This window comes from Enterobacter sp. SLBN-59 (assembly GCF_024807915.1).
Classification (GTDB): domain Bacteria; phylum Pseudomonadota; class Gammaproteobacteria; order Enterobacterales; family Enterobacteriaceae; genus Enterobacter; species Enterobacter asburiae_B.
This window is the reverse complement of the sequence record NZ_JANUFI010000001.1, coordinates 3,787,100-3,843,051: the sequence shown is the minus strand read 5'-3', so window position 1 is coordinate 3,843,051 and position 55,952 is coordinate 3,787,100. Positions and strand designations below refer to the sequence as shown.

Here is a 55,952-nt window from a genome sequence, read left to right as displayed (position 1 = left end):
GGTCGTTAAGACCCATCGCCTGACGGAGGAGTTGAGGTTTGACGCCAGGAAGCGTATCGGCCAGTTTAAGACCAATATCGCGCAGCAATTTTTTCGCCGGATTTGCGCCGGCAAACAGCTCGCGGAAGCCCTGCATGCCCGCCAGCATCATCGCCGCACTGTGCTTACGGCTGCGCTCGTAGCGACGCAGGTAGAGATGCTGGCCGATATCTTTGCCTTCGCGGTGCAGGCGACGCAGTTCCTCAACCAGCTCCGCCGCGTCCATAAAGCCAAGGTTAACGCCCTGCCCGGCCAGCGGATGAATGGTATGCGCCGCATCCCCCACCAGCGCCAGACGGTGCGCGGCAAACTGACGCGCGTAGCGGCCGGTTAACGGGAACACCTGCCGCTCGCTTTCAAGGGTGCACAAGCCAAGGCGGTTATCAAACGCCATGCACAGCGCCTGGTTAAAGGCATCCGGCGTCGCCTCCTCCATCAGCTGGGCTTTTTCAGGCACCAGGGACCAGACAATCGAGCACAGGTGCGGATCGGCAAGCGGCAGGAACGCCAGAATGCCGTCGTTGTGGAAAATCTGCCGCGCCACGCCGCCGTGCGGCTCCTCGGTACGGATCGTGGCAACCAGAGCGTGATGACGATAGTCCCAAAAGGTCAGCGGGATATCGGCTTTATTCCGCAGCCAGGAGTTCGCACCGTCAGCACCGACCACCAGACGCGCGGTCAGCATGTCGCCGCTCTGTAAGGTGATAAACGCCTCGTTTTCACCCCACGCCACCTGCTGGATCTGCGCAGGCGCAATCAGCGTCACGTCGCTGCACTGCTGCGCTTTCTGCCACAGCGCGTGGTGGATCACCGCGTTTTCGACGATATGACCCAGATGGCTGTAGCCCATGCTTTCATCATCAAAAGCAATATGACCAAAGCTGTCTTTATCCCACACTTCCATGCCGTGGTAGCAGCTGGCGCGCTGCGCCACAATATCTGCCCAGACGCCAAGGTGCGTCAGCAATTTCTCGCTGGCGGCATTGATCGCCGAGACGCGGAGTTCCGGCGGGGCATCTGGCGCAACGGGCTGAGGCTGCTTTTGCTCCAGCACCGCCACGCGCAGGCCGCTGCCCTGTAAACCACAGGCCAGAGCCAGTCCGACCATACCGCCGCCAACGATGGCAACATCAACATTTTGCACGGTGATAACTCCTTAACGCGCGACCCAACCAAGAGTCCGCTGCGCCAGCACGTCACGTGCCGGAATGAATAATTCCATCGCCATCAGCCCGAGGTTGCGGCCTGCAACCAGCGGCGCCCAGCGATTGGCAAAGAGATGGACTAAGCCGTCGGTGACGCCAATCGTCGCCTCTTTATCCACCTGGCGGCGCTTCTGGTAATGGCTGAGCACCGGGTATGCGCCACAGTCTTTTTGCTCACCCCATGCCTGAGCAAGGGTTTCCGCCAGGCTCATGACATCACGCAGGCCAAGGTTGAACCCCTGCCCAGCGATGGGGTGCAGCGTCTGCGCGGCATTACCGACAAGCGCCAGACGATGGGAGATGGACTGAGACGCTGTCGTCAGGGAAAGCGGGTAGACCGCCCGCTGGCCAGCATGGGTAATACGCCCCAGCCGCCAGCCAAAGGCTTTTTGCAGCTCGGTACAAAAACGTTCATCGGACCAGGCTTTAACCTCTTCAGCCTTATCCTGCGGATGACACCAGACAAGCGAACAGCGCCCGTCCGACATCGGCAGCATCGCCAGCGGGCCATGCTGCGTAAAGCGTTCAAACGCCCTGCCGTGGTGTTCTGCTGCGGTAGAGACGTTCGCAATGACCGCAACCTGCCCGTAGGGCTGCTGACGCCACTCGACGCCACACTGCGTGCCGAGCGCCGAACGCGAGCCGTCCGCGGCGACCAGAAGCTGGCCTTCAAGCACGGTGCCGTTTTCCAGCGTCACGCTGACCGACGCCTCACTGCGGCTCACGCCGGCCACGCGCGCCGGACAATGCAGCGTGACGCCCGGCGCATCCTGGAGCAGACGGAACAGACGCAATCCGACGTCGTGGAGTTCAACAACCTGACCCAGCGCGTCAATGCGGTAATCCTGCGCGTCCAGCGTGACAAAGCCAGCATGGCCGCGATCGCTTACGTGAACGGTTTTAATTGCCGTCGCGCAATCGGCGATGGCCTGCCAGATGCCAATGCGGGACAGCTGCTGGCAGGTGCCCTGCGCCAGGGCAATCGCGCGGGAATCAAAACCGGGATGATTTTTCGCCTGCGGTGCGATAGCTTCAACCAGGTGCACCGGAAGCTGCCCCTTCGTCAAATGCGAAATGGCCAGCGCCAGCGTGGCCCCGGTCATGCCGCCGCCAACGATAATCACGCTCATGCGCGTGCCGCTGCCATCAGCGCCTCGATATCGTCAGCGTTTTTCACGACGCTCGCGGTCAGGTTTTCGTTACCGGTTTCGGTGATCACGATGTCGTCTTCGATGCGAATGCCAATTCCGCGGTACTCTTCAGGCACGTCGGCATCCGGTGCGATATACAGGCCTGGCTCCACGGTTAACACCATGCCCGGCTCCAGCACGCGCGAACGGTCGGTGCCGTACGCGCCAACGTCATGCACATCCAGCCCCAGCCAGTGGCTTAGGCCGTGCATGAAATACGGTCGATGCGCATTTTCAGCGATCAGGATATCGACCTCCCCTTTCAGGATCCCGAGCCTGACCAGACCGGTAATCATGATGCGCACCACTTCGCCGGTCACTTCCTGCATGGAGGTACCGGGACGATACAGCCTGAGCGCCGTCTCAAGCGATTCCAGGACAATGTCATAAATGGCGCGCTGTGCCGGTGAGAATTTACCGTTCACCGGGAAGGTACGGGTGATGTCCCCCGCGTAGCCCTGGTATTCGCAACCGGCGTCAATCAGGACCAGATCGCCGTCGCGCAGCGCGCTTTCGTTTTCGGTGTAGTGCAGAATGCAGCCGTTTTCTCCGCCGCCAACAATGGTGTTGTAGGAGGGATAACGCGCGCCGTGGCGGTTAAATTCGTGATGCATTTCGCCTTCCAGCTGGTATTCGAACATCCCGGGACGGCACTTTTCCATGGCGCGGGTGTGCGCCAGGGCGCTGATTTCGCCCGCACGACGCATCAAATTCAGCTCTTCTTCAGACTTGAACAGGCGCATTTCATGCACCACCGGACGCCAGTCCGTCAGCGTGGCCGGCGCGGACAGGTTCTGCCGCGAGCCTTTGCGCAGCTTATCCAGCGCGGTGAAAACAATCTCATCGGCGTAGGCATATTCACCCTGCGCGTGATAGAGCACGTCGAGGCCGTTAAGCAGCTGATAGAGCTGCTGGTTGATTTCGCTAAACGCCAGCGCGCGGTCAACGCCCAGCTTCGCCGGTGCGGCCTCCTGGCCTAAGCGGCGACCAAACCAGATTTCGGCCGTCAGATCGCGCACGCGGTTGAAAATCACGCTGTGGTTGTGGGTGTCATTGCTCTTAATCAGCACCAGCACCGCTTCCGGCTCGTTAAAGCCGGTGAAGTACCAGAAATCGCTGCTCTGGCGATAGGGGTATTCGCTGTCGGCGCTGCGCGTGACTTCGGGCGCAGCAAAAATCAGCGCGGCGCTGCCCGGCTGCATTGTTGCCAGCAGCGCCTGACGGCGGCGGGAATACTCTTGACTCGAGATAACCATGACACCCTCCTGTGCGTTATTTTTCTTAATGTAAGGTTGGCTTGCGGACTTCCGGCGCGGTCGGCTGAGAGCGCGTGAAGTTATCGTGGCACAGCAGTGCCGCCACGCGCACGTACTCGATAATCTCTTCAAGAGACATTTCCAGCTCTTCCTGGTCTTCGTCTTCATCGTAGCCGAGCTGGGCGATGTTACGCAGGTCGTCGATCGCTTCACCCGCTTCGCCGGTCACTTTATCCAGTTTAGGCTGCGTCACGCCGAGCCCCAGCAGATAGTGGTTTACCCAGCCGGCCAGCGCATCGGCGCGATCGAACACGCTGACGTCGTCGCCTTCAGGCAGATAAAGCTGAAAAAGGAAGCCATCGTCTTCCAGCGAATCGCTGGTTGCGGCGTGCATTTTACGCAGCGCTTCCGCCAGCTCGTGACCAAACGCCAGCCCTTCGTTCGTGAGGTCGTGGATCAGCGGCTGCCATGAGCTGTCGCTGTTTCCGCCGCACAGCATGCCACTGATCAGACCGTGCATTTCGGCAGGGGTTAAACCGATTCCCTGCTGGTTCAGTAACTGGTTTAAATCCTTGTAACCAGGCATTTCGTTCTGTATAGACATGAGCATTCGTCATCAAAGGGGGGAAGTTTCATGATATGCTACCACTTTGGACCCTGGTGATACCAGAAAAGGGCTTGTATCTTCACATCAGGGTAGCTATAGTGTCGCCCCTTCGCAGCCCCCGGGGCAGTAAGCGAAGGCAGCGCAGTCAATCAGCAGGAAGGTGGCATGTCTGCACAACCCGTCGATCTCCAGATTTTTGGCCGTTCACTGCGAGTGAATTGTCCGCCTGAACAAAGGGATGCTTTGAATCAGGCAGCGGACGATTTGAATCAGCGGTTGCAAGATCTAAAAGAACGCACTAGAGTCACAAATACTGAGCAGCTGGTTTTCATCGCCGCGTTGAACATCAGCTATGAACTGACTCAGGAAAAAGCAAAGACCCGCGACTACGCGGCAAGCATGGAGCAGCGCATTAAAATGCTCCAGCAGACCATAGAACAGGCATTGCTTGATCAAGGTCGCAATCCCGAAAGACCGGGACCAAAGTTTGAATAACACTTCTCAGTTGACTATGGTAGAGTAACTGTGAAGACAAAATTTCTCTGAGATGTTCGCAAGCGGGCCAGTCCCCTGAGCCGATATTTCATACCACAAGAATGTGGCGCTCCATGGTTGGTGAGCATGCTCGGTCCGTCCGAGAAGCCTTAAAACTATGACGACACATTCACCTTGAACCAAGGGTTCAAGGGTTACAGCCTGCGGCGGCATCTCGGAGATTCCCTCTCTTTTCTTCTACCGACTACCATGACCCAATTCCCTGAAGTTTCTGCTTCACGCCAGGACATCCGTCAGTTAATTCGTCAGCGCCGCCGTGCGTTAACCGCCGATCAGCAAGCGCATTTTGCCCAGCAGGCCGCCGCCCGTATGATGGCGTATCCCCCTGTCGTGATGGCGCACACCGTTGCGCTATTTCTGTCATTTGATGGAGAGCTGGATACCCAACCGCTGATAGAACAGCTCTGGCGCGCCGGGAAGAAGGTCTATCTGCCGGTGCTGCACCCGTTCAGCGAAGGTAATTTGCTGTTTCTGCACTACCATCCGCACAGCGAACTGGTGGTAAATCGCCTGAAAATCACCGAACCGAAACTCGACGTGCGCGACGTGCTCCCGCTGTCACAGCTGGATGTGCTGATCACGCCGCTGGTGGCGTTTGATGAACAGGGCCAGCGTTTAGGGATGGGCGGCGGTTTTTACGACCGGACGCTGCAAAACTGGCAGCAGTACGGGTTGCAGCCGGTGGGTTATGCGCATGATTGTCAGGGCGTGGAGGCGTTGCCGGTGGAGAAGTGGGATGTGCCGTTGCCGGCGGTAGTGACGCCATCGAAGTTGTGGGAGTGGTGAAACAGGCGTGCGGCCTGATGCCCTCACCCCAGCCCTTTCCCACAGGGAGAGGGTGAAAACATAAAAAACGGTAACTATCGTTACCGTTTTGCATTTATCTCGCACCATCAGTACAGCAGACGCGCGCGAATCGTCCCCTGAATCGCCTTCATGCTCTGCAGCGCTTTCTCAGCAACATCGTCATCCGCTTCGATATCAATGACCACGTAGCCCATCTGCGAGTTCGTTTGCAGATACTGTGCGGCAATGTTGACGCCCTGCTCGGCAAAGATCTGGTTGATCGCGGTCAGCACGCCAGGACGGTTTTCGTGGATGTGCAGCAGACGACGACCACCGTGCAGCGGCAGAGACACTTCCGGGAAGTTCACGGCAGAGAGCGTAGAACCGTTGTCGGAATATTTGCTCAGCTTACCCGCCACTTCCAGACCGATATTCTCCTGCGCTTCCTGGGTAGAGCCGCCGATGTGCGGCGTCAGGATCACGTTGTCGAATTCGCACAGCGGAGAGGTAAACGGATCGCTGTTGGTCGCTGGTTCCGTCGGGAAGACGTCGATGGCCGCGCCCGCCAGGTGCTTACGCTTCAGCGCATCCGCCAGGGCCGGGATATCGACAACCGTGCCGCGCGCGGCGTTGATCAGCAGTGAGCCCGGCTTCATCAGCGCCAGCTCTTCCGCGCCCATCATGTTCTTGGTGGACGCATTTTCCGGCACGTGCAGGCTCACCACGTCGCTCATGTTCAGCAGGTCAGAAAGGTGTTGAACCTGGGTCGCATTGCCCAGCGGCAGCTTGCTTTCGATATCGTAGAAGAACACGTGCATACCCAGGGATTCCGCCAGAATACCGAGCTGCGTACCGATGTGGCCGTAGCCGATAATCCCCAGTTTTTTACCACGCGCTTCATATGAGCCGGACGCCAGTTTGTTCCACACGCCGCGGTGCGCCTTGGCGTTCGCTTCAGGAATGCCGCGCAGCAGCAGCAGCAGTTCGCCAATCACCAGCTCCGCCACGGAACGGGTGTTGGAGAACGGGGCGTTGAAGACGGGAATACCGCGTTTGGCGGCAGCATTCAGGTCGACCTGGTTGGTACCGATGCAGAAGCAGCCGATAGCCACCAGCTTTTCCGCCGCGGCAATAACCTCTTCAGTCAGGTGAGTACGGGATCGCAGGCCAATGAAGTGGGCATCACGGATGGACGCTTTCAGCTCTTCGGTATCGAGCGCGCCTTTGTGAAATTCGATGTTGGTGTAACCTGCCGCACGAAGGCTATCGATTGCTTTTTGATGCACGCCCTCGACCAGCAGGAATTTAATCTTGTCTTTCTCCAGTGATACCTTTGCCATTTACCCGACCCTGTTTTTGTCTGAACTGATGTTGTGCTGGATATGAATCCGCTGTAGCCAACATATCAAAAAAAACTATTGCAGCAATATGAACGTTTGCGTCGGCACTCTGAAGAAAAGTCATACAGAGCAAAATGTCAGAGGAAAATGCTATGGAAATTTACAAACGCGGCAGGATCGGCAAATGAGGCGTAAAAACGTGACACAAGTCACCGAATTTAGCTTTTCAAAAATTTTTTAGCGGGGGGAGGACTCCCCCCGTCAGATCATTTTACGATGGTTTTCACGCCGTCAGCGGTGCCGATCAGCGCCACATCCGCGCCACGGTTGGCGAATAGCCCTACGGTCACTACGCCTGGGATAGCGTTGATGGCATTTTCCAGCGCAATCGCGTCAAGAATTTCCAGACCGTGAACGTCGAGGATCACGTTACCGTTATCGGTGACTACGCCCTGACGGTATTCCGGACGACCGCCCAGCTTCACCAGCTGACGGGCAACCGCGCTACGCGCCATTGGGATCACTTCGACCGGCAGTGGGAAATTACCCAGAATGTCGACCTGCTTGGAGGCATCCGCGATGCAGATGAACTTGTCCGCAACGGAGGCGATGATCTTCTCGCGCGTCAGCGCCGCGCCGCCGCCTTTGATCATCTGCATGTGGCCGTTGATTTCATCCGCACCATCAACGTAAATCCCCAGACGATCCACTTCGTTGAGATCGAAAACGGTAATGCCGAGGCTTTTCAGCTTTTCCGTGGAAGCATCAGAGCTGGAAACCGCGCCCTCGATTTGCCCCTTCATCGTGCCCAGCGCATCGATAAAGTGTGCCGCGGTTGATCCCGTACCGACACCAACAATGGTACCCGGCTGCACGTACTGGAGAGCGGCCCATCCTACTGCTTTTTTCAGTTCATCCTGCGTCATGATCGTTTTGCCTGTGGTGTGAAAACTCAGGGCGCATTATAGAACACGTCGAATGGAATTCGTCTGCCACGAAGGGAAAATTGTGTCATAGTGCAGAATAAGCAAAATTAAGGAGCCAGCCAGAGCAATGAAACGTCCGGACTACAGAACACTACAGGCACTTGATGCAGTTATTCGTGAACGCGGTTTTGAGCGCGCGGCGCAAAAGCTTTGCATCACCCAGTCCGCCGTATCACAGCGTATCAAACAGCTTGAAAACATGTTCGGCCAGCCGCTGCTGGTGCGTACCGTGCCGCCACGTCCAACCGAGCAAGGGCAAAAGCTTCTCGCCCTGCTGCGCCAGGTTGAACTGCTGGAAGACGAGTGGCTGGGTGACGAACAAACGGGCTCTACGCCGCTGCTGCTCTCTCTGGCGGTCAACGCCGACAGCCTGGCAACCTGGCTGCTGCCGGCCCTTGCGCCGGTATTAGCGGACTCCCCTATCCGCCTGAATCTCCAGGTGGAAGATGAAACCCGTACCCAGGAACGCCTGCGTCGCGGTGAAGTGGTTGGGGCGGTCAGTATTCAGCCTCAGGCGCTGCCAAGCTGTCTTGTCGATCAGCTGGGCGCGCTGGACTACCTGTTTGTGGGTTCAAAAGCCTTTGCCGAGCGCTACTTCCCGAACGGCGTCACCCGCGCCGCGCTGCTGAAAGCCCCTGCCGTGGCGTTCGACCATCTGGACGATATGCATCAGGCGTTCCTGCAGCAAAACTTCGATCTGCCGCCGGGCAGCGTGCCGTGCCATATCGTCAACTCGTCTGAAGCCTTTGTGCAGCTTGCGCGTCAGGGCACCACCTGCTGCATGATCCCGCATCTGCAGATTGAGAAAGAGTTGAAAAGCGGTGAGCTGATTGACCTCACGCCGGGGCTATATCAGCGCCGGATGCTCTACTGGCACCGGTTTGCGCCAGAAAGCCGCATGATGCGCAACGTCACCGACGCGCTGCTGGCCTACGGGCACAAGGTGTTGAGACAGGATTAATCGATTGAATTCCCTCTCCCTGCGGGAGAGGGTTAGGGTGAGGGCAAATTACTGCGCCTTAGCCGCCTCAGTTTGCTGAGTTTGAGTTGGCTCCAGCTGGAACACCACATCCACCTGATCGTCAAACTGGATGGTTGGCTGCTCGTAAGTTTCCTGAGCAGACACCGGGGCTGCATCAGCCTTCATCATCCGCACCATCGGGCTTGGCTGGTAGTTAGAGACGTGGTAACGCACGCTGTAAACCGGGCCGAGCTTGCTCTTAAAGCCAGAAGCCAGCTGTTCCGCCTGGTGAATGGCATCATCAATCGCCGCTTTACGCGCTTCGTCTTTGTATTTCTCCGGTTGCGCAACGCCCAGCGACACGGAACGAATTTCGTTCAGACCCGCCTTCAGCGCGCCATCCAGCAGCGAGTTAAGCTTATCCAGCTGACGCACGGTCACTTCGACGGTACGCACGGCACGGTAGCCTTTCAGGATGCTTTTACCATTCTGGTAGTCGTAATCGGGTTGAGTACGCAGGTTCGCGGAGTTGATATCTTTTTTACCGACACCGTTCTGCTCGAGGAAAGAGAGGTATTGCGCAACACGATCGTCAGCCTGCTTCTTGGCAGATGCCGCATCTTTCGCAGATACATTGACTTCAATTGCCAGCGTTGCGACATCGGGTACCGCGTCCACGCTTGCGGTGCCTGAAGTGACGATGTGCGGGCCATCCGGCAGTTCACTTGCCTGCACCGACACCGCACCAAAACTTACTAATGCCGCCAGGGCCATCACCTTAAACTTCACTGTTATTCCTCCATGTTGCGAAGAGTGCCCATTAACAGGGCGCATGCCAGCAAGCTTAGCGGGTCTTGTTCAGTTGTCCATAAGACAAGGATTAGTTGAACAATTCCTGAACGTGGTGAATCCCCTCTTTTGCCAGCTGAAAAGCAATAAACCACATCACCAGCCCCACCAGCGTATTAATGATGCGCTGGGCTTTGGCCGTACGCAGACGAGGAGCCAGCCATGCGGCCAGAATGGCGAGACCAAAGAACCAGAGGAAAGAGGCGCTGACCGTTCCCAGCGCAAACCAGCGTTTCGGCTCAACGTCCAGCTGCCCGCCCAGGCTGCCCAGCACCACGAAGGTGTCCAGATAAACATGCGGATTAAGCCAGGTGACCGCCAGCATGGTGACGATAATCTTCCAGCGGCCCTGCTTCATGACTTCCGCGCTCGCCAGTTCGAGGTTGCTGCTCATCGCCGTTTTCAGGGCACCAAAACCGTACCAGAGCAAAAACGCCACGCCGCCCCAGGTGACCAGCGCCAGCAGCCAGGGAGACTGCATGAGCAATGCGCTGCCGCCAAAAATTCCGGCACAGATCAGCAGTAAATCGCTTACCGCGCACAGCAGGGCAATCATCAGATGATACTGGCGGCGAATGCCCTGGTTCATCACAAACGCATTTTGCGGGCCAAGGGGAAGGATCATGGCCGCACCTAAGGCAAGCCCTTGAAAATAATAAGATAACATGACGAAATTCTCACAGTATTGTTCTGGAAGGAGACTATACTGCGCGAATTACATTAGAGGAAATTGATAATATTAATTGGGGATTAGCAGCACTTATAAAAATAAAGCCCGGTGGCGCTAGCGCCTACCGGGCCTGCGGGAGAAGTTATTCGGCTTCTTTGACTTTTTTGACGTTTACGTCCATCTGAGGGTACGGGAAGCTGATGCCGTTGGCATCAAAGTCGCGCTTAATGCGTTCCAGCACGTCCCAGTACACGTTTTGCAGATCGCTGCTTTTGCTCCAGATACGCACCACGAAGTTAATGGAGGAAGCGCCCAGCTCGTTCAGGCGAACCGTCTGCTCTTTATCTTTCAGAATGCGATCGTCTGAAGCAATGATATTACTAATCAGCGACTTCACCTGATCGATGTCGGAGTCGTACGCCACGCTGATAATCAGCTCGTTACGACGCACCGGTTCACGGGAGAAGTTAATGATGTTGCCCGCGATGATTTTCCCGTTCGGCACGACCACGATGCGGCCATCGACGGTACGCATGGTCGTTGAGAAAATCTGCACCTGCAGCACGGTCCCGGCAATGCCGCCAAGGTCAACGTATTCGCCGGAGCGGAACGGACGGAAGGTGACCAGCAGAACGCCAGCCGCCAGGTTTGACAGCGAGCCCTGCAGCGCCAGACCAATAGCCAGACCGGCGGCACCGAGAACGGCAATGACGGAGGCGGTCTGCACGCCCACACGGCCCAGCGCCGCAATCAGCGTAAAGGCGATAATGCCGTAGCGCACCAGCGCGGAGAGGAAGTCAGCCACCGTGGCGTCAATGTTACGGGCCAGCATTACGCGGTTAACCGTGTTCGATACAATGCGCGCCACGATCATACCGACGATGATGATGGCAATCGCCGCGACGATATTGACGGCATAGCTCAGCAACAGCGCCTGGTTGCGCACCAGCCAGTTACCGGCGTTATTGATGCTGTCTACAACATCGAGTTGTTCCATTTATTCTTCCTTTTGTTAAACCAAAACACAAAATCCATCCCCCATGGAGACAGGCAGGTCCGTAAAGGGTAAACAAAAAGCGCAAGTATTGCCAAACAGATCACAAAAACCGGCCTGGCAGAGTATTGAAAAAGCATAAAAAAAGGCCCGCATTTGCGGGCCTTCTGATGCTGTTAGCAGCTCAAATTACAGAACGTCTACCGCGTTCAGTTCTTTGAATGCCTGCTCCAGACGAGTAATCATTGAAGTCTGGGCAGCGCGCAGCCATACGCGTGGATCGTAGTATTTCTTGTTCGGCTGGTCTTCGCCTTTCGGGTTGCCCAGCTGACCCTGCAGGTAAGCTTCGTTGGTTTTGTAGTACTGCAGGATACCGTCCCATGTTGCCCACTGGGTGTCGGTATCGATGTTCATTTTCACTACGCCGTAGCTTACGGAGTCTTTGATTTCCTGAGCAGAAGAACCGGAACCGCCGTGGAAGACGAAGTTCAGGCTGTTGTGCGGCAGGTTGTGTTTCTTGGAAACGTATTCCTGAGAATCACGCAGGATGGTCGGGGTCAGAACCACGTTACCTGGTTTGTAAACGCCGTGTACGTTACCGAAGGACGCTGCGATGGTGAAGCGTGGGCTGATTTTGCTCAGCTCGGTGTAAGCGTAATCAACGTCTTCTGGCTGGGTGTACAGTGCAGAAGCGTCCATGTGGCTGTTGTCCACGCCGTCTTCTTCACCACCGGTGCAACCCAGTTCGATTTCCAGAGTCATGCCCATTTTGGCCATGCGCGCCAGGTATTTGGAGCAGATTTCGATGTTTTCGTGCAGTGACTCTTCAGACAGGTCGATCATGTGAGAAGAGAACAGTGGCTTACCGGTAGCCGCGAAGTGTTTTTCACCCGCGTCCAGCAGACCGTCGATCCACGGCAGCAGTTTCTTCGCGCAGTGGTCAGTGTGCAGGATAACTGGAACACCGTAGTGCTCAGCCATCTGGTGTACGTGGTGCGCACCAGAGATAGCGCCCAGAATTGCAGCACCCTGAGGAATGTCAGTTTTCACGCCTTTACCTGCGATGAACGCAGCGCCGCCGTTAGAGAACTGAACGATAACTGGCGCTTTAACTTTAGCGGCAGTTTCCAGTACGGCGTTGATGGAGTCGGTACCCACGCAGTTAACTGCTGGCAGAGCGAAGTTGTTTTCTTTAGCTACCTGGAACACTTTCTGTACGTCATCACCAGTGATAACGCCAGGTTTTACGAAATCAAAAATTTTAGACATGTTGCTTAGTCCTGTATCTTCGGCCGTTAGAAAAGGTGCGAGCTCTTAAAAGCGCGCTGAAAATTGGGCAGGTTTCCCTGCCCTTGAATGGCTTACTTCTTAGCGCGCTCTTCGAGCATTGCTACTGCTGGCAGTACTTTGCCTTCCACGAATTCGAGGAATGCGCCGCCACCAGTGGAGATGTAGGAGATCTTGTCAGCGATACCGAACAGGTCGATTGCTGCCAGGGTGTCACCACCGCCTGCGATAGAAAACGCTTCGCTGTCTGCGATAGCGTTAGCAACGATTTCAGTACCTTTGCGGAAGTTCGGGAATTCGAACACGCCAACAGGACCGTTCCACAGGATAGTTTTTGCGTTTTTGAGGATTTCAGCCAGTTTCTGTGCAGAAACGTCGCCCAGGTCCAGAATCTGCTCTTCATCTTTGATGTCGTTAACAGATTTCAGGGTCGCGGTTGCGGTTTCGGAGAACTCGGTCGCTACGCGAACGTCAGTTGGAACCGGGATATCGCAGGTGCTCAGCAGGCGTTTGGCTTCGTCAACCAGGTCTGCTTCGTACAGGGATTTGCCCACGTTGTGGCCCTGAGCAGCAACGAAGGTGTTCGCGATACCACCGCCAACGATCAGCTGGTCAGCGATTTTAGACAGGGAATCCAGAACGGTCAGTTTGGTAGAAACTTTAGAACCACCAACGATAGCCACCATTGGACGAGCAGGTTCTTTCAGTGCTTTACCCAGCGCTTCCAGTTCGTCAGCCAGCAGAGGACCGGCGCACGCTACGTCTGCAAATTTACCGATACCGTGGGTTGACGCCTGAGCACGGTGAGCCGTACCGAATGCATCCATCACGAACACGTCGCACAGTGCAGCGTATTTTTTGGACAGAGTTTCGTCGTCTTTCTTTTCGCCTTTGTTAAAGCGAACGTTTTCCAGAACAACCAGTTCACCGGCTGCAACTTCAACGCCGTCCAGGTAATCTTTCACCAGGCGAACCGGGTTGGACAGTTTGTCTTTCAGGTAATTAACCACTGGCAGCAGAGAGAACTCTTCGTTGTACTCGCCTTCAGTTGGACGACCCAGGTGGGAGGTGACCATCACTTTCGCGCCCTGCTTCAGAGCCAGTTCGATGGTTGGCAGAGATGCACGGATACGCGCGTCGCTGGTCACTTTGCCATCTTTAACCGGTACGTTCAGATCGGCACGGATGAAAACGCGTTTACCAGCCAGATCCAGATCGGTCATCTTAATTACAGACATGGTGAATCCTCTCGTTGATTCTTAAAGTTTTGCAGACGCACAATGCGTCTTACCTGAAACCTTGAGCGGCCATTGCTAACGTGGTGTCGAGCATTCGGTTAGCAAAGCCCCATTCGTTATCACACCAGACCAGCGTCTTGATAAGGTGTGCGCCACTGACTCTCGTTTGCGTGCCATCGACGATGGCGCTGTGCGGGTCGTGGTTAAAATCTACTGAGACCAACGGTAATTCCGTATAGTCAACTATACCATGAAATGCCCCCTGTGCCGCTTTTTGCAGCAACAGGTTGACTTCACAGGCTTTTACCGGTTTTTTCACCGTCACGCTAAGGTCGATTGCGGTGACGTTAATCGTCGGAACACGCACGGCAATCGCTTCAAACCGGTCATTAAACTGCGGAAAAATTCGGGTGATCCCTGCAGCCAGTTTCGTGTCCACCGGAATGATTGACTGGCTCGCTGCGCGAGTGCGTCGTAAATCCGGATGGTAGGCGTCGATAACCTGCTGATCGTGCATGGCGGAGTGAATCGTGGTCACGGTGCCGGATTCAATGCCATACGCATCGTCTAACAGTTTGATGACCGGAATAATGCAGTTAGTGGTACAGGAGGCGTTGGAAACAATGCGGTGTTCGGCCTGCAGCTCATGCTGGTTGACGCCAAACACGACGGTCGCGTCGAGGTCGTTACTGCCGGGATGAGAAAACAGGACTTTTTTCGCGCCTGCTGCCAGATGCGCTTCGCCATGTTCACGGTTGCCGTACACGCCGGTACAGTCAAGCACCACATCCACACCCAGTTCACGCCAGGGTAGCCCGGAGATGCTGTTCTCATGCAGCACACGAATAGCGTCGTCACCAACAAAAAGTCGATCTCTTTCCTGGCGTACGTCCCAGGCAAAGCGTCCGTGGCTGGTGTCATATTTCAACAAATGCGCCATGCCCGTAGCATCCGCCAGTTCATTGATTGCTACCACGGTTATTTCCGCCCGACGTCCTGATTCATATAAAGCACGAACCACGTTACGTCCGATGCGACCGAAGCCATTAATCGCTACGCGTACGGTCATAGATCTCCTGCAAAGCAATCCCTGAGTTTGAGGTGGCTGAAAGAGTAATCCAGCTACGCCCGAAGGGGAATCCTTGCTGTCACAAACTGCGATTGATTGGTCAATTGTCGAACATTTAATCGACTGAAACGCTTCAGCAAGAATAAGCGAATCGGGGAATAAAAGGAATGTCTGTCCAGATGAATAAGCGCGCTATATGACTTGCGTCACATTTTAGGTGGAATAATGGCGGCAAGGTAAAAGCAAAACGGTAACCGAGAGGTTACCGTTTTTTAGTGTTTGCACCCTCTCCCGTGGGAGAGGGCTCGGGTGAGGGCATCAGCCCGCACCGTACAAACGATTACAGCAGTTCTTTCGCTTTCGCGACAACGTTCTCAACGGTGAAGCCGAACTCTTCGAACAGCTGTTCTGCAGGAGCAGATTCACCGAAGGTGGTCATACCGACGATAGCGCCGTTCAGACCCACGTATTTGAACCAGTAGTCAGCGATACCCGCTTCCACTGCTACACGAGCGGAAACCGCTTTAGGCAGAACGGATTCACGGTAAGCGGCATCCTGTTTGTCGAACGCATCGGTAGACGGCATGGAGACCACGCGCGCTTTCACGCCTTCGGCAGTCAGTTTTTCCCACGCGGCAACAGCCAGTTCAACTTCCGAACCGGTGGCGATGAAGATCAGCTCTGGCTGGCCCGCGCAATCTTTCAGCACGTAACCACCGCGAGCGATGTTCGCCAGCTGCTCAGGCGTACGCTCCTGCTGTGCCAGGTTCTGACGGGAGAGGATCAGCGCGGTTGGACCGTCCTGACGCTCAACGCCGTATTTCCACGCCACCGCGGATTCCACCTGGTCACATGGACGCCATGTGCTCATGTTCGGAGTCACGCGCAGGGAAGCCACCTGCTCTACCGGCTGGTGAGTTGGACCATCTTCGCCCAGACCGATGGAGTCGTGGGTGTAGACCATCACCTGACGCTGTTTCATCAGCGCGGCCATACGCACGGCGTTACGTGCATATTCGACAAACATCAGGAAGGTAGAGGTGTACGGCAGGAAACCGCCGTGCAGGGAGATACCGTTGGCAATCGCAGTCATACCGAATTCACGTACACCGTAATGGATGTAGTTACCGGCAGTATCTTCGTTGATTGGCTTAGAACCAGACCACAGGGTCAGGTTAGATGGCGCCAGGTCAGCGGAGCCGCCCAGGAATTCAGGAAGCCATGGGCCGAACGCTTCAATTGCATTCTGAGACGCTTTACGGCTCGCGATTTTAGACGGGTTCGCCTGCAGCTTAGCGATGAATTCGTTCGCTTTCGCGTCGAAGTCAGACGGCATTTCACCTTTCATACGACGGGTGAATTCCGCAGCTTCCTGCGGGAACGCTTTCGCATAGGCAGCGAACTTCTCGTTCCAGGCCGCTTCTTTCGCCTGGCCTACTTCTTTTGCATCCCACTGAGCGTAGATCTCAGACGGGATTTCGAATGCAGGGTGTTTCCAGCCCAGCGCTTCGCGGGTCAGTGCGATTTCCGCGTCGCCCAGAGGCGCGCCGTGGGAGTCGTGAGTACCCGCCTTGTTCGGCGAACCGAAACCGATGATGGTTTTGCACATCAGCAGAGACGGTTTGTCCGTCACCGCGCGCGCTTCTTCCACTGCACGTTTAATCGAGTCAGCATCGTGACCATCAACGCCACGCACTACGTGCCAGCCGTAGGCTTCGAAACGTGCTGCGGTGTCGTCGGTGAACCAGCCTTCAACGTGACCGTCGATGGAGATACCGTTGTCGTCATAGAACGCAACCAGTTTGCCCAGCTTCAGGGTACCTGCCAGGGAGCACACTTCGTGAGAAATGCCTTCCATCATGCAGCCGTCGCCCATGAACGCGTAGGTGAAGTGGTCTACGATGTCGTGACCAGGACGGTTGAACTGCGCCGCCAGCGTCTTCTCGGCGATCGCCATACCCACAGCGTTAGCAATACCCTGACCCAGCGGGCCAGTGGTGGTTTCTACGCCAGCGGTGTAACCCACTTCCGGGTGACCTGGAGTTTTAGAGTGCAGCTGACGGAAGTTTTTCAGCTCTTCAATTGGCAGATCGTAGCCGGTGAGGTGCAGCAGGCTATAGATCAGCATAGAGCCGTGGCCGTTGGACAGCACGAAGCGGTCGCGGTCAGCCCATGACGGGTTCTGCGGGTTGTGGTTCAGGAAATCACGCCACAGGACTTCGGCGATATCAGCCATACCCATAGGAGCCCCTGGGTGGCCGGATTTGGCTTTCTGTACTGCGTCCATGCTCAGCGCACGAATAGCATTAGCAAGCTCTTTACGTGAGGACATTTTAACTCCAGATCGGACTGTTAAAGGCCATGCCCTTGACGACAGCGCGTTTTGGGCTACGCCGGAAAAAAGTGCCAACAATGTAACCCAAGCCGCAAGTCATGTACATGGAGCATTCTTTTGCTTGTTAAGAAATCTCTGGATCATGCTCGCATGTTGCGCAATCTGCTCGCCCGGCCCTGTAGATATTCCTTATACTTAGCCCGACACCGGCTTCGCTGACGGTGCCCTTTTCGGATTTTATTCAGTTTAACGAGTACGGAAGCAACCTCATGAAAATGCGTGCAATAGTGCTGGCCCTGGGTACAACGCTCCTGCTGAGCGGCTGTCAGAATATGGATTCTAACGGTCTGATGACGTCAGGCGCAGAGGCCTTTCAGGCCTATTCCCTGAGCGATGCGCAGGTTAAAGCGCTGAGCGACCAGGCCTGTAAAGATATGGACGGAAAAGCCACGCTTGCGCCGGCTAACAGTACCTACACGCAGCGTCTGAATAAGATTGCTTCCGCGCTGGGCGACAACATCAACGGCCAGCCGGTGAACTACAAGGTGTACATGGCGAAAGACGTGAACGCCTTCGCGATGGCGAACGGCTGTATCCGCGTCTATAGCGGGCTGATGGACATGATGACCGACAACGAAGTGGAAGCGGTCATCGGCCATGAAATGGGCCACGTTGCCCTGGGACACGTGAAGAAAGGGATGCAGGTTGCCCTGGGCACCAATGCCATCCGCGCAGCGGCGGCCTCTGCGGGCGGTATCGTTGGCAGCCTGTCGCAGTCACAGCTTGGCGACGTGGGTGAAAAGCTGGTTAACTCTCAGTTCTCACAGCGTCAGGAGTCCGAGGCGGATGACTACTCCTACGATCTGTTGCGCAAACGCGGCATTAATCCATCAGGCTTAGCCACCAGCTTCGAAAAACTGGCCAAGCTGGAAGCCGGACGCCAAAGCTCCATGTTTGACGATCACCCGGCCTCAGAAGAACGCGCACAGCATATTCGCGACCGTATGGCCGCAGACGGAATTAAATAATTTCAGAAGGAGGCAATTTTGCCTCCTTTTTATTTCGCATGAATTGTTAACTTAACAGCACGTATCGATAACACCCCTGAAAGCCCCGCCAAATCTGCCTTATCGCCTTGAAATGTCTGGTCACATAATTATTGCAAAGGTTACTTTTTCCGGTAATTATCACCCCGCAGTTATTCAAATTACTATATCCAGACAGAGACGTTCCCTCCGTGAAAAAAGAATTATCATTAATTGCTTTAAGCTTATTTTCCGCATTACCCGCCGCTGCAAGCCAGCAATCCGACAGCCAGGGTTTTATTGACGACAGCCATCTGGATCTGTTTTTACGCAATGCGTATATCAGCCGCGACTACCATCAGGGCCAGCAGGACAAAGCCGAATGGGGTCAGGGGATCATCGCCACGTTTGCATCCGGCTATACCGAAGGGCTGGTGGGCTTTGGCGTGGACGGAATCGCGCAGTATGGCGTGCGCCTGGACGGCGGCCGCGGCAAGAGCGGCGCGGGCGGCATCGACTTCTTTAAGCAGGAAGACGACGGCCGGGCAAAATCCGATCTGGCAAAGTTTGGCGCAACCGCCAAAATGCGCATCTCGAATACCGTACTGAGCTACGGAAATCAGCGCCCTGAGCTGCCCATCGTGAATGCCGACAGCTCCCGCCTGCTGTTTGAAAGCTACACCGGCACCATGCTGACCTCGAAAGAGATCGACGGTTTGGAAATCAACGCCGGTTACTTCACCGACGAGCAGCGTAAAAGCGATGACCGCCACGACAGCGGACTGAAGAGCCTCTCCTTCGGCGGTGCGAGCTATCAGTTTAACGACCAGTTCAGCGGCGCGCTGTACGCCTCTCATAATGAAGAGGTGATGAACAAGCAGTACCTGGGCATGAACTTCAAACAGCCGTTCAGCACCGGGCAGCAGCTGGTGCTCGACTTCAACGGCTATAACTCCCGTCTGGATCAGGGTTACGCGGACAGCCTCGACACGGGCCGCAGCAACACCATCTGGAGCCTGGCGGCGAGCTACATCTGGGACATTCACACGTTCAAAGTGGCGTACCAGCAGAGCAGCGGCAGCACCGGCTACAACTACGGCGGCTATCGCGACAAGGGCGGCGTGGGTGACGGTGGAAACACCATCTGGCTGGCGAACTCCTACTGGTCTGATTTTAACGGCGAAGACGAACGTTCCTGGCAGGCATCCTACGGTCTGGACTTTGGCGGTCTTGGCTTACCGGGCCTGAGCTGGACCACTGCCTACGTGCGTGGGGATAATATTAAGACCTCTGAAACCAGCAACGGCAAAGAGCACGAGTGGTTTAACCAGATCCAGTACCAGGTGCAGGATGGTCCGGCGAAGGATCTGAAGCTTAAACTGCGCTACTCCGTACTGCGCGTCTCCGGCAACGCCAGCGAGTACAACGTGGGCGGGGACGAGATCCGCGCTTATGTGGAATACCCGTTTAACGTGTTCTGAAGACAATAAAAAACCTCTCAATAGAGAGGTTTTTTTCACGCAAGGTGAGGCTTATTCGCCTTTTTTGGCTGCCTGAATGTAGAGCATTTCCAGCGCCAGAGTCGCTGCGGCCAGCGCGGTGATCTCGGACTGGTCATACGCAGGCGCCACTTCCACCACGTCCATCCCGACAATGTTCAGATCCTTCAGGCCGCGCACCAGCTTGATGGCACGATCTGAGGTCAAACCGCCGATGACCGGCGTACCGGTGCCCGGTGCAAATGCCGGATCCAGACAGTCGATGTCGAAGGTCAGATACACGGGCATATCACCCACGATCTGCTTCACCTGCGCGATGATGTCGTCCACGCCGCGATCGTTAACCTGGCCCGCATCCAGCACGGTGAAACCGTTGTCTTTGTCGAACTCGGTGCGGATGCCGATCTGCACGGAGTGGTTCGGATCGATCAGACCTTCGTTCGGCGCGGTGAAGAACATGGTGCCGTGGTCAAACTCGCAGCCGTTCGCGTAGGTGTCGGTATGTGCATCGAAGTGCACCAGCGCCATTTTACCGAAGTGCTTCGCATGGGCGCGCAGCAGCGGCAGGGTCACGAAGTGGTCGCCGCCGAAGGAGAGCATGCGCTTACCGGCAGCCAGCAGCTTCTCGGCGTGCGCCTGCAGCTTTTCGCTCATCTCACGCGCGTCGCCGAAGGCGTACACCAGGTCACCGCAGTCCACCACGTTCAGGCGCTCGCGCATGTCGAAGTTCCACGGGAAGCGGTTATGCTCCCAGGCAAGGTTAGTGGAAACCTGACGAATCGCTGCCGGGCCGTGACGACCACCCGCGCGGCCAGATGTTGCCATATCGAACGGCACGCCGGTGATCACCCAGTCAGCGTCGCTGTCGTACGGCTGGAAGTTCATCGGAAGGCGTAAAAAACCAAACGCGTTAGATACCAGAGAGTTATCGTACTGATGACCTAAAGTGCTCATGTCCTGACCTCTTTTAAAGTCGATACATTAAAAACAGATGAAAAAAAATCCCCTCCGCGTCGTTAAACCCGACGAGGAAGGGATTGATTCGTAAATCGCTTATTGGGGCGAATTATCGCCGGTAATGCATACGGGTTCAAGTGAGTATAGGGCATTGTGCGGTCTGATGCCCTCACCCCGCCCTCTCCCTGTGGGAGAGGGCGTTTTCCTACTCGTCTTCCAGGTAGGTGTACCCGTACAGGCCCGCTTCAAACTCTTCCAGGAACTGCTGCTGGAGCGCATCGTCCAGACCGGTGTTTTTCACCTGGTCGCGGAACTGAGTGAGCAGTTTTTTCGGATCCAGCTGAACGTATTCCAGCATGTCCGCCACGGTGTCCCCTTCATCGGACAGCTCAATTTCCACGTTGCCGTCAGGGAACACGAACACGTCCACCGCTTCGGTATCACCGAACAGGTTGTGCATGTTGCCGAGGATCTCCTGATACGCGCCGACCATAAAGAAGCCCAGCATCGGTGGGTTCTCCGGGTCGTATTCTGGCATTGGCATCGTCGTTGCGATACCGTCGCCGTCGACGTAGTGGTCGATGGCACCGTCGGAGTCACAGGTGATGTCCAGCAGCACCGCACGGCGTTCCGGGGCGTGGTTCAGCCCTTCCAGCGGCAGAACCGGGAAAAGCTGGTCGATACCCCAGGCATCCGGCATCGACTGGAACAGCGAGAAGTTGACGTAAATCTTATCCGCCATACGCTCCTGCAGCTCGTCGATAATCGGACGGTGCGCGCGGTTGCTCGGGTCGAGCTGTTTCTGCACTTCATGGCACATGTTCAGGTAGAGCTGCTCCGCCCACGCGCGCTCCTGCAGGCTGAAGGTGCCTGAAGAATAACCCACGTGAATATCATGCAGATCCATCTGGCTGTCGTGCAGCCATTCGCGCAGGGAACGACGCGTGCCCGGCTCGTGCATTTCCTGCCAGGTTTCCCACATGCTTTGCAGGGAACGCGGGGCATCGTCTGCCGGAGGCGTCGCTTCTGAGATTTCGCTACGCTCAACGCCGATGATGTTAGAGACCAGCACCGTATGGTGCGCGGTCACCGCGCGACCGGATTCGGTGATCACCGTCGGATGCGGCAAGCCGTTCTCTTCACAGGCATCACCGATCGCCCAGATGATGTTGTTCGCGTATTCGTTCAGGCCGTAGTTCACGGAACAGTCAGACTGCGAGCGGGTCCCTTCGTAGTCCACGCCGAGGCCACCGCCCACGTCGAAGCACTGAATATTCACGCCGAGCTTGTGCAGCTCAACGTAGAAACGCGCTGACTCACGCACGCCGGTGGCGATGTCGCGAATATTGGCCATCTGCGAGCCGAGGTGGAAGTGCAGCAGCTGAATGCTGTCCAGACGACCGCGCTCGCGCAGGATTTCCACCAGCTGCAGCACCTGGTTTGCCGCCAGGCCGAACTTGGATTTCTCGCCGCCGGAGGACTGCCATTTACCGGAACCTTGTGACGCCAGACGCGCACGCACGCCAAGGCGCGGCACCACGTTCAGACGTTCGGCCTCTTCCAGCACGATGGCGATTTCGGTCATCTTTTCGATAACCAGATAGACCTTGTGGCCCATCTTCTCGCCAATCAGCGCCAGACGAATGTATTCACGGTCTTTATAGCCGTTACAGACGATCACTGAACGGGTCATGCCCGCATGGGCCAGAACCGCCATCAGCTCCGCTTTGGAGCCTGCTTCCAGGCCCAGCGGCTCGCCGGAGTGGATCAGGGATTCAATCACGCGGCGGTGCTGGTTCACCTTGATCGGGTAAACCAGGAAATAGTCGCCTTTATAGCCGTAGGACTCACGCGCGCGCTTGAACGCGGCGTTAATAGAACGCAGGCGATGTTGCAGGATCTGCGGGAAGCAGAACAGTGCAGGCAAACGCTGGCCCTGAGCCTCACGGGCTTTCACCAGTTTCGCGAGATCCACGCGCGCTTCAGGGACGTCCGGATCCGGGCAGACGCTGATGTGGCCCAGTTCGTTGACGTCGTAGTAGTTATTGCCCCACCAGGCAATATTGTAAGTGCGCAGCATCTTGCTGGCTTCCTCGGAGCTCATCGCAACCTCCTGCATAGAACGTAGTACACCCTGTTCGCCCGCTGACGAAGGCGAAAAAGAAGACATGTCGTCAGACATAGCGAACCTCAACTCTTTGTAATAAGTGTAAAACAGTTGACTACTATCGCAGCGTTATACGGCGATAACAACCCATAAACGGCTCCGTTTCCCAGCAGAGTATGCTGAAAACCAGACCGTGCGACCGGTTTCTTATTCATATCATTGTAAAACACGTATCCGAACTCTGTATGACAAGGTTCGGCGAAACCACGAGAAAACTCTTGTATTAACAAGAGCGCCCTTGTTCAGTTTTCACAAAGCGTGACCGGCCCTGGAATCCTGAGAAGCGCCGAGATGGGTATAACATCGGCAGGTTTGCAGACTAGAAATGCGGGTTGCGGGAATCAAATACGCGCCAGAACGGCTGCGCTGAATGTGCGGAAAACGATGGTTCATTATCTCGTATCACCTCCACGGCCGCCTCTGTTGAAACGGACCACAAGCCAAAGCTAAAAGTTCACTGCTTAACCCGGCTGGAAGTGGCGACACGATGAGTTCATCGAGCGCTTATTTTATATGAGCCGCGCGCCGCGTTTTATACCGAGAACAGGGGTAAAAAGCAAAAGATAAATGTGCGTGTTGCCGGGGCCGTCAGGAATTATTGCCAGCAGCAATTTCAACTGAGTGAGAGGTTAGTCAAAAAAAACTGGAAATCGGGCGAAGAAGTGACCTAAAATAGCCGTCCAGATGTTAATCCATCTATACTGATTAACACTCATACTGCCAGTGTCAAAAACCTGCAGGCCTTGGTAGAATTATCTCCTTTGGCTATTCCGCACAGCAGCTTGAGCTAACCAAATTCCTCTTAGGTGAAATAAAACATGGCAAAACACCTGTTTACGTCCGAGTCCGTATCAGAAGGACATCCTGATAAAATTGCTGACCAAATCTCCGATGCGGTGCTGGATGCGATCCTGGCGCAGGATCCTAAAGCGCGCGTAGCGTGCGAAACCTATGTCAAAACCGGCATGGTTCTGGTTGGCGGTGAGATCACCACCAGCGCATGGGTTGATATCGAAGAGATCACCCGTAATACGGTGCGTGAGATCGGCTATGTGCATTCTGATATGGGCTTTGATGCCAACTCCTGCGCGGTTCTGAGCGCGATTGGCAAACAGTCTCCAGACATCAACCAGGGCGTTGACCGTGCCGATCCGCTGGAACAGGGCGCGGGCGACCAGGGCCTGATGTTTGGCTATGCAACCAACGAAACCGACGTGCTGATGCCAGCACCGGTCACCTACGCACACCGTCTGGTGCAGCGTCAGGCTGAAGTGCGTAAAAACGGCACCCTGCCGTGGCTGCGCCCGGATGCGAAAAGCCAGGTCACCTTCCAGTATGACGACGGCAAAATCGTTGGGATTGACGCGGTAGTGCTTTCTACCCAGCATTCCGAAGATATCGATCAGAAATCCCTGCAGGAAGCAGTGATGGAAGAGATCATCAAGCCTGTTCTGCCGACCGAATGGCTGAGCTCTGCGACCAAATTCTTCATCAACCCAACCGGACGCTTCGTTATCGGCGGCCCAATGGGTGACTGCGGTCTGACCGGTCGTAAAATCATCGTTGATACCTACGGCGGCATGGCGCGTCACGGTGGCGGTGCGTTCTCTGGTAAAGATCCGTCTAAAGTTGACCGTTCTGCGGCGTACGCGGCACGTTATGTGGCGAAAAACATTGTTGCAGCCGGCCTGGCTGACCGCTGTGAGATCCAGGTTTCCTACGCGATCGGCGTAGCTGAGCCAACCTCCATCATGGTTGAAACCTTCGGTACCGAGAAAGTGCCTTCAGAACAGCTGACGCTGCTGGTGCGCGAGTTCTTCGACCTGCGTCCATACGGCCTGATTCAGATGCTGGATCTGCTGCACCCAATCTACAAAGAAACCGCGGCATACGGTCACTTTGGTCGTGAACATTTCCCATGGGAAAAAACCGACAAAGCCGCCCTGCTGCGTGAAGCTGCCGGTCTGAAGTAATCGACTGACATCTGCGTGATAAAAGGCCAGCCTTCGGGCTGGCCTTTTTTTGTTGGTGGCGCCGCAAAGGTGCACATATGGTACCGATTACATCGCACCGGATGCGTCTCGCTTTCAGAATATTCTCTTTGCATGCTCGCCTTTCTTCTGCTGTTACATCGCCTTTCAGTTAAGTCTGAAATGTGTTCTTTCGCGATGCATATCACCTCGTTTACCTCTATATTTTCAAAGCTTTAATTATTTTTACGGTTGCGCGTTAGTGTAACCGATTACACCAATGTGATTAATCTCACATATTTTTACGGGTCACTCACCTACCCTTTACATCAATAAAACTGATAACCCAACTGGAGGGCATAATGCCTGACAATAAAAAACAGGGGCGTACGTCCAACAAGGCGATGACATTCTTCGTCTGTTTCCTCGCCGCCCTGGCAGGATTACTTTTTGGCCTGGATATCGGCGTGATTGCCGGTGCATTACCTTTCATCACTGACGAGTTCCAGATCAGCGCTCACACCCAGGAGTGGGTGGTCAGCTCCATGATGTTTGGCGCCGCAGTGGGTGCCGTCGGCAGCGGCTGGCTCTCCTTCAAGCTCGGGCGTAAAAAGAGCCTGATGATCGGCGCGATCCTGTTCGTTGCCGGTTCACTCTTCTCTGCCGCTGCGCCTAACGTTGAGGTCCTGCTGGTTTCCCGCGTGCTGCTCGGCCTGGCCGTGGGCGTGGCGTCCTATACCGCCCCGCTTTACCTGTCTGAAATCGCGCCGGAGAAAATCCGCGGCAGTATGATTTCGATGTATCAGCTCATGATCACTATCGGTATTTTGGGCGCGTACCTTTCCGATACCGCGTTTAGCTACAGCGGCGCATGGCGCTGGATGCTCGGCGTGATCATCATCCCGGCCATCCTGCTGCTGATTGGCGTCTTCTTCCTGCCGGACAGCCCGCGCTGGTTCGCCGCCAAACGTCGATTCCACGATGCCGAACGCGTGCTGATGCGCCTGCGCGATACCAGCGCGGAAGCGAAAAACGAGCTGGAAGAGATCCGCGAAAGTCTGAAGGTCAAGCAGTCCGGCTGGGCGCTGTTTAAAGAGAACAGCAACTTCCGCCGCGCGGTGTTCCTCGGCGTCCTGCTTCAGGTCATGCAGCAGTTCACCGGGATGAACGTCATCATGTATTACGCGCCAAAAATCTTTGAGCTGGCGGGCTATACCAACACCACCGAACAGATGTGGGGAACCGTCATCGTGGGTCTGACCAACGTGCTGGCGACCTTTATCGCCATCGGCCTGGTGGACCGCTGGGGACGTAAGCCAACCCTGACGCTGGGCTTCCTGGTGATGGCGGCCGGTATGGGTGTCCTCGGTACCATGATGCATGTGGGCATTCACTCATCAACCGCCCAGTACTTTGCGGTCGGCATGCTGCTGATGTTTATCGTCGGGTTTGCGATGAGCGCCGGCCCGCTGATTTGGGTGCTGTGCTCTGAGATCCAGCCGCTGAAAGGGCGTGATTTTGGTATCACCTGCTCTACCGCAACCAACTGGATTGCCAACATGATCGTCGGCGCAACGTTCCTGACCATGCTCAATACCCTGGGCAACGCGAACACCTTCTGGGTCTACGCTGGTCTGAACATCTTCTTTATTGTGCTGACTATCTGGCTGGTTCCAGAAACCAAACACGTTTCTCTGGAACATATTGAACGTAACCTGATGAAAGGTCGTCCGCTGCGCGAAATCGGCGCCCACGACTAATCCTCATGCGGGAGGCGCCTCTTGCGCCTCCCCGCTTCGCGCTTTATGCTCTGCCCCTATGAAAGCACCCCGTCTCCCCATCGCCCTTCAGCAAGCCGTTATGCGCTGCCTGCGGGAAAAACTCGCCCAGGCGAACCTGAAGCTCGGCCGTAATTACCCTGAACCTAAGATCGTATATCAGCAGCGCGGCACCGCGGCGGGTACCGCCTGGCTCGAGCCCTATGAGATCCGCCTTAACCCGGTGCTGATGATGGAAAACCAGCAGGCGTTTATCGAGGAAGTGGTACCGCACGAGCTGGCGCATCTGCTGGTGTGGAAACACTTCGGACGCGTCGCGCCCCACGGCAAGGAGTGGAAGTGGATGATGGAAGCGGTGCTCGGCGTTCCGGCACGCCGTACCCATCAGTTCGAGCTGGAATCGGTGCGCCGCAATACCTTCCCCTACCGCTGCCAGTGTCAGCAGCACCAGCTTACCGTCCGCCGCCATAATCGCGTGGTGCGCGGCGAGGCGACCTACCGCTGCGTCAAATGCGGCGAGCCGCTGGTTGCGGAATAATCATCTGAACTTTCAGGAACTTTCCTGATCTGACTGATTGCATACGGGAACAACATTCGTTACGTTGCGGGCTCGTTTTGACACGGAGTGTAAGATGTCCCGTAATTTTTCTCTCGCGGTCGCCTTTCTGACGACGGCGCTCTCAGGCCATGCTCTGGCCGACGGTATCAACAGTTTTTCCCAGGCCAAGGCAGCAGGCGTGAAGGTGAACGCCGATGTGCCGGGCGATTTCTACTGCGGCTGTAAAATTAACTGGCAGGGTAAAAAAGGGGTCGTTGACCTTGAGTCCTGCGGCTATAAGGTGCGTAAAAACGAAAACCGCGCCAGCCGCATTGAATGGGAACATGTCGTTCCGGCCTGGCAGTTTGGCCACCAGCGCCAGTGCTGGCAGGATGGCGGACGTAAAAACTGCGCCAAAGATCCGGTTTATCGCCAGATGGAAAGCGATATGCATAACCTGCAGCCTGCCGTCGGTGAAGTGAACGGTGACCGGGGTAATTTCATGTACAGCCAGTGGAACGGTGGCGAAGGCCAGTACGGCCAGTGCGGTATGAAGGTTGATTTTAAAGAGAAAGTCGCCGAGCCCCCTGCCCGCGCGCGCGGCAGCATTGCCCGCACCTACTTCTATATGCGTGACCGTTACGACCTCAACCTCTCCCGCCAGCAGACGCAGCTGTTCAACGCCTGGGACAAGCAGTACCCGGTGACGGAGTGGGAATGCCAGCGCGACGAACGCATCGCCAGAGTCCAGGGGAATCACAACCCTTACGTCCAGCGGGCTTGCCAGGCGCAAAAGAGCTAACCTACACTACGGCAATTCGCTTATATCGCATGACACATGGAATTTCTGACTATGCGCATTCCCCGCATTTACCATCCTGAACTGATTACCGCAGGCCGCGAAATCGCTCTGTCTGATGACGCCGCCAACCACGTTGGCCGCGTGCTGCGCATGGGCGCAGGTCAGGCAATACAGCTGTTCGACGGCTCGAACCAGGTTTTCGACGCGGAAATCACGCGGTCTGATAAAAAAAACGTACACGTTAACGTCCTGCGTGGCGAAGTGGATGACCGGGAATCACCGCTGCACATCCATCTGGGCCAGGTGATGTCGCGCGGCGAGAAAATGGAGTTCACCATTCAGAAATCCATTGAACTGGGTGTAAGCCTCATTACGCCACTTTTTTCTGAGCGCTGTGGCGTTAAACTGGATGCGGAACGTCTGAACAAAAAGATCCAGCAGTGGCAGAAAATTGCCATTGCGGCTTGCGAACAGAGTGGCCGCAACCGTATTCCGGAGATCCGCCCGGCGATGGATCTGGAGGACTGGTGTGCAGAAGAGGAGAGCGGGCTGAAGCTCAATCTTCATCCGCGCGCCAGCGCCAGCATCAATACGCTGCCTCTGCCCGTTGAGCGCGTACGCCTGCTGATTGGCCCCGAAGGCGGCCTGTCGGCGGATGAAATTGCGATGACGGCACGTTACCAGTTTACTGATATTCTGTTGGGACCTCGCGTTCTGCGCACTGAGACAACGGCACTCACGGCCATTACCGCGCTACAGGTACGGTTTGGCGATCTGGGTTGAAGCATTAACGGAGAAGAACATGATCAAGCTCGGCATCGTGATGGACCCCATCGCAAACATTAACATCAAGAAAGATTCCAGCTTCGCCATGCTGCTGGAAGCGCAGCGTCGCGGCTATGAACTCCACTATATGGAGATGAACGATCTTTACCTGATCAACGGTGAAGCCCGCGCGCGCACCCGCATCGTTAACGTCGAGCAGAACTACGACAAATGGTACGAGTTCGGCACCGAGCAGGATATTGCCCTGGCCGATCTCAACGTCATCCTGATGCGTAAAGATCCGCCGTTCGACACCGAATACATCTACAGCACCTACATCCTTGAGCGTGCAGAAGAGAAAGGCACGCTGATCGTCAACAAGCCGCAGAGCCTGCGCGACTGCAACGAGAAGCTCTACACCGCCTGGTTCTCTGACCTGACGCCGGAAACCCTGGTGACCCGCAGCAAAGCGCAGCTGAAAGAATTCTGGCAGAAGCACGGCGATATCATCATGAAGCCGCTGGACGGCATGGGCGGCGCGTCGATTTTCCGCGTGAAAGAGAGCGACCCGAACATTGGCGTGATTGCCGAAACGCTGACCGAACTGGGTACGCGCTACTGCATGGCACAGAACTATATTCCGGCGATCAAAGACGGCGATAAGCGCGTTCTGGTGGTAGATGGCGAACCGGTTCCTTACTGCCTGGCGCGTATCCCGCAGGGTGGCGAAACTCGTGGGAACCTGGCAGCCGGTGGCCGCGGCGAGCCGCGTCCGCTGACCGAAAGCGACTGGGAAATTGCCCGTCGCGTTGGCCCGACGCTGAAAGCCAAAGGCCTGATCTTCGTTGGCCTGGATATCATCGGCGATCGTCTGACCGAAGTGAACGTCACCAGCCCGACCTGCATTCGTGAAATTGAAGCGGAATTCCCGATTTCGATCACCGGAATGCTGATGGACGCTATCGAAAAACGTTTACAGAAATAACCTAACAATACTATTAGTGACAGCGCCTGTGTTTGTCCCCATACTGGGCGCTGTCGCTTTTTAAACCAGGAAACAGTACCTCTGACAATGAATTTACAGCATCACTTTCTTATTGCCATGCCTGCTCTCCAGGACCCGATTTTTCGCCGCGCCGTGGTTTATATTTGTGAATACAATGAAGACGGCGCGATGGGTATTATCATCAATAAACCACTGGAAAATCTTCAGGTTGAAGGAATTCTGGACAAGCTGAAAATACCGGCTGAAGCGCGACTGCCGGAAATCCGGCTTGATAAACCGGTGATGCTGGGTGGACCTCTTGCAGAAGATCGCGGCTTTATCCTGCATACGCCGCCAGTATTCTCTTCCAGCATTCGAATTTCGGACAACACCGTCATCACGACCTCGCGCGACGTGCTTGAAACGCTGGGCACCGCTGAGCAGCCTTCTGAAGTGCTGGTGGCGCTGGGCTATTCGTCGTGGGAGAAAGGCCAGCTTGAGCAAGAGATCCTCGATAACGCCTGGCTTACCGCGCCTGCGGACATGAATATCCTGTTTAAAACCCCTATCGCCGATCGCTGGCGTGACGCAGCAAAGCTGATTGGCATTGATATCCTGACCATGCCCGGCGTAGCGGGGCACGCCTGATGAGCGGAACGCTTCTGGCCTTCGATTTTGGTACTAAAAGCATTGGCGTCGCCGTGGGTCAGCGCATCACCGGTACCGCGCGTCCGCTTACGGCCCTGAAGGCCAATGACGGCACGCCAGACTGGAATCTTATCGAGCGTCTGCTCAAAGAGTGGCAGCCGGATGACGTGATTGTTGGGCTCCCGCTGAACATGGACGGCACAGAACAGCCGCTTACCGCCCGGGCGCGTAAGTTCGCCAATAAAATCCATGGCCGCTTTGGCGTCTCCGTGAAGCTTCACGACGAGCGTCTCAGCACCGTCGAAGCGCGTGCGGGCCTGTTTGAGCACGGCGGCTTCCGGGCGCTCAACAAAGGCAGCGTGGACTCCGCTTCTGCCGTGATTATCCTCGAAAGCTATTTCGACCAGGGCTTTTAACCACAGGGGCCTACAGCCGCCCCTGCGCCCGTCTCTCCGCCAGGCTCTGGTCAAAGTTCTGCATTCCTGCCTGCTGACCGGTCTGGATGATGCCGGGCAGTTGCCACGTTTTCCCTTCACGAATCAAATTCGCCGCCGCCGCTGTGTTCACCAGCAGTTCATACAACGCGACGCGCCCGCCCTGCAGATCGGGAAGCAGCCTCTGCGCCAGCACCGCCCGCAGGCTGCCGGCCAGCTGGCTACGCACCGGATCTTTCTCCTGCGCCGGGAACGTATCGACCAGCCGTTCAATCGCCTGCGATGCCCCGCGCGTATGCAGCGTCGCCAGCACCAGATGTCCGGTTTCCGCCGCCGTCAGCGCCAGGCGGATCGTTTCGCTGTCGCGCAGCTCCCCCAGCAGAATAACGTCCGGATCCTGGCGTAAGGCGCTGCGCAGCGCTTCAGCAAATGACGGGCTGTGCTGGCCTATCTCCCGCTGCTGGATCAGGCAACGCTCGCTCTGGTAGATAAACTCCACCGGATCTTCAAGCGTGAGGATATGGCCGTCAGCATGGTGGTTTAGAAAATCGACCATCGCCGCCAGCGTAGTGGATTTGCCGCTGCCGGTCGCCCCCGTGACCAGAATCAGCCCGGCGTCATTGGATAACAGTTCCGGGATTACCCTCGGCGCGCCCAGCGAAGCGAGCTGCGGGCAGCTACGCGGCAACAGCCGCAGCGTCACAGAGATACCGCTCATCTGCTTAAAGGCACTGCCGCGCAGACGCTGGCCTCCCGTTACCGTCGCGGCAAAATCCATCTGGCCCTTTGCCCACCATGTTCCCTGCTGCTCATCGTTGAGCCACGCTTTTAATAACGCCCCAACGTCGGGAGGCGGAAAGGGAGCGGGTTCAAGCCGGCCTAATCTGCGCCAGCGCGGTGGCGAATCACTGCACAGGTGTAGATCGGAGACGTTATGCTTTACACTAAGGGCCACAATTTCTTCCACATCCATAGACTACTCCTCGGAAAATGAACGACATTGCGCATAACCTGGCACAGGTCCGGGACAAAATCTCAGCCGCCGCAGCGCGTTGCGGCCGTGCTTCAGAAGAAATTACGCTGCTTGCAGTCAGCAAAACCAAGCCTGCGAGCGCCATCGCAGAAGCTATTGATGCAGGCCAGCGGGCGTTTGGTGAAAACTACGTGCAGGAAGGCGTGGATAAAATTCGCTACTTCCAGGAACAAGGGAAGACGGATCTGCAGTGGCACTTTATTGGCCCCCTGCAGTCGAACAAAAGCCGTCTGGTGGCAGAGCACTTCGACTGGTGCCACACCATCGACCGCCTGCGTATTGCTACCCGTCTGAATGACCAGCGTCCGGCAGAAATTCCGGCACTCAACGTGCTTATTCAGGTCAACATCAGCGACGAAAACAGCAAGTCCGGCATTGCGCTGAGCGAGCTGGGCGCGCTGGCCGCCGAGGTGGCCGAACTGCCGCGCTTAACCCTGCGCGGGCTGATGGCAATTCCTGCGCCTGAGTCAAGTTATGAAAGGCAGTTTGCCGTGGCACAGCAAATGGCTGTAGCATTTGAGGCGCTTAAAGCGCGCTATAACACGGTAGACACGCTTTCACTGGGCATGTCGGATGATATGGAAGCCGCCATCGCGGCAGGCAGCACTATGGTGCGCATCGGCACGGCAATTTTCGGTGCGCGCGACTACTCAAAATAATAAGGAAACCTGAGGAACGCCATGAAGACGTTGACTTTCCTGCTCTCAACAGTGCTTGAGCTGTATACGATGGCGCTTTTGCTGCGCGTCTGGATGCAGTGGGCCCGCTGTGATTTTTACAATCCGTTCTCGCAGTTTGTCGTGAAAATCACGCAACCTGTTGTCGGACCGCTGCGCCGCATTATCCCGGCGATGGGTCCCATCGACAGTTCGTCTCTGCTGGTGGCGTTTATTCTGAGCGTTATCAAAGCGATCGTGCTGTTTATGGTCATCACCTTCCAGCCGATTATCTGGATTGCTGCGGTCCTGATTTTAATCAAAACCATCGGCCTGCTGATTTTCTGGGTGCTGCTGGTCATGGCCATCATGAGCTGGGTGAGCCAGGGGCGTAGCCCGGTGGAGTATGCGCTGATCCAACTGGCCGAACCGCTGCTGCGCCCGATTCGCAGCCTGCTGCCTTCGATGGGCGGTATTGATTTCTCGCCGATGATCCTGGTTCTGCTGCTTTACGTGGTTAATATGGGGATCGCTGAGCTGTTACAGTCCACGGGCGATATGCTGCTGCCGGGGCTGTGGATGGCGCTATGAGTGCCGTAAGCACCTGCGCTGACGGGCTGGTTTTGCGGCTGTATATTCAGCCGAAAGCCAGCCGTGACGGTATTGTCGGGCTGCATGGCGACGAGTTAAAGGTCGCCATCACCGCCCCACCGGTTGACGGCCAGGCGAACGCGCATCTGACCAAATATCTGGCAAAACAGTTTCGCGTCGCCAAAAGCCAGGTCATCATTGAAAAAGGTGAACTTGGGCGACATAAACAGGTAAAAATCCTTAATCCGCAATCTATCCCGACGGAAGTCGCGGCTCTGAAAGAACAGGACTAAACCATGCAGAAAGTTGTTCTCGCGACCGGCAACGCCGGTAAAGTGCGCGAGCTGGCCTCGCTATTAAATGATTTTGGGCTGGACGTGGTCGCCCAGACCGCTCTTGGCGTGGAGTCCGCCGAAGAGACGGGGCTGACGTTTATCGAAAACGCGATCATTAAAGCGCGCCACGCCGCGCAGATTACCGGCCTGCCCGCGATTGCCGACGACTCCGGCCTGGCCGTGGATTTTCTCGGCGGTGCGCCGGGGATTTACTCTGCGCGCTATTCCGGCGTTGACGCCACCGACCAGCAGAATCTGGAAAAGCTGCTTGTCGCCCTGAAAGACGTACCGGACGAACAGCGCACCGCGCAGTTCCACTGCGTGCTGGTCTATATGCGCCACGCGGAAGACCCGACGCCGATTGTCTGCCACGGCAGCTGGCCGGGCGTGATTACCCGTGAAGCGGCTGGCAACGGTGGCTTTGGCTACGACCCGATTTTCTTTGTCCCGACCGAGGGCAAAACCGCTGCGGAACTGACCCGCGAAGAGAAAAGCGCGATTTCCCACCGTGGACGCGCGCTGAAACTGTTACTGGAAGCACTGCGTAATGGCTAATTTGCCGCCTCTGAGTCTGTATATTCACATCCCGTGGTGCGTGCAGAAATGTCCGTACTGCGATTTCAACTCGCACGCGCTGAAGGGCGAAGTGCCGCACGATGACTACGTTGCGCATCTGCTGGCCGACCTGGACGCCGATGTCGCTTACGCACAGGGACGTGAAGTTAAGACCATTTTCATTGGTGGCGGTACGCCGAGCCTGCTGTCCGGCCCGGCAATGCAGACGCTGCTGGACGGCGTGCGTGCGCGCCTGAACCTGGCGGCAGATGCTGAAATTACGATGGAAGCCAACCCCGGCACCGTTGAGGCCGACCGTTTTGTCGACTATCAGCGCGCGGGCGTGAACCGCATCTCCATCGGCGTGCAGAGCTTTAGCGAGCCGAAGCTGAAACGTCTGGGGCGCATTCACGGCCCGGAAGAGGCAAAGCGCGCGGCACACCTGGCAACGGGGCTTAACCTTCGCAGCTTTAACCTGGATTTGATGCACGGCCTGCCGGATCAGTCGCTGGAAGAGGCGCTGAACGACCTGCGCCAGGCGATCGAACTGAACCCGCCACACCTGTCGTGGTATCAGCTCACCATCGAGCCGAATACGCTGTTCGGTTCCCGCCCGCCGGTGCTGCCGGACGACGACGCGCTGTGGGATATCTTCGAGCAGGGTCACAGGCTGCTAACCGCTGCGGGTTATCAGCAGTATGAAACGTCCGCGTACGCGAAGCCGGGCTACCAGTGCCAGCACAACCTGAACTACTGGCGCTTTGGCGACTACCTGGGAATTGGCTGCGGTGCGCACGGCAAGGTGACCTTCCCGGACGGGCGCATTCTGCGCACCGCTAAAACCCGCCACCCGCGCGGGTATATGGAAGGCCGCTACCTGGAGCGTCAGCACGACGTCGAGGCAGCGGATAAACCGTTTGAGTTCTTTATGAACCGCTTCCGTCTGCTGGAAGCCGCGCCGCGCGCGGAATTTACGCGTTACACCGGGCTGCCGGAATCGGTGATCCGCCCGCAGATTGACGAGGCGCTGGCGCAGGGGTATCTCACGGAATGTGAGGAATACTGGCAGATCACCGAGCACGGCAAGCTGTTCTTAAATTCCCTTCTTGAGCTGTTCCTCGCCGAAGAATCCTGAAGGCTGATTCAGGATTTTGCATCCCGCTCTGCCGGCTGAGGGAAAGGCTGGCAGAGTGTGGGGATGAAAATTACTCGTTCTTATGCAAAACAGCTCAGACGTGAGCTGACAAAAGAAGAAAGACGGCTTTGGTATCTACTGCGCAGCCGCCGTTTCGAAAATTATAAATTTCGTCGACAACATCCTGTAGATCACTACATTCTGGATTTCGCCTGCTGCGCGGCTCATCTGGCTGTTGAGCTGGATGGTGGGCAACATGATGAAAAGCAGGAATACGATCTTCAAAGAACGTGCTGGCTTAACGAGAAAGGCTGGCATGTCATTCGATTCTGGAACAACGAACTCTGGAATAACGAAGAGGCGGTGTTAGAAAAGATCCTTGAAACACTGCAAATGCTGCGACCCTCACCCCGGCCCTCTCCCTGAAAGGGAGAGGGAGCAAACCATCCCCTCGCCCCTTTGGGGAGAGGGTTAGGGTGAGGGGAAATTACTTAAGCGTCCCCACCAGCGCCTTCCGGCTATCTTCCAGCGACACCACGCGTTTACACACGTCTTTGCCGAACTGCTGGAAATCATCTTCCTGGTTCTTCCACTCGTTCTGAATGGAGGTCTGCAAGCCGCCCAGGCTGCCCAGCACGCCCTGCAGCGGATTACCGCCGCCCTTCAGCACGGCTTTGGCGCCCATCTCGTTGATGCTGTCCTGCAGGATGCCGCCCATCGCCTGGTTCACCAGCTGCTGCCCGTCAGCACGGACCTGATCGATCGCCTTGTAGTGGAACGTCAGGCCGTCGGAGCGCGTCTCGATAATGCGGTTCATCTGCTCTTTAAGCTGCTTATCGAGCTTCGTCAGACGGGTGCGCATATTGCTGCTCTCACCCACTTCTTTGGTGATGATCTTATCCAGCGCGACGCGGCTTTTCTCAACGCGGGTCAGCGCGCCTTCATTAATCCATGGCAGCGCGGTACGCAAATCGGCCTGATAGTCTTTCGCCTGCTCACGCTGTGCGGCAGTCAGGTTGTACTGCTTGCCGTTAAAGGTGACGTTCCCCTGCGGCGTAATCACCAGATTGCCGTTCTCGCCTTTGACCTGCACGGTTTGCGGGCTTAACACCACGTCATCACGCGGGGTGACGCTACATTGATAATCCGCATGGGCGGTGAATCCGGTTGCCATCAAAGCAACAGCCAGCAACGTTTTGCGCATCTTAAACACTCCCTCAGACAAAATGGGCCAGCTAATGCTGGCCCCTTACTGCTTTATTAGTCCCACCAAACGTCGAAAAGTTCGCTGACGCGGACATCTTCGAGCTTGTGGTCTTCAAGCCATTTACGTACCAGGGCCTGATGTTCTTCAGTGCATTTACCCACTTCCTGGGTGCAGATCAGACCTTCCCAGGCCAGGTAGCCGCTACCGTCGAAGGCCAGCTTGTTTGGCTCAATCACGTCATTGATGAACGCATCCACGTCCTGATCGATCTGTTCTACACTGGTGCCTTCCGGGAAACGCCACGCAACGGAGAAGCCCACTTCCTGGAATTCTTCGATGTGCATCTTTTTACGCAGACGACGGCTACGATTCTTTGCCATTATTTCACCCTCTCGAACATTAAGTCCCATACACCGTGACCAAGACGATGGCCACGCTGTTCAAATTTCGTTACCGGACGCGATTCCGGACGCGGTACATAATCGTTACTCTCAGACTGGTTTTTATACCCGTCCAGCGACGACATCACTTCCAGCATATGTTCCGCATACGGTTCCCAGTCGGTCGCCATATGGAAGACACCGCCCAGCTTCAGCTTACTTTTCACCAGCTCGGCAAACGGCGCCTGAACGATACGGCGTTTATTATGACGTGCTTTGTGCCACGGGTCAGGGAAAAAGAGCTGAACCATGGTTAAAGAATTGTCAGGAATCATTTTATGCAGCACTTCCACCGCGTCGTGACACATCACGCGCAGGTTCTCAACGCCCTCTTCATGGGCCGTTGCCAGGCATGCACCCACGCCCGGGGAGTGGACTTCGATACCGAGGAAGTTCTGCTCCGGTCGCGCTTTCGCCATGGCCACCAGCGAGGTGCCCATACCAAACCCGATCTCCAGCGTGACGGGTGCTTCGCGGCCGAACAGTTCGGTAAAGTCCAGAGGCTGCTCGCTGAACTCAACGCCCATCACCGGCCAGTAGTTGTCCAGCGCATGTTGCTGCCCTTTTGTCAGGCGGCCCTGACGGCGGACAAAGCTGCGAATACGGCGCAGCGGGCGACCGTTTTCATCAAATTCCGGTGAAATGACGTCGTTTTTCATAAAAGAGTTGTCTGCTTGTGAGAATGTTCGGGAAACGGGCATTATCCAAAGTTAAGGCTTCTATGCAAGCATGGGAAAGATCCGGTTTACAGCAGATTGACGCTGTGCTGCAATCTGCGTCCCTGATTATGCGAATCGATGACCATGCAAGCCTCTCAATTTTCAGCCCAGGTGCTGGACTGGTACGACAAATACGGGCGTAAAACCCTGCCCTGGCAAATTGAAAAAACGCCTTACAAAGTATGGCTCTCCGAGGTGATGTTGCAACAAACGCAGGTCGCCACGGTGATCCCTTACTTCGAGCGTTTTATGGCGCGCTTCCCGACGGTGGCCGATCTGGCCAACGCGCCGCTGGACGAGGTTCTTCATCTGTGGACCGGTCTTGGATATTACGCCCGGGCGCGTAACCTTCACAAGGCCGCACAGCAGGTTGCCACGCGCCATAACGGGACATTCCCGGAAACCTTCGATGAGGTGGCCGATCTCCCCGGCGTCGGACGTTCAACCGCAGGCGCCATTCTCTCCCTGTCTTTAGGGAAGCATTTCCCGATCCTCGACGGCAACGTGAAGCGCGTGCTGGCACGCTGCTACGCCGTCGACGGCTGGCCGGGGAAGAAGGACGTCGAAAAACGCCTTTGGGAAATAAGTGAAGCGGTCACCCCGGCCAACGGCGTCGAGCGTTTCAACCAGGCGATGATGGATCTCGGCGCGCTGGTCTGCACGCGCTCAAAACCAAAATGCGAACTCTGCCCGGTGAATAATCTCTGCGTGGCGTATGCCAACCATTCATGGGCGCAATATCCGGGTAAGAAACCCAAACAGACGCTGCCGGAGCGCACCGGCTATATGCTGCTGATGCAGCACGGCGACGAGGTCTTCCTCGCCCAGCGTCCACCGAGCGGTCTGTGGGGTGGTCTATACTGCTTCCCACAGTTTGAAGATGAAGATTTGCTGCGTGAATGGCTTAAACAGCGCGGGATTGCTGCCGATAACCTGACGCAGCTGACCGCGTTTCGCCATACGTTCAGCCATTTCCACCTGGATATTGTACCCATGTGGCTTCCCGTGTCGTCATTTGCCTCGTGCATGGATGAAGGCACCGCTCTCTGGTATAACTTAGCGCAACCGCCATCAGTCGGACTGGCGGCTCCCGTGGAGCGCCTGTTACAGCAATTACGTGCCGGTGCAATGGTTTAGCATCGACAAGAAAAAGAGGAATGAGTATGGCCAGAACGATTTTTTGTACTTTCCTGCAGCGTGACGCTGAAGGCCAGGATTTCCAGCTTTATCCGGGCGACCTGGGTAAACGCATCTACAATGAAATCTCCAAAGAAGCCTGGGGACAGTGGCAGAAAAAGCAGACCATGCTGATCAACGAGAAAAAACTCAGCATGATGAACCCGGAACACCGCAAGCTGCTGGAGCAGGAGATGGTGAGCTTCCTGTTCGAAGGTAAAGACGTGCACATCGAAGGCTATACGCCACCGGAAAAATAACAGCGTGCGGGGGAAACCCCGCCGTTAAAGCAAACACAACACGCACTCCCGGAATGATGAAAAAACTTTTAGCGCTAGCCCTTGTTGCGCCGTTGCTTGTCTCGTGTTCGTCAAAAAAAGGCGAAGATTACAACGAAGCCTGGATCAAGGACACCAACGGTTTTGACATTTTGATGGGGCAGTTTGCCCACAACATCGAGAACATATGGGGATTTAACGAAGTTCTTATTGCCGGACCTAAGGACTACGTTAAGTACACCGACGCCTATCAGACCCGTAGCCACATCAACTTTGATGAGGGGACGATCACGATTGAGACCATCGCAGGCACCGACCCTGCGGCACGACTGCGTCAGGCGATCGTCAAAACCCTGCTGATGGGTGACGATCCGGGTTCTATCGATCTCTACTCCGATGCCGACGATATCACTATCTCGAAAGAGCCGTTCCTGTACGGCCAGGTCGTCGATCAGACCGGTCAGCCGATCCGCTGGGAAGGTCGCGCCACGAAATTTGCCGACTACCTGCTGCAGACGCGCCTGAAAAGCCGCTCTAACGGCCTGAAGATTATCTACAGCGTCACCATCAACCTCGTCCCGAACCACCTCGACAAGCGTGCGCATAAATACATTGGGATGGTGCGTCAGGCCTCGCGCAAGTACGGCGTGGATGAGTCGCTGATTCTGGCGATTATGCAGACCGAATCCTCGTTCAACCCGTACGCGGTGAGCCGTTCCGACGCCCTGGGGCTGATGCAGGTAGTGCAGCACAGCGCCGGTAAAGACGTCTTCCGCGCGCAGGGGAAATCCGGCACGCCGAGCCGCAGCTATCTGTTCGATCCGCAGAGCAACATTGATACCGGCACGGCCTATCTGGCGATGCTGAACAATGTGTACCTGGGCGGAATTGATAACCCAACGTCGCGCCGCTATGCGGTGATCACCGCCTATAACGGCGGCGCGGGCAGCGTGCTGCGCGTCTTCTCGAATGACAAAGTGCAGGCCGCGAACATCATCAACAGCATGGCGCCGGGGGATGTCTACTCTACCCTCACCACCCGCCACCCGTCTGCGGAATCCCGTCGCTATCTGTATAAGGTGAATACGGCGCAGAAGAACTACCGTCGCCGGTGATCGGCACACCTTCTCCCCTCTGGGAGAAGGTGTTCTGTTTCCCCTCTCCCTATGGGAGAGGGTCAGGGTGAGGGCATCAGGCCGCACCTATCCAACCCCACCCATACGAAAATGTTATTTGCATCACAATCCAAACTGCAAATTAATGTGGATTGCATTTTTTTGCGGGAGGTAACAAAACATATTGTTGCCAACTGATAGAATTGCATCAAATAACAACCCTGAATGTTCCCAAAACAACATATCTCCCGCTCACTTGTGAGGAAAGTAACATGAACCTTAAGCTGCAGCTTAAAATATTGTCGTTTCTGCAGTTCTGCCTGTGGGGTAGCTGGCTGACCACACTCGGCTCCTATATGTTTGTGACGCTCAAGTTCGACGGTGCGTCAATCGGTGCCGTATACAGCTCGCTCGGTATTGCGGCTGTCTTCATGCCAACGCTGCTGGGCATCGTGGCGGATAAATGGTTGAGTGCGAAATGGCTGTACATGCTTTGCCATCTGGTGGGCGCGGGGACGCTGTTTATGGCAGCCCAGGTGACCACGCCGGGGGCGATGTTCATGGTGATCCTGCTTAACTCGCTGGCCTATATGCCAACGCTTGGCCTGATCAACACCATCTCCTACTACCGCCTGAAATCCGCGGATTTGGATATCGTGACCGATTTCCCGCCAATCCGTATCTGGGGTACCATCGGCTTTATCATGGCGATGTGGGGCGTGAGCTTCGCGGGCTTCGAACTGAGCCATATGCAGCTCTATATCGGTGCGGCGCTCTCCGTGGTGCTGGCGATCTTCACCCTGACGCTGCCAACCATTCCGGTTTCTAACCAGCAGAAAAACCAGAGCTGGAGCACCATGCTCGGCCTGGACGCGTTCGCGCTGTTTAAAAACAAACGCATGGCGATCTTCTTTATCTTCTCCATGCTGCTGGGCGCAGAGCTGCAGATCACCAACATGTTCGGCAACACCTTCCTGCACAGCTTCGATAACAACCCGCTGTTCTCCGGCAGCTTTATCGTTGAACATGCGTCGGTGATGATGTCCATCTCTCAGATCTCTGAGACGCTGTTCATCCTGACCATCCCGTTCTTCCTGAGCCGCTACGGCATCAAAAACGTCATGCTGATCAGTATCGCGGCATGGATGTTGCGCTTCGGCCTGTTCGCCTACGGTGACCCGAGCGCGTTTGGTACCGTGCTGCTGGTGCTGTCGATGATCGTTTACGGCTGCGCCTTCGACTTCTTCAACATCTCTGGTTCGGTGTTTGTGGAAAAAGAGGTGAAGCCTGAAATCCGCGCCAGCGCGCAGGGTATGTTCCTGATGATGACCAACGGCTTCGGCTGTATTCTGGGCGGCGTGGTAAGCGGTAAAGTGGTTGAGATGTACACCACCAACGGCATCACCAACTGGCAGCCCGTGTGGCTGATCTTCGCGGCGTACTCGCTGGTGCTGTTCTTCGCGTTCATCGCGCTGTTCAAGTACAAGCACGTGCGCGAGCCGCACGGTGCGCAGCCGATCGCGCATTGATTGTTGTGCCCGGTGGCGCTGCGCTTACCGGGCCTACAAAACCAGACCGTAGGCCGGGTAAGGCGAAGCCGCCACCCGGCTATTTTATTGCAGAGAGCACCCACCCCACCGACAGCAAATCCGCGCTGCCGCCCGGGCTCAGATTGCGTTCAATCAATGCCTTATCCATCTTATGCAGCGCCTCGCGATCCCAGCCACTCACCAGTAATTCCCGCGCGTAGCCCTGAACGTAGCGCAGCCCTTCAATGCCGCCTCGCGAGACGAGATTACTGTCCTGATTGACCGCCATCAGGCGCAACAGCAGGCCGTGAAGCGACTGTCCGCTCCACTGCGCCAGCGCCCTACGCGCCGTCGCAAAGCCGCTTTCCGCCTCTCCGCGCGCGCCGGTTAAGCCGTACAGATGAAACTGCCGCTCGCCCGCCGTCTTCTGCCCGCTGCGCGCGGCCAGCTCCCGCGACACCAGCCCGCTGCAGATGTTACTCACCTCACAGCAGAGGCTGTCTGCGGAGATATTTTTCACACGTCCGGCAGCGAAGCACAGTAAACCCAGGGCAAAAATCCCGCCCTTGTGGGTGTTCACTCCGTTCGTCGCGGCGTACATCGCCTGCTCGCAGGCCATCCCCATCGGGCGGATAATGCGAAGCTGTGCGTCAGCGGGTTTATCCGCATGTGCGTTACCGAGTTCGGCAAAGCGCGAAAACCACGGCGTTATCGCCGCAATGCTGCGGACGAACAGCGCGTGGTCCATATCGCGATGGGAACCGTTATTGAGCTTGTCCACCAGCCCCGGCTTGGGCGTCAGCTCCAGCTCCTGCCATAGCGCCGCCTCGGCAAGCGCGGGCACGTCAACCGGGCGCGGTTTAGTCGCGAGCAAACCACTCATCGATTGTCTTCTCCACGCGGGAAACCACCTGCTCAACGGGGTGATTGCGCGAACGGGAACAGGCATGAGCGGGTTCGTCGCAGATCAGGCAGCGTCTGAGATTCGCCCCCAGCGACTGACGCCCGACGTGGCCGTGCTGAGGGCAGATCACGTCCAGATCCCACAGCCTGCCGAGCGGGTGCGTCTGCTCCAGCTCCGCGCAGTGCGCTTTGATTTCCACCGCGGGATGGGCCACGCACCACAGGGCTTCTGGCCCGGTCGGGAGCCACAGCACCTGACGGTCCAGCACCTGCCAGCGGTTTTCCCACAGCAGCTGGTCGCACATTTGCAGCGCCACGCCCATGGTATTGCGATAGCGCAGGCTGTCTTTGATTTCCCCTGGTGTGACCAGCGTGAGGGAAATCACCGGTTGTTGATAGTGCTCAAGCATGTCAGCCTGGCGCGCTGCGCGGCGCTCTTTCGCCGCCAGCAGTTCGTCCAGGCTGACACCCGCCCGCACGGGTGTCGCTATTGTCATAACTACTCCTTTACCTGTCGCACGGTGTCGATCACGCTGCCGTCGCGGTAGCGGATCACCCCGACGATTTTGTCGGTAAATTCAATTGGTTTCGGTACGCCCGTCAGGGAAATCGCCCGCTCGTAAAGCGCGCTGATATCCACAACCTTGAGCCCGGCTTCCAGCAGGCGCTCGCGGATCTCCGGGCGCGCCGGGTTGACCGCAATGCCGTGGTCGGTGACCAGCACGTCGATGCTCTCACCCGGCGTGAGGCGCGTGGTGACGCGCTTCACGACCGTCGGAATGCGGCTGCGCAGCAGCGGCGCGACGACGATGGTCAGGTTTGCCGCGGCGGCCACGTCGCAGTGTCCGCCGGACGCGCCGCGCATCACGCCGTCGGAGCCGGTGATAACGTTGACGTTAAAATCGACGTCGATCTCGAGAGCGCTGAGGATCACCACGTCGAGCTGGTCGCAGCTTGCAGCCTTGCTGCCGGGGTTGGCGTAAACGTTGGTGGAGATCTCCACGTGGTTCGGGTTGCGCGCCAGCGAGGCCGCCGCCTGGCCGTCGAAGCACTGGGTATCCAGCAGCTTTTCGATAAGCCCCTTCTCGTGCAAATCCACCAGGCTGCCGGTGATGCCGCCGAGCGCAAAGCGCGCCTTTACGCCGCTGCGCTCCATCTTCTCTTCCATAAAGCGCGTGCAGGCGGTCGCCGCCGCGCCGGAGCCGGTCTGCATCGAGAAGCCCGGTTTGAAGTAGCCGGAGTGTTCAATCACGTCCGCCGCATAGCGGGCGATCATCAGCTCGCGCGGGTTGCTGGTGACGCGCGCCGCGCCGACGCTGATTTTCGCCGGGTCGCCGACGCTCTCGACCTGCACAATGTAGTCCACCTGGTCCTGCACCAGGCTGGCGGGCATATTGGGGAACGGCACCAGTTCTTCCGTCAGCAGCACCACCTTGCGGGCAAAGTGCGCGTCCACCATCGCATAACCCAGGGATCCGCAGCACGATTTACCGTGCGTCCCGTTGGCATTGCCAAACTCATCGCTGCACGGCACGCCGAGAAACGCCACGTCGATGTTCAGCTCGCCGTCCTGGAGCAGCTTCACGCGCCCGCCGTGGGAATGAATTTGCACCGGCTCGTCCATCAGCCCGTGGGAGATGGCGTCCGCCAGCCTGCCGCGCATGCCCGAGGTGTAAATCCGGGTGATGACGCCGCTTTCAATATGCTCGATCAGCGCGTCGTTACAGGTCATCAGCGAGCTGGAGGCCAGCGTCAGGTTTTTGAAGCCCATTCGCGCCAGCAGCGCCACGACGGTGTTGATCACCCGGTCGCCTTCGCGAAACGCGTGGTGGAAGGAGATGGTCATCCCGTCCTGCAGGCCGCAACGCTTAACCGCCTCTTCAACAGAGGCGCAGAGCTTGCGGCTGTGCTTCGCCTCGCAGTCCGCCAGCCACGGCGTGGCGCTGTGGGCGTTATCAAAGGGTTTTAAGTCCCGCAGATGGGGAAAGTTCACGTGAAGAAGTTCTGTCTGATTCATTATTTTATCCTTACCGACGCACGCCGGAGGCCGCCGCGCGCTCCAGCACCACCTGCGCGTGGTTAATAATCGGTGCATCCACCATTTTGCCGTTGAGCGACACCACGCCCAGGCCGTTACGCTCGCCCTCTTCTGCCGCCTCAATCACCCTTCTGGCGTGATCCACCTCATCCTGCGTCGGGGCGTAGGCGTTGTGCAGCAGGTCAATCTGGCGCGGGTTAATCAGCGATTTGCCGTTGAAGCCCATCTTGCGGATCAGATCGACCTCGCGCAGGAACCCGGCCTCGTCGTTAACGTCTGACCACACCACGTCGAAGGCGTCGATGCCCGCCGCGCGGGCGGCGTGCAGCACGGCGCAGCGGGCGTAGAACAGCTCGGTGCCGTCGCCGCGCTCGGTCTGCATGTCCATCACGTAGTCAAAGGCGGCCAGCGCAATCCCGATGAGGCGCACAGAGCTGCGGGCAATCGCCACGGCGTTGATGACGCCAATGGCCGATTCAATCGCCGCCATCACGCGGGTGGAGCCAACCTCGCGGCCGCACTCCTGTTCGATACGCTCGAGATGGCTTTCCAGCTCGTAGATATCGTCCGGCGTGTCGGTTTTCGGCAGGCGGATCACGTCCACGCCGGCCCGCACGGCGGCTTCCAGATCCAGCAGGCCAAATGGCGTGCTGAGCGGGTTAATACGCACTACGGTTTCGATATCCTGATACATCGGGTGCTGCAGGGCGTGGAACACCAGCATGCGCGCGGTATCCTTCTCGCGCAGGGCGACGGCGTCCTCAAGGTCAAACATGATGGAGTCGGGACGGTAGATAAAGGCGGTGGAAAGCATGGCGGCGTTAGCGCCCGGCAGGAACAGCATGCTGCGGCGGAGTTTGCTCATTTCAGCGCCCCCCAGTTGATGGCCTGTTCATCGGCGGCACGCATCAGCGCGCTTTGCAGGCGGGCGCGGATCACACAGTCCAGCGCCCCTTTGTCTTCAATAATGATTAATCCCTGGTGCACGTTCATGACGCGCAATGTGTCGTTGACCACCTGGCGAATCTGCTCGCCAAACTGCTTAATCACTTCACTGTGGATGACTATCTCCAGCTCGCCGTGAGCGGGAGCGATTTTCACCATCAGGTCGCTGGACTCCTGCGTTCCGGCCAGCGCCTCCCTTACAATTTTCATGATAAATTCCTGGTAGTTAAGCGACTTCCGCACTCGCACGGTAATGCGTTTCGAGATGCGCGAAGGTGGAGTCCGGGACAATCTCCCGGATCCGGGAAAACTGCTGTGTCTTCAGTAAGCGGCGCACTTCGGACGCTGAAATAGCGTTGCCGGTGGCCTTGATGCGCGGCATTTCCACCACCTCGATATGCGAGGCCAGCAGGTCGTGCAGCGTCTGGTTGTACTGGCGGGTGATATCGCAGAACGGCTCCGAGCCGATGAAGCGGTGCGTAATGCCCAGCGCCGGGGCGATGAAGTCCCGGAAGATCAGCACGTCGATCTCGCTCCACGCCTGCTGCACTTTGCCGGTCTCCTTCAGGAAGTAGGCCGGGAAGGTGGCGCGGGAGATGATGTACTGCGAGCCTTCATGCACCAACACGTTCGGCAGATGCGCTACGCCCGCGCGCACCATCTCGAGGCGCGCGCTGAACGGGAAGAACGAGGCGTCTTCACGCACCACGAACAGGTGCAGGGCATCGCACCGCTGCGCCGCCTGCTCCACCAGATGGCGGTGGCCGAGGGTGAACGGATTGGCGTTCATCACTATCGCGCCAACGTTCTCCCCGCACCTGCGCTTCGCGCGCAGGGAACGGCAGTAGCGTTCGATCCCCTGCGGGGTGTTCTCCATCAGCACCGCGTTGTTTCCGCTCTGGGCAATCGGCCAGAAGCCGCTGCGGGCAAAGCGCTCCCGGTTGCACGGACGGGTGCAGAGGAAGAGGTGAAAATGGCCGCACTCCAGCGCCGCATTTTCCACCTCTGCCAGCAGCCGCGCGCTGAGGTTCTCGCCGCGAAGCTGCTCGTTGACCGCCACGCATTTGATGACGTTGGCAGCAAGCCCTGCGCAACCCACCAGCTGCGAGCCGGACCAGGCTTCGACAAACAGCGTGATGTCGTTGTCCAGGCCAAGGCCGCTGTCTGCCAGCAGGTAGCGGATCTGGCTTAAGCGTTCCGGGTGTTTCGCCACGACGGTGTGGCGAAAATCGATGGGTTGACTGTTCATGCCGTCTTTCTTAATGTGCTGCCGCAAGCCCGACGGCTGGCGCTTCCACGATCACGTTGCTGAGATGACCGATATGCTCGATCTCCACCTCAATGCGATCCCCTTCTTTCATAAACAGCGGCGGATTGCGCTTTTTACCCACTCCGCCCGGGGATCCGGTGATGATCACATCGCCCGGGCTGAGGCGGGTGAAGGTGCTGATGTACTCGATCAGCTCCGCCACCTTGTGGATCATGCTGCTGGTGTTGTCTTCCTGCACCATGCGGCCGTTCAGCCAGGTGCGGATCGCAAGCTGGTGCGGATCAGGGATCTCGTCCGCCGTCGCCATCCACGGCCCAAACGCGCCGGTTTTGCGCCAGTTTTTACCGGCGGTAAACCAGGTGTGCTGCCAGTCGCGGGCGGAGCCGTCCATGTAGCAGCTGTAGCCCGCCACGTGGCGCAGGGCGTCGTCGCGGCTGATGTTCTCCCCGCCTTTACCGATGATCACCGCCAGCTCGCCTTCATAGTCGAATTCACTTGAATGGCGCGGCTTCAGCACCGGCTCGTTGTGGCCGGTCTGTGAATCCGGGAAGCGGACAAACAGCGTCGGGGCCGGGTTATGCTGGTCAAACTCCTTGCGCTTGTCGGCATAGTTCATGCCCACGCAGAGGATCTTTTCCGGCTGCTCGATCACCGGTAAGAAGGTGATGGCGCTCATCGGCACGTCCACGGCATCGTTCAGGTAGCGGGTGGCCTGCGCCAGCCCGTTGCCCTGCAGCAGCGCCTTTAGGTCGCTGTAGCGGTCGCCGAGACGGCGGCCTAAATCAATCACGCCGTCGGCCTGGACGATGCCGTAGCTGCGTTTTCCCTGGTATAAAAAGCTTGCGAGTTTCATTGTTCTTTCCTGAAAACTTAAACGAGGAAGTTGCCCAGAATCAGCAGTGAGACTGAGACGTTAATCGCCCCGCCGATACGGGTAGCAATCTGGGCGAACGGCATCAGGCTCATACGATTGCCTGCGGTCAGGATCGCCACGTCGCCGGTACCGCCCTGGCCGCTCTGGCAGCAGGAGACGATGGCGACATCAATCGGGTGCATACCAATCTTTTTGCCGACGAAGAAGCCGGTTGCCACCAGTGCGGAAACGGTGCTGACAATCACCAACAGGTTGCTGACGGTGAACGCCGCCACCAGTTCATGCCAAGGGGTGATAGCTACGCCGACGGCGAAGAGGATTGGGTAGGTCACGGAGGTCTGGAAGAATTTGTACACCACCTGAGAGCCTTCCAGCAGACGCGGAGAGGCGCCGTTGCAGAGTTTCACCAGGACCGCCATAAACAGCATGCCAACTGGTGCAGGCAGGCCAATCAGCTTGTGGCCGAGCATGCCCAGCATGTAGAGCAGCACCGCCAGCAGCGCGCCGGAGGCAATAGTGGTGACGTCCGCTTTGCCGGAAAACGCAGGCTGAGAGACGGTGGCATCGGCATTCGCGCGGTTAGGCATCAGCTGGCCTTCACCGGTCAGGTGCGGGAAGCGTTTACCGAGCTGGTTCAGGCAGCCGGAGATGATGATTGCCGTCAGACCGCCGAGCATTACCATCGGCAGCACGCGGCCGAGCGCTACGCCCTGGTCCATGTGCAGCAGGGTGGCATAGCCGATGGAAAGCGGGATTGCCCCTTCCCCGACGCCGCCCGCCATAATCGGCAGAATGATAAAGAAGAAGATCTGGAACGGCTCAAGACCCAGCGCCAGGCCGACGCCCATTCCCACCAGCATGCCGACGATTTCACCGCACAGCATCGGGAAGAAGATGCGCAGGAAGCCCTGAATCAGCACCGTGCGGTTCATGCTCATGATGCTGCCGACGATAATGCAGCAGATGTAGAGATAGAGAATGTTGGTGGATTTGTAGAACTTGGTGGTGGACTCGACCACCACGTCCGGCAGCAGGCCATAGTAGACCAGCGCGGAAGGGATAAAGGTGGCGCAAATCGCCGCCGCGCCGAGCTTGCCGACAATCGGCAGGCGTTTGCCAAACTCGCCGCAGGCAAAGCCGAAGAAGGCCAGCGTTGCCACCATGACCACGATATCGCTCGGCAGTTTTCCGCCCAGGCAATCAATGGCAATCAGCGCGCCCGCCAGAACGAACAGCGGCAGAGGAATAATCCCAACTTTCCAGGTATCCATAATATGCCACCAGCGCTCTTTGAGCGAAGGCCGCTGAATTTCAATCGGGTCGTGGGTAACAGAGAAAGAATCGTCAGTTGTGCTCATAATAAGCCCCTTGGTTATTTTGTGCGTTCAGCTTAGAGTCACAAAGGCTTACTTTATGTGAGGAATGGCATATTAAAAGCGAAGTTTTAATGGCAGCTATGGTTTTAATGGTTTCTTTTATTTAATGTGATTTATACCTTATTTATTGCCGTGGTTTTTATGGTTTCTTTTCCGAATTGAACAAACAAATAACATTTATTCGGGAAGCCCGAAGCACGTTCGCCTTCAGGATAACTCTTTTACAGCGCCCGCTGTGCAAGGGATCACAAGTTTTCGGCAAAGCGGGCGTCAGCGCGAAAAAAGATGATATATTGGCGATCTTTGCTGCTACCTCGCGTGATAGTTATGAAAGTTTCTTTCCAGATTAAGCTGTTTATTTCGCTGGTTGCCTTTTTCTCGGTGCTTTTCGCGCTGCTGGGCGGATATTATTATACCGACGTCGGGAAGCAGCTTTATCAGGAAATGAGTACGCGTGCCAAAATACAGGCTGAAGAGATTGCGCTTATTCCGACATTGCGTAATGAAGTTGAACAAAAGAATATCAATGCCATCCATGATTTTATGCAGAAGATTTCTGCGCACAGTGACGCCAGCTTTATTGTGATTGGTGATAATAAGGGGCAGCATCTTTTTCACTCCGTCTTTGCCGACAGAGTGGGCACAACCCTGGTTGGCGGAGACAATGAAGCCGTATTGCAGGGTAAAAGCACCACCACCATTCGCAAAGGCGGGCTGGGCATTTCGCTGCGCAGTAAAGCTCCCATCTTCAACGCCGCCGGACAGGTGGTCGGCATTGTTTCAGTAGGCTATCTGACCAGCTACCTTGATACCATTACCGTCAGCAAAGTGGTCAATATCCTGATTGCCGCCGTGCTGCTGCTGATCGCTCTCTTTATCTTCTCCTGGTTCTTTACCCGCAGCATCAAGAAGCAGATCTTCTCCCTTGAGCCGCGCGAGATCGGCCTGCTGGTGCGCCAGCAGAAGGCGATGATGGAATCTATTTATGAAGGCGTGATTGCCATTGACGATCGGCGGCGGATTGAAGTCATCAACCAGGCGGCGCGCAAGCTGCTGGGCCTGAGCCAGCCGGCCCGCGAGCTGCGCGGACAGCTGATAAGCCAGGTGATCGATCCGGTCCCGTTCTTCGACACGCAGACGATGCTGGCGAAAGATACCCATGACGAGATTTGTCGTTTTAACGATCTCACGGTGATTGCCAGCCGGGTGCACATCATGCTTGAGGGGTCGCTGCAGGGCTGGGTGATCACCTTCCGCGATCGCAACGAGATCGACTCGCTGAGCGCCCAGCTCAGCCAGGTAAAACGCTATGTCGATAACCTGCGCATCATGCGCCACGAGCAGTTAAACAGGATGACCACCCTCTCCGGCCTGCTGCATATGGGCCGCTATGAGGAAGCCATTGGCTACATTCAGGCGCAGTCGGAACATGCCCAGGAGCTGCTGGACTTTATCTCTTCGCGCTTCAGTTCCCCGACCCTGTGCGGCCTGCTGCTGGGGAAAGCCGCCCGCGCGCGGGAGAAAGGCGTCGAGCTGTGTTTCGACCCGGGCTGTCGGCTGGACAGACCCTTCCTGCCCCTTGGTGAGCAAGAGCTGATTTCGATTATTGGCAACCTGCTGGATAACGCCATCGAAGCGACACAGCGGTCGCCGCTTCCCCACGCGCCGGTAGAAGTGCTGATAAAGCTCAGCGAACAGGAGCTGATTATTGAAGTCGCCGACCAGGGCGTTGGCATTACACCGGAGATGCGTGACCGGATCTTTGAACGCGGCATCACCACCAAAACGCGCGGCGATCATGGGATTGGCCTGTATCTGATCGAAAGCTACGTCACACAGGCTGGCGGCGCGATAGAAGTTGCCGATAATACCCCGCGCGGCGCCATTTTCTCCCTGTTTATCCCGGCCACGGGAATCGCCCGGCAACTGGAAGACACCGACTATGCAACATGAACTTATCGACGTACTGATTGTTGAAGACGAGAACGAACTGGCGCAACTGCACGCGGAGCTGATAGGCAAACACCCGCGTCTGAGGCTGGTGGGCATTGCCTCGTCGCTGGCTGCGGCCCAGGCAGAGCTTGAAAGCAAACAGCCGCAGCTGATGCTGCTGGATAACTACCTGCCGGACGGCAAAGGCATCTCGCTTATCAATAACCCCATGCTGGCCCGCGCCAACTGCTCGGTGATTTTTATTACTGCCGCCAGCGATATGGACACCTGCAGCCAGGCGATTCGCAACGGCGCGTTCGACTACATCCTTAAACCCGTCTCCTGGAAGCGGCTCAGCCAGTCGCTGGAGCGGTTCGTGCAGTTTGCGGAACAGCAGCGCGTGTGGAAGATTGTCGACCAGCAGAACGTGGATTCGCTGTATCAGCTCCAGGCGAAAAACTACCGCCTGGACAACGGCAGTAAAGGCATTGAGGAAAATACGCTGGCGCGTGTGCAGACGCTGTTCAACGACAAGGCAACGCACTGCTTTACCGTGGATGAGGTGGTGAGCGAAACCGGATTAAGCAAAACCACCACCCGGCGCTATCTGGAGCACTGCGTGGAGGCAGGTTTTCTGACGGTGGAGATGCTGTACGGCAAGATTGGGCATCCGAGGAGGATGTACAAGCGTAGTGCGGTTTGATGAAACGTTCCCCTCACCCCGGCCCTCTCCCCAAAGGGGCGAGGGTGAAAAGACGGCCCCGTGCAATCCCCTCTCCCTGTGGGAGAGGGTTAGGGTGAGGGCAACAGCCCGCACTATCTCAATACATACCCATACAGCCGCTTAATCCCGTCGGCATCCTTCTCGCTGTAAACCCCCTGCAGCTCCGGCGAGAAGCCCGGCAGCAGGTTGATGCCCTCCTCCAGCGCGAGGAAGTAACGCTGTACCGCCCCGCCCCAGACCTCACCCGGCACCACGCACAGCACGCCCGGCGGATAGGGCAGCGCCCCTTCGGCAGCAATGCGCCCTGCGGCATCACGTATGCGAACCAGCTCCACGTCACCGCGAATATAGGCCCGGTTCGCATCCTGCGGGTTCATCACTACCTCAGGCAGGCTCTCCTTGCGGAACATCGCCTTCTGCAGATCCTTCACGTCAAAGCTGACGTAGAGATCGTGCATCTCCTGGCACAGCTGGCGGAGGGTGTAATCCCTGTAGCGCACCGGGTATTTCTGGAAGATCGTCGGCAGCACGTCCGCCAGCGGCGTATCGTCTTCAATATGCTGTTCGAACTGGCCCAGCATCGCCACCAGCTGCGCCAGCTTCTCGCTGCTTTCGGCAGGCGTCAGCAGGAACAGGATCGAATTGAGGTCGCATTTCTCCGGCACGATGCCGTTTTCGCGCAGGTAGTGCGCCAGAATCGTCGCCGGGATCCCGAAATCCGTGTACTCCCCGGTTTCAGCATCGATACCCGGCGTGGTCAGCAGGAGCTTGCACGGGTCGACAAAGTACTGCTCGCGGGCATAGCCCTCAAAGCCGTGCCATTTGGCCCCCGGCTCAAAGCTGAAGAAGCGCAGCTCGCTGGCAATGGCGTGCGTCGGATGATCCTGCCACGGCCGGCCCGCCACCACCGGTGGGATAAACGGTTTGATCATATGGCAATTCGCAATGATCGCCTTGCGCGCTTCAATCCCCAGCTCGACGCACTCCGCCCACAGCCTGCGTCCGCTTTCACCTTCGTGGATCTTGGCATTCACATCCAGCGCTGCAAACAGCGGATAAAACGGGCTGGTGGAGGCATGCAGCATAAACGCGTTGTTCAGCCGCTTGTGCGGACAGAAACGCGCCTGACCGCGAATGTGGTTATCCTTTTTATGGATCTGCGACGTTTGCGAGAACCCGGCCTGCTGTTTATGCACCGACTGGGTCACGAAAATTCCCGGATCGTTCTCGTTCAATTCCAGCAAGAGCGGGGACGTTTCCGCCATCATCGGAATAAACTGCTCGTAGCCCACCCATGCGGAGTCAAAGAGGATGTAGTCGCAGAGATGACCGATCTTGTCGATCACCTGGCGGGCGTTGTAGATCGTCCCGTCGTAAGTGCCAAGCTGAATGATCGCCAGGCGGAACGGGCGCGCCTCGTCGGCCTTCTCCGGCGCCGCTTCACGGATAAGATCCCGCAGATAGGCATCGTCAAAGCAGTGGTCGTCAATTCCGCCAATAAAGCCAAACGGGTTACGCGCGGCCTCAAGATAAACCGGCGTGGCGCCCGCCTGGATCAGCGCCCCGTGGTGGTTAGACTTATGGTTATTGCGATCGAACAGCACCAGGTCGCCGCGGGTCAGCAGCGCGTTGGTCACCACCTTATTGGCCGCTGAGGTGCCGTTCAGCACGAAGTAGGTTTTGTCCGCGTTGAACACTTTCGCCGCGAACTTTTGCGCGTGCTTGGCGGACCCTTCGTGGATCAGCAGATCGCCCAGCTTCACGTCGGCGTTGCACATGTCGGCGCGAAACACGTTTTCACCGAAGAAATCATAGAACTGTCGCCCTGCCGGGTGTTTTTTGAAAAATGCCCCGTGCTGGTGGCCCGGACAGGCGAAAGTGCTGTTGCCCATCTCCACATACTGGCTCAGGGTATCAAAAAAGGGCGGCAGCAGGTTCTCTTCGTAGCGGCTGGCAGCGCTCTCCAGTTCCAGAAACTCCTGAGCTTTACCCGAGATGACCGCGGTGGCGCCGTCGGGTACGTCCGTTGGCTCCTGCGAGAAAATAAACACCGGTAAATGAAAGCCCGTGCGTTTCAGCAGTGCAAGAATGCCGCTGCGACTTTCAGCTGTTGTGATGACGACGGCCGCCACATCGGTAAAATCAGTGCTGTCCAGCGTCACCTTTTCGCGGTGCGTAGACACAGTGGAGAGCAGCTCGCGGCTGACGGCAATTTTCATGGTTTTCATAGGCGCAGTTACCCTCACCGGGCGGTGAGACAGGGAGGAGAAAATTCGCGCAATAATGTCACCTTTTATTTTGAGGTGCAAGAAGGAATCAGTATGCACGAAATCAACCAAAGCTAAGGCCCGCGCGGCCCTGCCGTGCCATAATAATGCAATATCAATGATTAAATAACAGGAGTTAACTTTGGTTATCGGGCCATTTATTAACGCAGGCGCCGTATTGCTGGGCGGCGTACTCGGCGCCGTTCTGAGCCAGCGGTTGCCGGAGCGTATTCGCACCTCCATGCCCTCGATATTCGGCCTGGCATCGTTAGGGATCGGTATTCTTTTAGTGATCAAATGCGCCAACCTGCCGGTGATGGTGCTGGCCACCCTGCTCGGCGCGCTGATTGGCGAGTTCTGCTATCTGGAAAAAGGCATTAACAGCGCGGTGAGTAAAGCCAAAAACCTGATTGCCCGACCGGGCGGCAAGGCGAAACACGGTACGCACGAGTCGTTTATTCAGAACTACGTCGCCATCATTATTCTGTTTTGCGCCAGCGGCACCGGGATTTTCGGTTCGATGCAGGAGGGGATGACGGGCGACCCAAGCATATTGATTGCGAAAGCGTTCCTTGATTTCTTCACCGCCACTATTTTTGCCACCACGCTCGGCATTGCCGTTGCCGCGATTTGCGTGCCGATGCTGCTTATTCAGCTGGCTCTCGCCACCTGCGCCACGTTGATTCTCCCGCTCACCACGCCGGCGATGATGGCAGACTTTACCGCCGTCGGCGGCCTGCTGCTGTTGGCGACCGGGCTGCGCATCTGTGGGATTAAGATGTTTGCCGTGGTGAACATGCTGCCCGCACTGCTGCTCGCCATGCCGCTCTCCGCGCTCTGGACGCACTTTTTCGCTTAAGGATGCGGCGAAATGGTGAGAGATTGCGCAGTCTGTAACGAAAACAACATTTTTCGTTGACGGCAGGGGGCAGATCGGGTTTAATGCGCCCCGTTGCCCGGATAGCTCAGTCGGTAGAGCAGGGGATTGAAAATCCCCGTGTCCTTGGTTCGATTCCGAGTCCGGGCACCAAAATTTAGTTTCATGGCGTTCTTATAAGTCCTGAAACGTTAGAAAATCAGTAAGTTAAAGAAACCTGATGGTACTGAAAAGTTTCGTCAGGTTTTTTGACATCCAGAGTTTTTGGGGGCTTAATTGGGGGCCTGTTGGTTCGATAAACTCTGGAGCCCCCGCTATGCCTCTCACCGATACCGCCATCCGTAACGCCAAGCCCATCGATAAACCTTACAAACTCAGCGATGCGCAGGGTCTTTACCTGCTCATAAAGCCCAACGGCTCTAAACTCTGGCAACTTAAGTACCGCTTTGGCGGCAAAGAGAAGAAGCTGGCGTTTGGCGCTTACCCGACCGTTACGCTGGCGAATGCTCGCAAGCTGCGTGAAGAGGCTCGCGCCGTACTCAGCGCAGGCGACGATCCGGGGGTGAAAAAGCAGCAGGAGAAGCAGGCAAAGAAAAGCGGTAATACCTTTGAGGAAGTTGCCCGTAAATGGGTGGCAGGCAATATCCGCTGGACTGAGGCGCACGCAGCCAAAGCCCTGCGCTCGCTGGAACTGCACGTATTCCCGCTGATGGGCAGAATCCCCGTTGCCGATCTGAAAACCGCCGATCTGCTGATCCCGCTGCGGGTGGCGGAGAGAAAAGGCAATCTGGAGACCGCTGCGCGGATACAGCAGCGCACCACGGCGATCATGCGCTATGCGGTGCAGGAGAGCCTGATCGCCAGCAATCCGGCCAACGACCTTACTGGTGCCATCGCGCCGCCGCCGAAAAACCACTACCCCGCCCTGCCGCTGGAGAAAATGCCGGAGTTACTGGAGCGCTTCGAGAGCTATTCCGGCAGGCTGTTAACCCGTCTGGCTGTACAGCTTAACCTGCTGATCTTCATTCGCTCCAGCGAGCTG

General features: G+C 56.8%; 56 protein-coding genes, 1 tRNA gene and 1 other RNA gene (2 of these 58 running past the window's edge). 29 read left to right on the top strand and 29 right to left on the bottom strand.

The window, feature by feature from the left end:
* The 4 genes in view from ubiI to M2422_RS18410 are tightly spaced (at most 31 nt apart) and all read right to left on the bottom strand, a layout consistent with a single transcriptional unit that may run on beyond the window.
* On the bottom strand, window positions 1–1,183 hold the 5' portion of the coding sequence (ubiI, locus tag M2422_RS18425) for an FAD-dependent 2-octaprenylphenol hydroxylase (protein WP_064673274.1). Its footprint begins 20 nt before the window's first position; 1,183 of the gene's 1,203 nt are visible here — the first part of the coding sequence; it begins with the start codon at window positions 1,181–1,183; its stop codon lies off the left edge, out of view.
* A 12-nt stretch (window positions 1,184–1,195) separates the two neighbouring features.
* Complete coding sequence (gene ubiH / locus M2422_RS18420; RefSeq protein WP_064673275.1) at window positions 1,196–2,374, bottom strand: 2-octaprenyl-6-methoxyphenyl hydroxylase; 1,179 nt, start codon at window positions 2,372–2,374, stop codon at window positions 1,196–1,198.
* Window positions 2,371–3,684, bottom strand: coding sequence for a Xaa-Pro aminopeptidase (gene pepP / locus M2422_RS18415; RefSeq protein ID WP_155739952.1), 1,314 nt, complete (start codon window positions 3,682–3,684; stop codon window positions 2,371–2,373). Before pepP ends, ubiH begins: the two co-directional genes overlap by 4 nt.
* 31 nt (window positions 3,685–3,715) lie before the next feature.
* The gene (locus M2422_RS18410) at window positions 3,716–4,294 is read right to left on the bottom strand and encodes a YecA family protein (RefSeq protein WP_023333316.1); all 579 of its coding nucleotides are present in this window, start codon (window positions 4,292–4,294) and stop codon (window positions 3,716–3,718) included.
* Window positions 4,295–4,462: 168 nt separating this feature from the next.
* Here M2422_RS18410 and zapA point away from each other — a divergent pair, with 168 nt between their 5' ends.
* The 3 genes from zapA to M2422_RS18395 all read left to right on the top strand — a co-directional run bounded on the left by zapA (window position 4,463) and on the right by M2422_RS18395 (window position 5,638).
* Window positions 4,463–4,792 carry a cell division protein ZapA gene (gene zapA / locus M2422_RS18405; RefSeq protein ID WP_006811891.1) on the top strand — a complete coding sequence of 110 codons (330 nt, stop codon included), beginning with the start codon at window positions 4,463–4,465 and terminating at the stop codon, window positions 4,790–4,792.
* 41 nt (window positions 4,793–4,833) lie between these two features.
* A non-coding RNA gene (gene ssrS / locus M2422_RS18400) (6S RNA) lies at window positions 4,834–5,017 on the top strand.
* A 24-nt stretch (window positions 5,018–5,041) separates the two neighbouring features.
* Complete coding sequence (locus M2422_RS18395) at window positions 5,042–5,638, top strand: 5-formyltetrahydrofolate cyclo-ligase (protein ID WP_032660084.1); 597 nt, start codon at window positions 5,042–5,044, stop codon at window positions 5,636–5,638.
* Between the two features lie 107 nt (window positions 5,639–5,745).
* Here the strand turns inward: M2422_RS18395 and serA are convergent, their stop codons facing one another.
* Together serA and rpiA are read right to left on the bottom strand one after the other, a co-directional pair.
* On the bottom strand, window positions 5,746–6,978 hold the full coding sequence (serA, locus tag M2422_RS18390) for a phosphoglycerate dehydrogenase (RefSeq protein WP_023309113.1): 1,233 nt from the start codon (window positions 6,976–6,978) through the stop codon (window positions 5,746–5,748).
* 266 nt (window positions 6,979–7,244) lie between these two features.
* Entirely contained in the window at window positions 7,245–7,904 is a 660-nt protein-coding gene (gene rpiA / locus M2422_RS18385; protein ID WP_014885151.1) for a ribose-5-phosphate isomerase RpiA, read from the bottom strand.
* Window positions 7,905–8,031: 127 nt separating this feature from the next.
* Here rpiA and argP point away from each other — a divergent pair, with 127 nt between their 5' ends.
* Entirely contained in the window at window positions 8,032–8,925 is an 894-nt protein-coding gene (argP, locus tag M2422_RS18380; RefSeq protein WP_008499727.1) for a DNA-binding transcriptional regulator ArgP, read from the top strand.
* 48 nt (window positions 8,926–8,973) lie between these two features.
* On the opposite strand, the gene M2422_RS18375 is transcribed toward argP, so the two are convergent.
* From M2422_RS18375 to tkt, 7 genes are all read right to left on the bottom strand, one after another.
* Window positions 8,974–9,714 carry an oxidative stress defense protein gene (locus M2422_RS18375; RefSeq protein ID WP_023309114.1) on the bottom strand — a complete coding sequence of 247 codons (741 nt, stop codon included), beginning with the start codon at window positions 9,712–9,714 and terminating at the stop codon, window positions 8,974–8,976.
* 91 nt (window positions 9,715–9,805) lie between these two features.
* Complete coding sequence (argO, locus tag M2422_RS18370; protein WP_021242063.1) at window positions 9,806–10,441, bottom strand: arginine exporter ArgO; 636 nt, start codon at window positions 10,439–10,441, stop codon at window positions 9,806–9,808.
* A 145-nt stretch (window positions 10,442–10,586) separates the two neighbouring features.
* Window positions 10,587–11,441, bottom strand: coding sequence for a small-conductance mechanosensitive channel MscS (gene mscS / locus M2422_RS18365; protein WP_033146600.1), 855 nt, complete (start codon window positions 11,439–11,441; stop codon window positions 10,587–10,589).
* A gap of 186 nt (window positions 11,442–11,627) precedes the next feature.
* Window positions 11,628–12,707, bottom strand: a complete 1,080-nt coding sequence (gene fbaA / locus M2422_RS18360; RefSeq protein ID WP_029739216.1) for a class II fructose-bisphosphate aldolase — start codon at window positions 12,705–12,707, stop codon at window positions 11,628–11,630.
* Between the two features lie 92 nt (window positions 12,708–12,799).
* Window positions 12,800–13,963 carry a phosphoglycerate kinase gene (gene pgk, locus M2422_RS18355; protein WP_023333323.1) on the bottom strand — a complete coding sequence of 388 codons (1,164 nt, stop codon included), beginning with the start codon at window positions 13,961–13,963 and terminating at the stop codon, window positions 12,800–12,802.
* A 49-nt stretch (window positions 13,964–14,012) separates the two neighbouring features.
* Entirely contained in the window at window positions 14,013–15,032 is a 1,020-nt protein-coding gene (gene epd, locus M2422_RS18350; protein WP_032660071.1) for an erythrose-4-phosphate dehydrogenase, read from the bottom strand.
* Between the two features lie 340 nt (window positions 15,033–15,372).
* Window positions 15,373–17,364, bottom strand: coding sequence for a transketolase (gene tkt, locus M2422_RS18345; RefSeq protein ID WP_023309118.1), 1,992 nt, complete (start codon window positions 17,362–17,364; stop codon window positions 15,373–15,375).
* Between the two features lie 272 nt (window positions 17,365–17,636).
* Here tkt and M2422_RS18340 point away from each other — a divergent pair, with 272 nt between their 5' ends.
* Window positions 17,637–18,395 carry a M48 family metallopeptidase gene (locus M2422_RS18340; protein ID WP_021242066.1) on the top strand — a complete coding sequence of 253 codons (759 nt, stop codon included), beginning with the start codon at window positions 17,637–17,639 and terminating at the stop codon, window positions 18,393–18,395.
* A gap of 209 nt (window positions 18,396–18,604) precedes the next feature.
* A complete protein-coding gene (locus tag M2422_RS18335; RefSeq protein ID WP_064673277.1) occupies window positions 18,605–19,873 on the top strand; it encodes an OprD family outer membrane porin in 1,269 nt (422 codons plus the stop codon).
* A gap of 51 nt (window positions 19,874–19,924) precedes the next feature.
* Here the strand turns inward: M2422_RS18335 and speB are convergent, their stop codons facing one another.
* The 3 genes from speB to yqgB form a co-directional block, all read right to left on the bottom strand.
* On the bottom strand, window positions 19,925–20,845 hold the full coding sequence (gene speB, locus M2422_RS18330; RefSeq protein WP_014071686.1) for an agmatinase: 921 nt from the start codon (window positions 20,843–20,845) through the stop codon (window positions 19,925–19,927).
* Window positions 20,846–21,053: 208 nt separating this feature from the next.
* Window positions 21,054–23,030, bottom strand: coding sequence for a biosynthetic arginine decarboxylase (gene speA / locus M2422_RS18325; RefSeq protein WP_023309121.1), 1,977 nt, complete (start codon window positions 23,028–23,030; stop codon window positions 21,054–21,056).
* 8 nt (window positions 23,031–23,038) lie between these two features.
* Complete coding sequence (gene yqgB / locus M2422_RS18320) at window positions 23,039–23,170, bottom strand: acid stress response protein YqgB (RefSeq protein WP_127341063.1); 132 nt, start codon at window positions 23,168–23,170, stop codon at window positions 23,039–23,041.
* A 663-nt stretch (window positions 23,171–23,833) separates the two neighbouring features.
* Here yqgB and metK point away from each other — a divergent pair.
* The 8 genes from metK (at window position 23,834) to ruvX (ending at window position 30,917) form a co-directional block, all read left to right on the top strand.
* Window positions 23,834–24,988, top strand: a complete 1,155-nt coding sequence (gene metK, locus M2422_RS18315; protein ID WP_010435443.1) for a methionine adenosyltransferase — start codon at window positions 23,834–23,836, stop codon at window positions 24,986–24,988.
* Window positions 24,989–25,347: 359 nt separating this feature from the next.
* On the top strand, window positions 25,348–26,745 hold the full coding sequence (galP, locus tag M2422_RS18310; RefSeq protein ID WP_064673278.1) for a galactose/proton symporter: 1,398 nt from the start codon (window positions 25,348–25,350) through the stop codon (window positions 26,743–26,745).
* A 58-nt stretch (window positions 26,746–26,803) separates the two neighbouring features.
* A complete protein-coding gene (locus M2422_RS18305) occupies window positions 26,804–27,301 on the top strand; it encodes a SprT family zinc-dependent metalloprotease (RefSeq protein WP_045888327.1) in 498 nt (165 codons plus the stop codon).
* 94 nt (window positions 27,302–27,395) lie between these two features.
* A complete protein-coding gene (endA, locus tag M2422_RS18300) occupies window positions 27,396–28,103 on the top strand; it encodes a deoxyribonuclease I (protein ID WP_023333343.1) in 708 nt (235 codons plus the stop codon).
* Between the two features lie 51 nt (window positions 28,104–28,154).
* Window positions 28,155–28,886 carry a 16S rRNA (uracil(1498)-N(3))-methyltransferase gene (gene rsmE, locus M2422_RS18295; protein ID WP_058841908.1) on the top strand — a complete coding sequence of 244 codons (732 nt, stop codon included), beginning with the start codon at window positions 28,155–28,157 and terminating at the stop codon, window positions 28,884–28,886.
* A gap of 19 nt (window positions 28,887–28,905) precedes the next feature.
* A complete protein-coding gene (gene gshB / locus M2422_RS18290) occupies window positions 28,906–29,853 on the top strand; it encodes a glutathione synthase (RefSeq protein ID WP_029739222.1) in 948 nt (315 codons plus the stop codon).
* Window positions 29,854–29,940: 87 nt separating this feature from the next.
* Window positions 29,941–30,501: a YqgE/AlgH family protein gene (locus tag M2422_RS18285; RefSeq protein WP_008499752.1), complete on the top strand. Its 561-nt coding sequence runs from the start codon at window positions 29,941–29,943 to the stop codon at window positions 30,499–30,501.
* Window positions 30,501–30,917: a Holliday junction resolvase RuvX gene (gene ruvX / locus M2422_RS18280; protein WP_029739223.1), complete on the top strand. Its 417-nt coding sequence runs from the start codon at window positions 30,501–30,503 to the stop codon at window positions 30,915–30,917. The genes M2422_RS18285 and ruvX overlap by 1 nt, the downstream gene beginning before the upstream one ends.
* 10 nt (window positions 30,918–30,927) lie before the next feature.
* Here the strand turns inward: ruvX and M2422_RS18275 are convergent, their stop codons facing one another.
* Window positions 30,928–31,908 carry a type IV pilus twitching motility protein PilT gene (locus M2422_RS18275; protein WP_064673279.1) on the bottom strand — a complete coding sequence of 327 codons (981 nt, stop codon included), beginning with the start codon at window positions 31,906–31,908 and terminating at the stop codon, window positions 30,928–30,930.
* A gap of 17 nt (window positions 31,909–31,925) precedes the next feature.
* On the opposite strand from M2422_RS18275, the gene M2422_RS18270 reads away from it, so the two are divergent.
* The 6 genes from M2422_RS18270 to M2422_RS18245 all read left to right on the top strand — a co-directional run bounded on the left by M2422_RS18270 (window position 31,926) and on the right by M2422_RS18245 (window position 35,666).
* The gene (locus M2422_RS18270; RefSeq protein ID WP_064673280.1) at window positions 31,926–32,627 is read left to right on the top strand and encodes a YggS family pyridoxal phosphate-dependent enzyme; all 702 of its coding nucleotides are present in this window, start codon (window positions 31,926–31,928) and stop codon (window positions 32,625–32,627) included.
* A 21-nt stretch (window positions 32,628–32,648) separates the two neighbouring features.
* Window positions 32,649–33,215 carry a YggT family protein gene (locus tag M2422_RS18265; RefSeq protein ID WP_033146608.1) on the top strand — a complete coding sequence of 189 codons (567 nt, stop codon included), beginning with the start codon at window positions 32,649–32,651 and terminating at the stop codon, window positions 33,213–33,215.
* Window positions 33,212–33,508: a DUF167 family protein YggU gene (gene yggU / locus M2422_RS18260; protein ID WP_023309131.1), complete on the top strand. Its 297-nt coding sequence runs from the start codon at window positions 33,212–33,214 to the stop codon at window positions 33,506–33,508. The genes M2422_RS18265 and yggU overlap by 4 nt, the downstream gene beginning before the upstream one ends.
* A 3-nt stretch (window positions 33,509–33,511) precedes the next feature.
* Window positions 33,512–34,105, top strand: coding sequence for an XTP/dITP diphosphatase (locus tag M2422_RS18255; RefSeq protein WP_064673281.1), 594 nt, complete (start codon window positions 33,512–33,514; stop codon window positions 34,103–34,105).
* Window positions 34,098–35,240 (top strand): radical SAM family heme chaperone HemW, encoded by a 1,143-nt coding sequence (gene hemW / locus M2422_RS18250; RefSeq protein WP_064673282.1) that lies wholly within the window; start codon window positions 34,098–34,100, stop codon window positions 35,238–35,240. The genes M2422_RS18255 and hemW overlap by 8 nt, the downstream gene beginning before the upstream one ends.
* Before the next feature lie 63 nt (window positions 35,241–35,303).
* Window positions 35,304–35,666 (top strand): endonuclease domain-containing protein, encoded by a 363-nt coding sequence (locus M2422_RS18245; protein WP_071891574.1) that lies wholly within the window; start codon window positions 35,304–35,306, stop codon window positions 35,664–35,666.
* Window positions 35,667–35,727: 61 nt separating this feature from the next.
* On the opposite strand, the gene M2422_RS18240 is transcribed toward M2422_RS18245, so the two are convergent.
* From M2422_RS18240 to trmB, 3 genes are read right to left on the bottom strand one after another with little or no spacing between them, the layout of a single operon-like run.
* Window positions 35,728–36,444 (bottom strand): DUF2884 domain-containing protein, encoded by a 717-nt coding sequence (locus tag M2422_RS18240; protein WP_024906551.1) that lies wholly within the window; start codon window positions 36,442–36,444, stop codon window positions 35,728–35,730.
* A 56-nt stretch (window positions 36,445–36,500) separates the two neighbouring features.
* Window positions 36,501–36,827, bottom strand: coding sequence for a YggL family protein (locus M2422_RS18235; RefSeq protein ID WP_014885198.1), 327 nt, complete (start codon window positions 36,825–36,827; stop codon window positions 36,501–36,503).
* A complete protein-coding gene (gene trmB / locus M2422_RS18230; protein WP_033146613.1) occupies window positions 36,827–37,546 on the bottom strand; it encodes a tRNA (guanosine(46)-N7)-methyltransferase TrmB in 720 nt (239 codons plus the stop codon). Before trmB ends, M2422_RS18235 begins: the two co-directional genes overlap by 1 nt.
* A gap of 138 nt (window positions 37,547–37,684) precedes the next feature.
* Here trmB and mutY point away from each other — a divergent pair, with 138 nt between their 5' ends.
* The 4 genes from mutY to M2422_RS18210 all read left to right on the top strand — a co-directional run bounded on the left by mutY (window position 37,685) and on the right by M2422_RS18210 (window position 41,704).
* The gene (gene mutY, locus M2422_RS18225; RefSeq protein WP_048977245.1) at window positions 37,685–38,743 is read left to right on the top strand and encodes an A/G-specific adenine glycosylase; all 1,059 of its coding nucleotides are present in this window, start codon (window positions 37,685–37,687) and stop codon (window positions 38,741–38,743) included.
* Window positions 38,744–38,769: 26 nt separating this feature from the next.
* The gene (locus M2422_RS18220) at window positions 38,770–39,042 is read left to right on the top strand and encodes an oxidative damage protection protein (protein ID WP_023309138.1); all 273 of its coding nucleotides are present in this window, start codon (window positions 38,770–38,772) and stop codon (window positions 39,040–39,042) included.
* Between the two features lie 56 nt (window positions 39,043–39,098).
* Window positions 39,099–40,175: a membrane-bound lytic murein transglycosylase MltC gene (gene mltC / locus M2422_RS18215; RefSeq protein WP_033146615.1), complete on the top strand. Its 1,077-nt coding sequence runs from the start codon at window positions 39,099–39,101 to the stop codon at window positions 40,173–40,175.
* A 272-nt stretch (window positions 40,176–40,447) separates the two neighbouring features.
* Window positions 40,448–41,704: a nucleoside permease gene (locus tag M2422_RS18210; RefSeq protein WP_029740744.1), complete on the top strand. Its 1,257-nt coding sequence runs from the start codon at window positions 40,448–40,450 to the stop codon at window positions 41,702–41,704.
* Window positions 41,705–41,783: 79 nt separating this feature from the next.
* On the opposite strand, the gene citG is transcribed toward M2422_RS18210, so the two are convergent.
* Genes citG through M2422_RS18170 form a run of 8 tightly spaced genes read right to left on the bottom strand, consistent with a single transcriptional unit; the run spans window position 41,784 to window position 49,092 of the window.
* Window positions 41,784–42,587 carry a triphosphoribosyl-dephospho-CoA synthase CitG gene (gene citG, locus M2422_RS18205; protein WP_064673283.1) on the bottom strand — a complete coding sequence of 268 codons (804 nt, stop codon included), beginning with the start codon at window positions 42,585–42,587 and terminating at the stop codon, window positions 41,784–41,786.
* A complete protein-coding gene (gene citX, locus M2422_RS18200) occupies window positions 42,565–43,104 on the bottom strand; it encodes a citrate lyase holo-[acyl-carrier protein] synthase (RefSeq protein ID WP_064673284.1) in 540 nt (179 codons plus the stop codon). The genes citG and citX overlap by 23 nt, the downstream gene beginning before the upstream one ends.
* Window positions 43,105–43,106: 2 nt before the next feature.
* The gene (gene citF, locus M2422_RS18195; protein WP_064673285.1) at window positions 43,107–44,624 is read right to left on the bottom strand and encodes a citrate lyase subunit alpha; all 1,518 of its coding nucleotides are present in this window, start codon (window positions 44,622–44,624) and stop codon (window positions 43,107–43,109) included.
* A 10-nt stretch (window positions 44,625–44,634) separates the two neighbouring features.
* Window positions 44,635–45,510: a citrate (pro-3S)-lyase subunit beta gene (citE, locus tag M2422_RS18190; protein WP_064673286.1), complete on the bottom strand. Its 876-nt coding sequence runs from the start codon at window positions 45,508–45,510 to the stop codon at window positions 44,635–44,637.
* Window positions 45,507–45,800, bottom strand: a complete 294-nt coding sequence (citD, locus tag M2422_RS18185) for a citrate lyase acyl carrier protein (protein WP_259141782.1) — start codon at window positions 45,798–45,800, stop codon at window positions 45,507–45,509. Before citD ends, citE begins: the two co-directional genes overlap by 4 nt.
* A gap of 16 nt (window positions 45,801–45,816) precedes the next feature.
* Window positions 45,817–46,839: a [citrate (pro-3S)-lyase] ligase gene (citC, locus tag M2422_RS18180; RefSeq protein ID WP_064673287.1), complete on the bottom strand. Its 1,023-nt coding sequence runs from the start codon at window positions 46,837–46,839 to the stop codon at window positions 45,817–45,819.
* A 10-nt stretch (window positions 46,840–46,849) separates the two neighbouring features.
* On the bottom strand, window positions 46,850–47,713 hold the full coding sequence (locus tag M2422_RS18175; RefSeq protein WP_021242089.1) for a fumarylacetoacetate hydrolase family protein: 864 nt from the start codon (window positions 47,711–47,713) through the stop codon (window positions 46,850–46,852).
* 17 nt (window positions 47,714–47,730) lie between these two features.
* Entirely contained in the window at window positions 47,731–49,092 is a 1,362-nt protein-coding gene (locus M2422_RS18170) for a 2-hydroxycarboxylate transporter family protein (protein WP_029740738.1), read from the bottom strand.
* 345 nt (window positions 49,093–49,437) lie between these two features.
* Between M2422_RS18170 and M2422_RS18165 the strand changes: the two genes are divergently transcribed.
* Both M2422_RS18165 and M2422_RS18160 read left to right on the top strand, forming a co-directional pair.
* Window positions 49,438–51,063, top strand: a complete 1,626-nt coding sequence (locus M2422_RS18165) for a sensor histidine kinase (RefSeq protein WP_058841919.1) — start codon at window positions 49,438–49,440, stop codon at window positions 51,061–51,063.
* The gene (locus M2422_RS18160) at window positions 51,053–51,745 is read left to right on the top strand and encodes a response regulator (protein WP_023309148.1); all 693 of its coding nucleotides are present in this window, start codon (window positions 51,053–51,055) and stop codon (window positions 51,743–51,745) included. The genes M2422_RS18165 and M2422_RS18160 overlap by 11 nt, the downstream gene beginning before the upstream one ends.
* 113 nt (window positions 51,746–51,858) lie before the next feature.
* Here M2422_RS18160 and M2422_RS18155 read toward each other — a convergent pair whose 3' ends face one another.
* Window positions 51,859–53,994 carry an ornithine decarboxylase gene (locus M2422_RS18155; RefSeq protein ID WP_048979386.1) on the bottom strand — a complete coding sequence of 712 codons (2,136 nt, stop codon included), beginning with the start codon at window positions 53,992–53,994 and terminating at the stop codon, window positions 51,859–51,861.
* 181 nt (window positions 53,995–54,175) lie between these two features.
* On the opposite strand from M2422_RS18155, the gene M2422_RS18150 reads away from it, so the two are divergent.
* From M2422_RS18150 to M2422_RS18140, 3 genes are all read left to right on the top strand, one after another.
* A complete protein-coding gene (locus tag M2422_RS18150) occupies window positions 54,176–54,892 on the top strand; it encodes a DUF554 domain-containing protein (protein WP_029740735.1) in 717 nt (238 codons plus the stop codon).
* A 95-nt stretch (window positions 54,893–54,987) separates the two neighbouring features.
* A tRNA-Phe gene (locus M2422_RS18145) sits at window positions 54,988–55,063 on the top strand.
* A 163-nt stretch (window positions 55,064–55,226) separates the two neighbouring features.
* On the top strand, window positions 55,227–55,952 hold the 5' portion of the coding sequence (locus M2422_RS18140; RefSeq protein ID WP_064673288.1) for an integrase arm-type DNA-binding domain-containing protein. The gene runs 534 nt beyond the window's last position; the window shows 726 of its 1,260 coding nt (coding positions 1–726); the start codon lies at window positions 55,227–55,229; the stop codon falls past the right edge of the window.

Coding starts and splice junctions, on each gene's coding strand:
- ubiH (WP_064673275.1), bottom strand. CDS start 2,374: ATGAGCGTGATTATCGTTGGCGGCGGCATGACCGGGGCCACGCTGGCG.
- M2422_RS18410 (WP_023333316.1), bottom strand. CDS start 4,294: ATGTCTATACAGAACGAAATGCCTGGTTACAAGGATTTAAACCAGTTA.
- zapA (WP_006811891.1), top strand. CDS start 4,463: ATGTCTGCACAACCCGTCGATCTCCAGATTTTTGGCCGTTCACTGCGA.
- M2422_RS18395 (WP_032660084.1), top strand. CDS start 5,042: ATGACCCAATTCCCTGAAGTTTCTGCTTCACGCCAGGACATCCGTCAG.
- serA (WP_023309113.1), bottom strand. CDS start 6,978: ATGGCAAAGGTATCACTGGAGAAAGACAAGATTAAATTCCTGCTGGTC.
- rpiA (WP_014885151.1), bottom strand. CDS start 7,904: ATGACGCAGGATGAACTGAAAAAAGCAGTAGGATGGGCCGCTCTCCAG.
- argP (WP_008499727.1), top strand. CDS start 8,032: ATGAAACGTCCGGACTACAGAACACTACAGGCACTTGATGCAGTTATT.
- argO (WP_021242063.1), bottom strand. CDS start 10,441: ATGTTATCTTATTATTTTCAAGGGCTTGCCTTAGGTGCGGCCATGATC.
- mscS (WP_033146600.1), bottom strand. CDS start 11,441: ATGGAACAACTCGATGTTGTAGACAGCATCAATAACGCCGGTAACTGG.
- fbaA (WP_029739216.1), bottom strand. CDS start 12,707: ATGTCTAAAATTTTTGATTTCGTAAAACCTGGCGTTATCACTGGTGAT.
- pgk (WP_023333323.1), bottom strand. CDS start 13,963: ATGTCTGTAATTAAGATGACCGATCTGGATCTGGCTGGTAAACGCGTT.
- epd (WP_032660071.1), bottom strand. CDS start 15,032: ATGACCGTACGCGTAGCGATTAATGGCTTCGGTCGCATCGGACGTAAC.
- tkt (WP_023309118.1), bottom strand. CDS start 17,364: ATGTCCTCACGTAAAGAGCTTGCTAATGCTATTCGTGCGCTGAGCATG.
- M2422_RS18340 (WP_021242066.1), top strand. CDS start 17,637: ATGAAAATGCGTGCAATAGTGCTGGCCCTGGGTACAACGCTCCTGCTG.
- speB (WP_014071686.1), bottom strand. CDS start 20,845: ATGAGCACTTTAGGTCATCAGTACGATAACTCTCTGGTATCTAACGCG.
- speA (WP_023309121.1), bottom strand. CDS start 23,030: ATGTCTGACGACATGTCTTCTTTTTCGCCTTCGTCAGCGGGCGAACAG.
- yqgB (WP_127341063.1), bottom strand. CDS start 23,170: ATGAATAAGAAACCGGTCGCACGGTCTGGTTTTCAGCATACTCTGCTG.
- metK (WP_010435443.1), top strand. CDS start 23,834: ATGGCAAAACACCTGTTTACGTCCGAGTCCGTATCAGAAGGACATCCT.
- galP (WP_064673278.1), top strand. CDS start 25,348: ATGCCTGACAATAAAAAACAGGGGCGTACGTCCAACAAGGCGATGACA.
- M2422_RS18305 (WP_045888327.1), top strand. CDS start 26,804: ATGAAAGCACCCCGTCTCCCCATCGCCCTTCAGCAAGCCGTTATGCGC.
- endA (WP_023333343.1), top strand. CDS start 27,396: ATGTCCCGTAATTTTTCTCTCGCGGTCGCCTTTCTGACGACGGCGCTC.
- rsmE (WP_058841908.1), top strand. CDS start 28,155: ATGCGCATTCCCCGCATTTACCATCCTGAACTGATTACCGCAGGCCGC.
- gshB (WP_029739222.1), top strand. CDS start 28,906: ATGATCAAGCTCGGCATCGTGATGGACCCCATCGCAAACATTAACATC.
- M2422_RS18285 (WP_008499752.1), top strand. CDS start 29,941: ATGAATTTACAGCATCACTTTCTTATTGCCATGCCTGCTCTCCAGGAC.
- ruvX (WP_029739223.1), top strand. CDS start 30,501: ATGAGCGGAACGCTTCTGGCCTTCGATTTTGGTACTAAAAGCATTGGC.
- M2422_RS18275 (WP_064673279.1), bottom strand. CDS start 31,908: ATGGATGTGGAAGAAATTGTGGCCCTTAGTGTAAAGCATAACGTCTCC.
- M2422_RS18270 (WP_064673280.1), top strand. CDS start 31,926: ATGAACGACATTGCGCATAACCTGGCACAGGTCCGGGACAAAATCTCA.
- M2422_RS18265 (WP_033146608.1), top strand. CDS start 32,649: ATGAAGACGTTGACTTTCCTGCTCTCAACAGTGCTTGAGCTGTATACG.
- yggU (WP_023309131.1), top strand. CDS start 33,212: ATGAGTGCCGTAAGCACCTGCGCTGACGGGCTGGTTTTGCGGCTGTAT.
- M2422_RS18255 (WP_064673281.1), top strand. CDS start 33,512: ATGCAGAAAGTTGTTCTCGCGACCGGCAACGCCGGTAAAGTGCGCGAG.
- hemW (WP_064673282.1), top strand. CDS start 34,098: ATGGCTAATTTGCCGCCTCTGAGTCTGTATATTCACATCCCGTGGTGC.
- M2422_RS18245 (WP_071891574.1), top strand. CDS start 35,304: ATGAAAATTACTCGTTCTTATGCAAAACAGCTCAGACGTGAGCTGACA.
- M2422_RS18240 (WP_024906551.1), bottom strand. CDS start 36,444: ATGCGCAAAACGTTGCTGGCTGTTGCTTTGATGGCAACCGGATTCACC.
- M2422_RS18235 (WP_014885198.1), bottom strand. CDS start 36,827: ATGGCAAAGAATCGTAGCCGTCGTCTGCGTAAAAAGATGCACATCGAA.
- trmB (WP_033146613.1), bottom strand. CDS start 37,546: ATGAAAAACGACGTCATTTCACCGGAATTTGATGAAAACGGTCGCCCG.
- mutY (WP_048977245.1), top strand. CDS start 37,685: ATGACCATGCAAGCCTCTCAATTTTCAGCCCAGGTGCTGGACTGGTAC.
- M2422_RS18220 (WP_023309138.1), top strand. CDS start 38,770: ATGGCCAGAACGATTTTTTGTACTTTCCTGCAGCGTGACGCTGAAGGC.
- mltC (WP_033146615.1), top strand. CDS start 39,099: ATGAAAAAACTTTTAGCGCTAGCCCTTGTTGCGCCGTTGCTTGTCTCG.
- M2422_RS18210 (WP_029740744.1), top strand. CDS start 40,448: ATGAACCTTAAGCTGCAGCTTAAAATATTGTCGTTTCTGCAGTTCTGC.
- citG (WP_064673283.1), bottom strand. CDS start 42,587: ATGAGTGGTTTGCTCGCGACTAAACCGCGCCCGGTTGACGTGCCCGCG.
- citX (WP_064673284.1), bottom strand. CDS start 43,104: ATGACAATAGCGACACCCGTGCGGGCGGGTGTCAGCCTGGACGAACTG.
- citF (WP_064673285.1), bottom strand. CDS start 44,624: ATGAATCAGACAGAACTTCTTCACGTGAACTTTCCCCATCTGCGGGAC.
- citE (WP_064673286.1), bottom strand. CDS start 45,510: ATGAGCAAACTCCGCCGCAGCATGCTGTTCCTGCCGGGCGCTAACGCC.
- citD (WP_259141782.1), bottom strand. CDS start 45,800: ATGAAAATTGTAAGGGAGGCGCTGGCCGGAACGCAGGAGTCCAGCGAC.
- citC (WP_064673287.1), bottom strand. CDS start 46,839: ATGAACAGTCAACCCATCGATTTTCGCCACACCGTCGTGGCGAAACAC.
- M2422_RS18175 (WP_021242089.1), bottom strand. CDS start 47,713: ATGAAACTCGCAAGCTTTTTATACCAGGGAAAACGCAGCTACGGCATC.
- M2422_RS18170 (WP_029740738.1), bottom strand. CDS start 49,092: ATGAGCACAACTGACGATTCTTTCTCTGTTACCCACGACCCGATTGAA.
- M2422_RS18165 (WP_058841919.1), top strand. CDS start 49,438: ATGAAAGTTTCTTTCCAGATTAAGCTGTTTATTTCGCTGGTTGCCTTT.
- M2422_RS18160 (WP_023309148.1), top strand. CDS start 51,053: ATGCAACATGAACTTATCGACGTACTGATTGTTGAAGACGAGAACGAA.
- M2422_RS18155 (WP_048979386.1), bottom strand. CDS start 53,994: ATGAAAACCATGAAAATTGCCGTCAGCCGCGAGCTGCTCTCCACTGTG.